Source organism: Agromyces sp. NSFZ, from assembly GCF_056156205.1.
Genome location: NZ_CM149585.1, coordinates 3,264,587 through 3,320,332 on the forward strand (window position 1 = coordinate 3,264,587; position 55,746 = coordinate 3,320,332).

Annotated in this window: 58 protein-coding genes (2 of these 58 only partly in view); 15 read left to right on the plus strand and 43 right to left on the minus strand. The window is 70.8% G+C overall.

Annotated elements, in window-relative coordinates:
* On the minus strand, positions 1-1,866 hold the 5' portion of the coding sequence (locus tag ACVFI9_RS15420; protein WP_474763082.1) for an ATP-dependent helicase. The gene continues 603 nt to the left of window position 1, outside the view; only the first 1,866 of its 2,469 coding nucleotides appear in the window; the start codon lies at positions 1,864-1,866; its stop codon lies beyond the left edge, outside the window.
* 247 nt (positions 1,867-2,113) lie between these two features.
* Between ACVFI9_RS15420 and ACVFI9_RS15425 the strand changes: the two genes are divergently transcribed.
* Positions 2,114-3,004, plus strand: a complete 891-nt coding sequence (locus ACVFI9_RS15425; RefSeq protein ID WP_474763083.1) for a DUF559 domain-containing protein — start codon at positions 2,114-2,116, stop codon at positions 3,002-3,004.
* A 188-nt stretch (positions 3,005-3,192) separates the two neighbouring features.
* On the opposite strand, the gene ACVFI9_RS15430 is transcribed toward ACVFI9_RS15425, so the two are convergent.
* Positions 3,193-4,251 (minus strand): glycerophosphodiester phosphodiesterase family protein, encoded by a 1,059-nt coding sequence (locus ACVFI9_RS15430; RefSeq protein WP_474763084.1) that lies wholly within the window; start codon positions 4,249-4,251, stop codon positions 3,193-3,195.
* Positions 4,252-4,409: 158 nt separating this feature from the next.
* On the opposite strand from ACVFI9_RS15430, the gene ACVFI9_RS15435 reads away from it, so the two are divergent.
* Positions 4,410-5,213, plus strand: coding sequence for a Bax inhibitor-1/YccA family protein (locus ACVFI9_RS15435; protein ID WP_474763085.1), 804 nt, complete (start codon positions 4,410-4,412; stop codon positions 5,211-5,213).
* A 110-nt stretch (positions 5,214-5,323) separates the two neighbouring features.
* Here ACVFI9_RS15435 and ACVFI9_RS15440 read toward each other — a convergent pair whose 3' ends face one another.
* The gene (locus ACVFI9_RS15440) at positions 5,324-6,268 is read right to left on the minus strand and encodes an L-lactate dehydrogenase (protein ID WP_474763086.1); all 945 of its coding nucleotides are present in this window, start codon (positions 6,266-6,268) and stop codon (positions 5,324-5,326) included.
* A 165-nt stretch (positions 6,269-6,433) separates the two neighbouring features.
* Here ACVFI9_RS15440 and ACVFI9_RS15445 point away from each other — a divergent pair, with 165 nt between their 5' ends.
* Positions 6,434-7,054, plus strand: coding sequence for a TetR/AcrR family transcriptional regulator (locus tag ACVFI9_RS15445; RefSeq protein WP_474763087.1), 621 nt, complete (start codon positions 6,434-6,436; stop codon positions 7,052-7,054).
* A 109-nt stretch (positions 7,055-7,163) separates the two neighbouring features.
* A complete protein-coding gene (locus ACVFI9_RS15450; RefSeq protein ID WP_474763088.1) occupies positions 7,164-7,901 on the plus strand; it encodes a hypothetical protein in 738 nt (245 codons plus the stop codon).
* Here ACVFI9_RS15450 and ACVFI9_RS15455 read toward each other — a convergent pair.
* The gene (locus ACVFI9_RS15455) at positions 7,873-8,976 is read right to left on the minus strand and encodes an FAD-dependent monooxygenase (RefSeq protein ID WP_474763089.1); all 1,104 of its coding nucleotides are present in this window, start codon (positions 8,974-8,976) and stop codon (positions 7,873-7,875) included. The two genes, ACVFI9_RS15450 and ACVFI9_RS15455, sit on opposite strands and share 29 nt — an antisense overlap.
* A 66-nt stretch (positions 8,977-9,042) precedes the next feature.
* On the opposite strand from ACVFI9_RS15455, the gene ACVFI9_RS15460 reads away from it, so the two are divergent.
* On the plus strand, positions 9,043-9,576 hold the full coding sequence (locus tag ACVFI9_RS15460; RefSeq protein WP_474763090.1) for a TetR/AcrR family transcriptional regulator: 534 nt from the start codon (positions 9,043-9,045) through the stop codon (positions 9,574-9,576).
* A 31-nt stretch (positions 9,577-9,607) separates the two neighbouring features.
* Here ACVFI9_RS15460 and guaA read toward each other — a convergent pair whose 3' ends face one another.
* The 3 genes from guaA to ACVFI9_RS15475 are packed head-to-tail and all read right to left on the minus strand — an operon-like array spanning position 9,608 to position 12,627.
* The gene (gene guaA / locus ACVFI9_RS15465) at positions 9,608-11,191 is read right to left on the minus strand and encodes a glutamine-hydrolyzing GMP synthase (RefSeq protein ID WP_474763091.1); all 1,584 of its coding nucleotides are present in this window, start codon (positions 11,189-11,191) and stop codon (positions 9,608-9,610) included.
* Entirely contained in the window at positions 11,188-11,691 is a 504-nt protein-coding gene (locus tag ACVFI9_RS15470) for a DUF3817 domain-containing protein (protein WP_474763092.1), read from the minus strand. The genes guaA and ACVFI9_RS15470 overlap by 4 nt, the downstream gene beginning before the upstream one ends.
* 9 nt (positions 11,692-11,700) lie before the next feature.
* Positions 11,701-12,627 carry a S1C family serine protease gene (locus ACVFI9_RS15475; RefSeq protein ID WP_474763093.1) on the minus strand — a complete coding sequence of 309 codons (927 nt, stop codon included), beginning with the start codon at positions 12,625-12,627 and terminating at the stop codon, positions 11,701-11,703.
* Positions 12,628-12,772: 145 nt separating this feature from the next.
* Between ACVFI9_RS15475 and ACVFI9_RS15480 the strand changes: the two genes are divergently transcribed.
* Entirely contained in the window at positions 12,773-14,170 is a 1,398-nt protein-coding gene (locus ACVFI9_RS15480; protein WP_474763094.1) for a metallopeptidase domain-containing protein, read from the plus strand.
* Here ACVFI9_RS15480 and ACVFI9_RS15485 read toward each other — a convergent pair.
* From ACVFI9_RS15485 to ACVFI9_RS15505, 5 genes are all read right to left on the minus strand, one after another.
* Positions 14,162-14,947: an SURF1 family protein gene (locus ACVFI9_RS15485; RefSeq protein ID WP_474763095.1), complete on the minus strand. Its 786-nt coding sequence runs from the start codon at positions 14,945-14,947 to the stop codon at positions 14,162-14,164. The two genes, ACVFI9_RS15480 and ACVFI9_RS15485, sit on opposite strands and share 9 nt — an antisense overlap.
* Positions 14,947-15,453 carry a cation:proton antiporter regulatory subunit gene (locus ACVFI9_RS15490; RefSeq protein WP_474763096.1) on the minus strand — a complete coding sequence of 169 codons (507 nt, stop codon included), beginning with the start codon at positions 15,451-15,453 and terminating at the stop codon, positions 14,947-14,949. Before ACVFI9_RS15490 ends, ACVFI9_RS15485 begins: the two co-directional genes overlap by 1 nt.
* A gap of 51 nt (positions 15,454-15,504) precedes the next feature.
* The gene (locus ACVFI9_RS15495; RefSeq protein ID WP_474763097.1) at positions 15,505-17,235 is read right to left on the minus strand and encodes a glycerol-3-phosphate dehydrogenase/oxidase; all 1,731 of its coding nucleotides are present in this window, start codon (positions 17,233-17,235) and stop codon (positions 15,505-15,507) included.
* A gap of 177 nt (positions 17,236-17,412) precedes the next feature.
* Complete coding sequence (locus ACVFI9_RS15500) at positions 17,413-18,537, minus strand: GuaB3 family IMP dehydrogenase-related protein (protein ID WP_474763098.1); 1,125 nt, start codon at positions 18,535-18,537, stop codon at positions 17,413-17,415.
* A 67-nt stretch (positions 18,538-18,604) separates the two neighbouring features.
* On the minus strand, positions 18,605-19,150 hold the full coding sequence (locus tag ACVFI9_RS15505) for a TetR/AcrR family transcriptional regulator (RefSeq protein WP_474763099.1): 546 nt from the start codon (positions 19,148-19,150) through the stop codon (positions 18,605-18,607).
* A 91-nt stretch (positions 19,151-19,241) separates the two neighbouring features.
* Between ACVFI9_RS15505 and ACVFI9_RS15510 the strand changes: the two genes are divergently transcribed.
* A complete protein-coding gene (locus ACVFI9_RS15510; protein WP_474763100.1) occupies positions 19,242-19,751 on the plus strand; it encodes a DoxX family protein in 510 nt (169 codons plus the stop codon).
* Positions 19,752-19,764: 13 nt separating this feature from the next.
* Here the strand turns inward: ACVFI9_RS15510 and ACVFI9_RS15515 are convergent, their stop codons facing one another.
* Positions 19,765-21,465, minus strand: a complete 1,701-nt coding sequence (locus tag ACVFI9_RS15515; RefSeq protein ID WP_474763101.1) for an ABC-F family ATP-binding cassette domain-containing protein — start codon at positions 21,463-21,465, stop codon at positions 19,765-19,767.
* Positions 21,466-21,573: 108 nt separating this feature from the next.
* On the opposite strand from ACVFI9_RS15515, the gene ACVFI9_RS15520 reads away from it, so the two are divergent.
* Positions 21,574-22,740, plus strand: coding sequence for a MalY/PatB family protein (locus ACVFI9_RS15520; protein WP_474763102.1), 1,167 nt, complete (start codon positions 21,574-21,576; stop codon positions 22,738-22,740).
* 110 nt (positions 22,741-22,850) lie between these two features.
* Here ACVFI9_RS15520 and guaB read toward each other — a convergent pair whose 3' ends face one another.
* Positions 22,851-24,353 carry an IMP dehydrogenase gene (gene guaB / locus ACVFI9_RS15525; RefSeq protein ID WP_474763103.1) on the minus strand — a complete coding sequence of 501 codons (1,503 nt, stop codon included), beginning with the start codon at positions 24,351-24,353 and terminating at the stop codon, positions 22,851-22,853.
* Between the two features lie 290 nt (positions 24,354-24,643).
* Between guaB and ACVFI9_RS15530 the strand changes: the two genes are divergently transcribed.
* From ACVFI9_RS15530 to ACVFI9_RS15545, 4 genes are read left to right on the plus strand one after another with little or no spacing between them, the layout of a single operon-like run.
* Positions 24,644-25,906: an ABC transporter permease subunit gene (locus ACVFI9_RS15530; RefSeq protein WP_474763104.1), complete on the plus strand. Its 1,263-nt coding sequence runs from the start codon at positions 24,644-24,646 to the stop codon at positions 25,904-25,906.
* 15 nt (positions 25,907-25,921) lie between these two features.
* Positions 25,922-26,902: a branched-chain amino acid ABC transporter permease gene (locus tag ACVFI9_RS15535; RefSeq protein ID WP_474766287.1), complete on the plus strand. Its 981-nt coding sequence runs from the start codon at positions 25,922-25,924 to the stop codon at positions 26,900-26,902.
* Positions 26,892-27,806 carry an ABC transporter ATP-binding protein gene (locus tag ACVFI9_RS15540; RefSeq protein ID WP_474763105.1) on the plus strand — a complete coding sequence of 305 codons (915 nt, stop codon included), beginning with the start codon at positions 26,892-26,894 and terminating at the stop codon, positions 27,804-27,806. Before ACVFI9_RS15535 ends, ACVFI9_RS15540 begins: the two co-directional genes overlap by 11 nt.
* Positions 27,793-28,560, plus strand: a complete 768-nt coding sequence (locus ACVFI9_RS15545) for an ABC transporter ATP-binding protein (protein ID WP_474763106.1) — start codon at positions 27,793-27,795, stop codon at positions 28,558-28,560. Before ACVFI9_RS15540 ends, ACVFI9_RS15545 begins: the two co-directional genes overlap by 14 nt.
* Before the next feature lie 406 nt (positions 28,561-28,966).
* Here the strand turns inward: ACVFI9_RS15545 and ACVFI9_RS15550 are convergent, their stop codons facing one another.
* From ACVFI9_RS15550 to groES, 3 genes are all read right to left on the minus strand, one after another.
* Positions 28,967-30,256, minus strand: a complete 1,290-nt coding sequence (locus tag ACVFI9_RS15550) for an ABC transporter substrate-binding protein (RefSeq protein WP_474763107.1) — start codon at positions 30,254-30,256, stop codon at positions 28,967-28,969.
* A gap of 241 nt (positions 30,257-30,497) precedes the next feature.
* Positions 30,498-31,454, minus strand: a complete 957-nt coding sequence (gene rarD, locus ACVFI9_RS15555) for an EamA family transporter RarD (protein ID WP_474763108.1) — start codon at positions 31,452-31,454, stop codon at positions 30,498-30,500.
* Between the two features lie 101 nt (positions 31,455-31,555).
* A complete protein-coding gene (gene groES / locus ACVFI9_RS15560) occupies positions 31,556-31,852 on the minus strand; it encodes a co-chaperone GroES (protein ID WP_055894868.1) in 297 nt (98 codons plus the stop codon).
* 182 nt (positions 31,853-32,034) lie between these two features.
* On the opposite strand from groES, the gene ACVFI9_RS15565 reads away from it, so the two are divergent.
* Positions 32,035-33,222: a class I SAM-dependent methyltransferase gene (locus ACVFI9_RS15565; protein WP_474763109.1), complete on the plus strand. Its 1,188-nt coding sequence runs from the start codon at positions 32,035-32,037 to the stop codon at positions 33,220-33,222.
* Positions 33,223-33,295: 73 nt separating this feature from the next.
* Here ACVFI9_RS15565 and ACVFI9_RS15570 read toward each other — a convergent pair whose 3' ends face one another.
* The 10 genes from ACVFI9_RS15570 to glmS all read right to left on the minus strand — a co-directional run bounded on the left by ACVFI9_RS15570 (position 33,296) and on the right by glmS (position 41,347).
* On the minus strand, positions 33,296-33,667 hold the full coding sequence (locus tag ACVFI9_RS15570) for a hypothetical protein (protein WP_474763110.1): 372 nt from the start codon (positions 33,665-33,667) through the stop codon (positions 33,296-33,298).
* Positions 33,668-33,887: 220 nt separating this feature from the next.
* On the minus strand, positions 33,888-34,649 hold the full coding sequence (locus ACVFI9_RS15575) for a DUF4190 domain-containing protein (protein ID WP_474763111.1): 762 nt from the start codon (positions 34,647-34,649) through the stop codon (positions 33,888-33,890).
* A 35-nt stretch (positions 34,650-34,684) separates the two neighbouring features.
* A complete protein-coding gene (locus ACVFI9_RS15580) occupies positions 34,685-35,089 on the minus strand; it encodes a DUF4190 domain-containing protein (RefSeq protein WP_474763112.1) in 405 nt (134 codons plus the stop codon).
* Positions 35,090-35,235: 146 nt separating this feature from the next.
* Positions 35,236-36,288, minus strand: coding sequence for a tRNA (adenosine(37)-N6)-threonylcarbamoyltransferase complex transferase subunit TsaD (tsaD, locus tag ACVFI9_RS15585; protein WP_474763113.1), 1,053 nt, complete (start codon positions 36,286-36,288; stop codon positions 35,236-35,238).
* Positions 36,285-36,806: a ribosomal protein S18-alanine N-acetyltransferase gene (gene rimI / locus ACVFI9_RS15590; RefSeq protein ID WP_474763114.1), complete on the minus strand. Its 522-nt coding sequence runs from the start codon at positions 36,804-36,806 to the stop codon at positions 36,285-36,287. Before rimI ends, tsaD begins: the two co-directional genes overlap by 4 nt.
* Positions 36,803-37,438 carry a tRNA (adenosine(37)-N6)-threonylcarbamoyltransferase complex dimerization subunit type 1 TsaB gene (tsaB, locus tag ACVFI9_RS15595; protein ID WP_474763115.1) on the minus strand — a complete coding sequence of 212 codons (636 nt, stop codon included), beginning with the start codon at positions 37,436-37,438 and terminating at the stop codon, positions 36,803-36,805. The genes rimI and tsaB overlap by 4 nt, the downstream gene beginning before the upstream one ends.
* A 10-nt stretch (positions 37,439-37,448) precedes the next feature.
* On the minus strand, positions 37,449-37,955 hold the full coding sequence (gene tsaE, locus ACVFI9_RS15600; protein ID WP_474763116.1) for a tRNA (adenosine(37)-N6)-threonylcarbamoyltransferase complex ATPase subunit type 1 TsaE: 507 nt from the start codon (positions 37,953-37,955) through the stop codon (positions 37,449-37,451).
* Positions 37,955-39,106 (minus strand): alanine racemase, encoded by a 1,152-nt coding sequence (alr, locus tag ACVFI9_RS15605; protein ID WP_474763117.1) that lies wholly within the window; start codon positions 39,104-39,106, stop codon positions 37,955-37,957. The genes tsaE and alr overlap by 1 nt, the downstream gene beginning before the upstream one ends.
* Positions 39,103-39,468: a holo-ACP synthase gene (locus ACVFI9_RS15610; RefSeq protein WP_474763118.1), complete on the minus strand. Its 366-nt coding sequence runs from the start codon at positions 39,466-39,468 to the stop codon at positions 39,103-39,105. Before ACVFI9_RS15610 ends, alr begins: the two co-directional genes overlap by 4 nt.
* A 28-nt stretch (positions 39,469-39,496) precedes the next feature.
* On the minus strand, positions 39,497-41,347 hold the full coding sequence (gene glmS / locus ACVFI9_RS15615; RefSeq protein WP_474763119.1) for a glutamine--fructose-6-phosphate transaminase (isomerizing): 1,851 nt from the start codon (positions 41,345-41,347) through the stop codon (positions 39,497-39,499).
* Between the two features lie 85 nt (positions 41,348-41,432).
* On the opposite strand from glmS, the gene coaA reads away from it, so the two are divergent.
* The gene (gene coaA, locus ACVFI9_RS15620; protein WP_474763120.1) at positions 41,433-42,389 is read left to right on the plus strand and encodes a type I pantothenate kinase; all 957 of its coding nucleotides are present in this window, start codon (positions 41,433-41,435) and stop codon (positions 42,387-42,389) included.
* A gap of 58 nt (positions 42,390-42,447) precedes the next feature.
* On the opposite strand, the gene glmM is transcribed toward coaA, so the two are convergent.
* From glmM to ACVFI9_RS15700, 16 genes are all read right to left on the minus strand, one after another.
* Positions 42,448-43,809 (minus strand): phosphoglucosamine mutase, encoded by a 1,362-nt coding sequence (glmM, locus tag ACVFI9_RS15625; RefSeq protein ID WP_474763121.1) that lies wholly within the window; start codon positions 43,807-43,809, stop codon positions 42,448-42,450.
* A gap of 21 nt (positions 43,810-43,830) precedes the next feature.
* Entirely contained in the window at positions 43,831-44,316 is a 486-nt protein-coding gene (rpsI, locus tag ACVFI9_RS15630; RefSeq protein WP_448005817.1) for a 30S ribosomal protein S9, read from the minus strand.
* A 43-nt stretch (positions 44,317-44,359) separates the two neighbouring features.
* Positions 44,360-44,806, minus strand: a complete 447-nt coding sequence (gene rplM, locus ACVFI9_RS15635; protein WP_474763122.1) for a 50S ribosomal protein L13 — start codon at positions 44,804-44,806, stop codon at positions 44,360-44,362.
* A gap of 156 nt (positions 44,807-44,962) precedes the next feature.
* Positions 44,963-45,904, minus strand: a complete 942-nt coding sequence (truA, locus tag ACVFI9_RS15640; RefSeq protein ID WP_474763123.1) for a tRNA pseudouridine(38-40) synthase TruA — start codon at positions 45,902-45,904, stop codon at positions 44,963-44,965.
* A gap of 97 nt (positions 45,905-46,001) precedes the next feature.
* Positions 46,002-46,559, minus strand: coding sequence for a 50S ribosomal protein L17 (rplQ, locus tag ACVFI9_RS15645; protein WP_474763124.1), 558 nt, complete (start codon positions 46,557-46,559; stop codon positions 46,002-46,004).
* 47 nt (positions 46,560-46,606) lie between these two features.
* Positions 46,607-47,593, minus strand: a complete 987-nt coding sequence (locus ACVFI9_RS15650; protein WP_136708494.1) for a DNA-directed RNA polymerase subunit alpha — start codon at positions 47,591-47,593, stop codon at positions 46,607-46,609.
* A gap of 176 nt (positions 47,594-47,769) precedes the next feature.
* A complete protein-coding gene (rpsK, locus tag ACVFI9_RS15655; protein ID WP_092668574.1) occupies positions 47,770-48,168 on the minus strand; it encodes a 30S ribosomal protein S11 in 399 nt (132 codons plus the stop codon).
* A 32-nt stretch (positions 48,169-48,200) separates the two neighbouring features.
* Positions 48,201-48,581: a 30S ribosomal protein S13 gene (gene rpsM / locus ACVFI9_RS15660; RefSeq protein WP_148733835.1), complete on the minus strand. Its 381-nt coding sequence runs from the start codon at positions 48,579-48,581 to the stop codon at positions 48,201-48,203.
* A 185-nt stretch (positions 48,582-48,766) separates the two neighbouring features.
* Positions 48,767-48,883, minus strand: coding sequence for a 50S ribosomal protein L36 (rpmJ, locus tag ACVFI9_RS15665; RefSeq protein ID WP_005050492.1), 117 nt, complete (start codon positions 48,881-48,883; stop codon positions 48,767-48,769).
* 67 nt (positions 48,884-48,950) lie between these two features.
* Complete coding sequence (infA, locus tag ACVFI9_RS15670; RefSeq protein ID WP_011186713.1) at positions 48,951-49,172, minus strand: translation initiation factor IF-1; 222 nt, start codon at positions 49,170-49,172, stop codon at positions 48,951-48,953.
* Positions 49,173-49,330: 158 nt separating this feature from the next.
* Positions 49,331-50,485: a mannitol-1-phosphate 5-dehydrogenase gene (locus tag ACVFI9_RS15675; protein WP_474763125.1), complete on the minus strand. Its 1,155-nt coding sequence runs from the start codon at positions 50,483-50,485 to the stop codon at positions 49,331-49,333.
* Positions 50,482-50,922 carry a PTS mannitol transporter subunit IIA gene (locus ACVFI9_RS15680; RefSeq protein WP_474763126.1) on the minus strand — a complete coding sequence of 147 codons (441 nt, stop codon included), beginning with the start codon at positions 50,920-50,922 and terminating at the stop codon, positions 50,482-50,484. The genes ACVFI9_RS15675 and ACVFI9_RS15680 overlap by 4 nt, the downstream gene beginning before the upstream one ends.
* A gap of 124 nt (positions 50,923-51,046) precedes the next feature.
* Positions 51,047-52,597 (minus strand): PTS mannitol transporter subunit IIBC, encoded by a 1,551-nt coding sequence (locus ACVFI9_RS15685; RefSeq protein ID WP_474763127.1) that lies wholly within the window; start codon positions 52,595-52,597, stop codon positions 51,047-51,049.
* Positions 52,598-52,616: 19 nt separating this feature from the next.
* Complete coding sequence (ptsP, locus tag ACVFI9_RS15690; protein WP_474763128.1) at positions 52,617-54,299, minus strand: phosphoenolpyruvate--protein phosphotransferase; 1,683 nt, start codon at positions 54,297-54,299, stop codon at positions 52,617-52,619.
* 42 nt (positions 54,300-54,341) lie between these two features.
* Complete coding sequence (locus ACVFI9_RS15695) at positions 54,342-54,608, minus strand: HPr family phosphocarrier protein (RefSeq protein ID WP_474763129.1); 267 nt, start codon at positions 54,606-54,608, stop codon at positions 54,342-54,344.
* Positions 54,609-54,702: 94 nt separating this feature from the next.
* Positions 54,703-55,017 (minus strand): PTS sugar transporter subunit IIB, encoded by a 315-nt coding sequence (locus ACVFI9_RS15700; protein WP_474763130.1) that lies wholly within the window; start codon positions 55,015-55,017, stop codon positions 54,703-54,705.
* 223 nt (positions 55,018-55,240) lie between these two features.
* On the opposite strand from ACVFI9_RS15700, the gene ACVFI9_RS15705 reads away from it, so the two are divergent.
* Positions 55,241-55,746, plus strand: the 5' end (the start) of a protein-coding gene (locus ACVFI9_RS15705) for a BglG family transcription antiterminator (RefSeq protein ID WP_474763131.1). 1,366 nt of this gene lie beyond the right edge of the window; the window shows 506 of its 1,872 coding nt (coding positions 1-506); it begins with the start codon at positions 55,241-55,243; the stop codon falls past the right edge of the window.

The window sequence follows — 55,746 nt, forward strand, 5'->3', positions numbered from 1 at the left end:
GGTCATGAGCGATACGGTTCCGGATGCGTCGTCGAGCTCGTCGGCGGCCGCCACGAGCGACACCTGGGTGAGGAAGTCCACGAGCGTGGCGCCGGGATTCTCGCGGTCGAAGTCGCGGGTCTGCGCCACGAGCTCCTCCACGTTCTCGGCGCGGGTCTCGTCTTGGGGATCACGACTGTTGCGGAGCGCGTCGAGGAGGCCCGAGCGCTCGACGAGGAACACGAGCACGTCGCTGACCTTCGCGGCGCCCTCGTTCGTGCCGGCCGCGATCGCCTCGGCGTTGGGCACGAGCATCGCGGCGGCCTCGTCGAGCACGTCGGCGAGCGCGGTGATGGCCGCGGTGACCTTGGGCCCCAGGCCGAGCCCCGACGCCTCGCGCATGGCCTGCCGGAACGTGAGGGCGTTCTGCTCGGCGAAGCTCGCGATGGCCGTCTCGGTGGCGGGCCCGATGCCGCGCTTGGGCGTGTTCAGGATGCGGCGCAGGGCGAGCTCATCGAGCGGGTTGGCCACGGCGATGAGGTACGCCATCGCGTCCTTGATCTCGGCGCGCTCGTAGAACTTCGTGCCGCCGACCACTCGGTAGGGCAGCGCCGATCGCACGAAGATCTCCTCGAGCGCTCTGGTCTGCGCATTGGTGCGGTAGAACACGGCGATGTCGCGGTAGGCGACGCCCGACCGGTGCAGCGCCTCGATCTCGTCGGCGACGAACTGCGCCTCGTCGTGGGCCGTGTACCCCGTGTAGCCGACGATGCGGTCGCCGTCGCCGTCGGCCGTCCAGAGTCTCTTCTCCTTGCGGTCGAAGTTGTTCGAGATGACGGCGTTCGCGGCGCTGAGGATGTTCTGCGTCGACCGGTAGTTCTGCTCGAGCAGCACGACCTTCGCGCCAGGGAAATCCCGCTCGAACTCCACGATGTTGCGGATGTCGGCGCCGCGGAACGCGTAGATGGACTGGTCGGAGTCGCCGACGACGGTGAGGCTCGCCCCCGAGATGCCGCCCGAGGCATCCGTCAACGCACGCACGTTGACGCCGTGCTGCTCCATCTCGGCCACTCGATCGGCCGGGATCGGCTGCGTGAGCTCGCGGATGAGCGCGTACTGGGCGTGGTTGGTGTCTTGGTACTCGTCGACGAGGATGTGCCGGAACCGCCGCTGGTAGAGCGACGCGACCTTCGGGAATGCACGGAACAGGTACACCGTCTCGGAGATGAGGTCGTCGAAGTCGAGGGCACTGGCATCGCGCAGGCGGCGCGTGTACTGCCGGAAGATCTCGAGGAACATGACCTCGGCCGGGTCGTTCGTGTTCACGTTGCGCGCATACGACTCGACGTCGGCGAGCTCGTTCTTGAGCCGCGAGATCTTCGCCTGGGCGCTCGCGGGCGTGAAGCCGAGCGTGTCGGCGTCGAGCTCCTTGATGATGCGCTTCAGGATGGTGCGCTGGTCGGCCGAGTCGTAGATCGTGAAGGTCGACGACAGCCCGATGGCCTCGGCCTCGCGCCGCAGGATGCGCACGCACGCGGAGTGGAACGTCGAGATCCACATGCCGGATGCCGCCTCGCCGAGCAGCGCCTCGACGCGCTCGCGCATCTCGGCGGCGGCCTTGTTCGTGAACGTGATGGCGAGGATCTGGCTCGGCCACGCCTCACGGCTCTCGATGAGGCTCGCGATGCGGTGGGTGAGCACGCGCGTCTTGCCCGAACCCGCGCCCGCGACGATGAGGAGAGCGGGCCCTCGGTACTCGACGGCCTCGCGCTGCTCGGGGTTCAGGCCCTCGGTGAGGCGGGATCCGGTGCTCGTGGCAGCACCGGAGGCGGCGGCGGGCGCCTCGCGCCAGCCGGCCGGGTCGTCGGGGTCGAGGATCAGCGTCATGTCCCGTCAAGTCTAGGCGCGGCATCCGACAGCCCGCCCCGCTCCTCGCCGCTCCTCCGACCCGTTTCCCGAATCCCGGGTTCTTGCGGGTGGACCCGTAAGAACCCGGGATTCGGAGCAGGCTCGCGTCGACGGCGGCCGTCTGCGGCGTCGCCACCCGTCCTCCACACCTGCTCGCCCGCTGGCGAAGTGCCCGACTTCCCACGACTCGATCCCGGGTCGCGCGGCGTCGGCCACGCTTGCGGACATGGTGCGACCGGACCCCCTCCCACTGGACTTCCAGCTCGCCCCGTTCCACATCTCCGAAGCCGCCGCCCGAGGCATCCGGCCGTCGCGCCTTCGCGCCGCCGACCTGGTCCGCCCGTACCGCGGTGTCCGAGCGGCATCCACCCCGGCGACATTCCGCGAGCGGTGCCTTGCCTACGTGCCGCGGATGCCGAGCGAGCACTGGTTCAGCCACACCACCGCGGCGCTGCTGTGGGAACTCCCGCTTCCGACGCGGATCGAGCGAGACACCCGCCTGCATGTCAGCTCCTCCAAGCGCGAGCCCGAGATCGCCGGCGTGGTCGGGCACCGCGTGCGGAAGCGGCCCGAGGTGCGTCGACATGCCGGGCTACGGGTCCTCGCCCCAGCCGACGCCTGGTGCCAGCTGGGCAGCTTCCTCGGTGTCGACGAGCTCGTCGCAGCCGGCGACGCCCTACTCGGGTGGCCGCGCCCGCTGTGCTCGCCCGAGGCCGTGGCCGCCGCGATCACGCGGTTCGGGTCGCGACGGGGTGCGAAGCGCGTGCGAGCTGCCGGCGCGAGGCTTCGGGCGGGATCGGCTTCGGCGCGGGAGACAACATTGCGCGAACTCCTCACCGACGCCGGATTCCCGGAGCCCGCGTTGAACCTGCCGATCGAACTGCTCGACGGGAGCTCGACGCACGGCGACCTCGTCTACGCCGAGTACCGGGTGCTGGTCGAGTACGACGGCGAACAGCACCGCGAGGACCCGCAGCAGTTCGGCCGCGACGTCGACCGGCTGAACGCGCTCGCGCTGGCGGGGTGGATCGTGGTCCGCATCCGCAAGGACATGGCTGACGCGGTCATCGTCGGTCTGGTGTCGACGGCGCTCCGATCGCGCGGATGGCGCGGCTGAGCCGACGCGGCACTCCCTCGGCGGGACGGGCGGTCGCGGGCGGGCACCCGCGCGATGCCGAATCCCGAGTTCTCGCGGGTCGACCCGCACGAACTCGGGACTCGCGGGAAGCTGTGGCCCGAGAGCGAGAAACTGGGGCCCAAGCGCGCGGGACGCGCGAACCGGAGCTGAGCGAGCGGATGCCCTCGTCAGGCCGCCGCGGCCACGATGCGAGCCTCGACGCCGAGGTCGGGGTGGTCGACGAAGATCCCGTCGACACCCGTGCCGATCACGAGCGTGAACTCGCCCAGCCAGTCGCCGAAGGCGGCCCGTGCCGAGCCGCGACGGAAGTCGCCCGAGAGGAACCGGTTCTCGGGGCGCAGGGTCCACGTGTACACCAGGAGTCCCGCGGAGTGCGCCGCATCGACGAGCTCGCCGCCGACGAGCAGCTCGCCGTTCGCCCGCTCCGCGTCTCGGGCGGCCCCGCGGGGCTCGCCGACCAGCCGGCCCTTGCCGACGCTCACGCCGTCGACGCGCCCCGCGAGTCCGAGGAGCCCCGCCTCGGTGACGAAGTCGTCGTATCGTGCGGCCACGCGCCCGTGCGAACGCACGAGGTCGTACGGCGCACCCGTCGCCTCGACGAGGAACACCCGAGGCCCCCGGATGCCGCGGGCGCGCAGCCGATCGAGCAGGTCGAGCTCGAACGACTCCATGATGAGGCGCTCGTCACCACGGCCCCACCCCACGGCCTCGAGCTCGGCGGCGAAGAGCTCGTCGAGCGGCAGGCCCATCTCGGCGAAGTGCGTGGCGTGCTTGAACTCGGCCACCATGCGCAGCACCCGCCGGTGCTCGTCGGCGGCCGCGTCGATGATCTCGAAGAGGTCGCGCAGGCGCAGCAGGGGGTACCGCCGGTCGAAGCTCGCACTCTGCTGCCGCAGTGCGCCGAGCCGCTCGGTGGCGCGCAGCGTGGCGAGCTCGGCCCACGTGAAGTCCTCGGTGAACCACCCCGTGAGGGCATGGCCGTCGACCTCGCGCGTCGTGCGGCGTCCGGCGAACTCGGGCCGCGACGCGACATCCGTCGTGCCCGAGATCTCGTTCTCGTGTCGCAGCACGAGCACGCCGTCGCGGGTGGAGACGATGTCGGGTTCGACGGCGTCGGCACCGAGCGCGAATGCCAGTTCATACGCCGCGCGAGTGTGCTCGGGCCGGTAGCCCGATGCCCCGCGGTGCGCGATCACGAGCGGATGCCCTGCGGTGTCCTGCAGCATGCGCCCAAGCGTATCCACCCGCCGGACCCGTCCCGCGGGAATCCGCGCGGAACTCAGGGCGTTATTCCACCTACGACGGGTAGATTGGACGAGTGGCACGGATGCCGCATCCGAACGCCTGTCCCCCGCACCGACGACAGCCGAAAGCAGAGGAACCCATGGCTCTCGACAATCCCGCGTTCTCGCGGAATTCCGCCTTCTCATCGCAGGGAGCCGCCGCCGTCGCGCAGAACGTGTCGGCACAGCAGCTCCAGGAGATGTACAACCAGCCTGCGACGCTGCCCGACCGCGAGGTCATGACGGTCGAGAACACCGTCGCCAAGACGGCCGGCGCGTTCGCCGTGCTGCTCGTCGGCGCCGCGGTCGGCTGGCTGCTGGCGCCCGCCATGCCGTGGGTGTTCTGGGTCGCCGCGATCGTGGGCTTCGTGCTCGCGCTCGTCAACATCTTCAAGCGCGAGCCGTCGCCCGCGCTGATCCTCGCCTACGCGGCCGCGCAGGGCATCTTCCTCGGCGGCATCTCGCTCATGTTCGAGACGCAGTACGCGGGCATCGTCGCGCAGGCCGTCATCGGCACGCTCGCCGTGGTCGGCGTCACGCTCGCGCTGTTCGCGAGCGGCAAGATCCGCGCGTCGAAGCGGGCCACCAAGATCTTCCTGATCGCCATGGTCGGCTACCTCGTGTTCTCGCTCGTCAACGTGATCCTCATGTGGACCGGCGTGAACAACGACCCGTGGGGCCTGCGCGGCATCGAGATCATGGGCATTCCGCTCGGCCTCATCATCGGCGTGTTCGTGATCCTCATGGCCGCCTATTCGCTCGTGCTCGACTTCGACGCCATCCAGCAGGGCGTGCGCAACCGCGCCCCGAAGAAGTACGGCTGGTCGGGTGCGTTCGGCATCATGGTCACGGTCATCTGGCTGTACCTCGAGATCCTCCGCTTCCTCGCCATCGCGCGCGACTAGCGAACGGATGCCGCGACCTCGCGTCGCACACGGAACGGCCGCCCTCGGGCGGCCGTTCTGCGTTTCGGCGCCCGCGGCCGCGGCAGCACGACCCCGCGGGCGCAACGGGCTCAGATGCCGAGCGACTCCACCGACGCCCGGATCGCGTCGGCCGAGGCATGCAGCAGTCGGCGTTCCTCCGTCGAGAACGGCGTCTCGTCGATCGCGACCGCGCCGTCGCCGCCCACGACGCACGGCACCGAGAGCGCGACATCCTCGAGCCCGTGCACGCCGCCGAGCACCGTGCTCACCGGCATGACGGCGTGCTCGTCGCGCAGCACCGCCTCGACGATGCGCGCACCGGCGAGGCCGATGGCGTAGTTCGTCGCGCCCTTGCCGCGGATGACGGTGTACGCGGCATCCCGCACTTCGTGGGCGATGTCGTCGAGCTCCCCGGCGGAGAACGGCTCGCCGCCGCGCCAGTCGAGGATCGGCACCGGTCCGATGCGGGCGGTCGACCACAGCGGGAACTCGGTGTCGCCGTGCTCGCCGACGATGTCCGCGTGTACGTTCGAGGTCGTCACGCCGGCGCGCCGGGCGAGCAGCCATCGCAGTCGCGACGTGTCGAGCACCGTGCCCGAACCGAAGACGCGGTTCGGCGGCAGTCCCGTGATGCGCTGTGCCGCCACGGTCAGCACGTCGACGGGATTGGTCACGAGCACGAACACCGCATGCGGCGCCCGCTCGAGGAGCGCCGGCAGCAGGCGCTCGAGGATGCGCGCGTTCGTGCCGGCGAGCTCGAGCCGCGTCTGTCCGGGCGACTGCTTGGCCCCCGCCGTGATGACGACCACGTGGGAGCCCTCGACGACCGCGAGGTCGTCGCCGCCCGTCACGCGTGAGTTCGTGAACTGCGTGCCATGCGACAGGTCGAGCACCTCGGCGTCGACCTTGGCCGTGGCGATGTCGTAGAGCGCGACCTCGCTCGCCGACCCACGGATGAGCGCAGCGTAGGCGAGGCTGGTGCCGACGCTCCCGGCTCCGACGACGGTCAGTTTCGAGTTCTCGATGACGGGCATGCCGTCATCCTGCCAGTGGAGGGTCGTCAGCGCACTGCGCCGAACAGGGCCCGGTCATGAGCCGGCGACCGGGACTGCATCGCCGGCTCACTACACCCTCTTCAGTGGCTAACTATGATAGCTTTAAGGCTATGATCAACAGCCACGGATGTCACGGCGGCGGCCGTGCCTAGAGCAGGCCTTTCCCCTGACGAGGTCGTCCGCCTCGCGCTCCGCCTCGTCGACGAGGGCGGTCCGACGGGATTCGACGACCTCTCGCTCGCCCGCGTGGCGGCGGCTGCCGGAGTCGCCACACCGAGCCTCTACAAGCACGTCGCCTCGCTCGGCGCGCTCCGACGCGAGGTCGCACTCGTCTGCACCCGCTCGTTCGCCGACGTCTGCACGGCCGCGAGCATCGGCCGATCCGAGGGCGACGCGCTGCGCACCCTCGCGCTGGCCATGCGCGAGTTCGCGCGTGCACACCCTGGCCGGTACGCCGCCGTGCAGGTCGGACCCGACCCCGACGACGCGACGCAGGCCGAGTTGCGCGACGAGGCCGCCCGGGTCGTCGGCGTCGTCGCCGCCGTGCTGCAGGGCTTCGGTCTTCCCGAGTCGAGCGCGATCGACGCCGTACGAGCCGCACGATCCGCACTGCACGGCTTCATCTCGATCGAGCTCGGCGGGGGTTTCCGCCTGCCCGACGATCTCGACCGGAGCTTCGACACGCTCATCGAGCTCCTCATCGAGGGCTTCCGCGGACTGGCGGGCACCTCGACGTCCACCCGATCCGCGTCCTCGAACCACTGAGCGGTTCACCCAGCCACTGAGCAGTTCACCCGCCACTGAGCAGTTCACCGAACCGATGAGCAGGAGCACGACCATGTCCAGGAGCACGACCAAGTCCAGGAGCACGACCATGTCCAGGAGCACGACCAAGTCCAGCAGCGCGACCACCCCACCCGTCCACGACACCGACGCCGTCACGGCCACGACCACCTCCCCCGCCATCGCGCGGTGGACGGCGCTCGCGTTCGCCGCCGCCGGGGTGCTGTGGGCGCTCTTCCCGCTCCTGCGCCCGTGGGCCGACAAGGTTCCCGTGTCGTCCGACGAACTCGCCGTGGCGTGGGCATCCGACGCCTGGGTGTTCTCGCACCTCGCGGGCATCACGGCGCTCGGCCTGCTCGCGCCAGCGCTGCTCGGGCTGCGGCGTCTCCTCGCCGACCGGCCCGGTGCCCGCGGCGCCACCCTCGCCGGCTGGGCGACCGCGCTCGCCTGGATCGGCGCGGCGGGTGCGTCGCTGTACTACGGGGCCGAGATCTTCGGCATCCGCACGTTCGCCGAGGCCTCACTGCGGCGCGGCGACGCCGGCCTCCTCGACGAGGTGACGGCGCTGCGCGAGCAGCCCGTCGCGGTGCTGCTGTTCGGCGTCGGCCTGCTGCTCGTCGCGGCGGCCGGCGTGGTCGCCGCCATCGCGCTGTTCCGAGCCCGTGCGCCGTGGGCGTGGACGGGCGTCGTGTTCGCGGCCGGCCTCGTGCTCGTGCTGCCGCAGTTCTTCACCGAGCCCGCGGGGCGCATCGCACACGGCGTGCTGTTCGGGGCAGGCTGCCTGCTCGTCGGGCTCGCCGTCACCCGTCTCGGTGCGCGAGGTCGCTGACCCGCAGACCGTCGGCGACGTCGCGCGACGGGCGGCGCGCCGCCCGTCGCGCGGCGGTGCGTCCGACGACCGCGAGCAGTCGGTCGCGCGCCGGCTGGGCGCGCTCGGCGAGCGCGATCCGGTTGAGCGCACCGGATGCCGCGCGCAACCGCTGCGACGGGCGGACACGCGCCCGGTCGTACGCGACGAGCGCCTCGTCGACGGGAAGCTCGCCGAGCAGGCGGCCGAGCGTCACGGCATCGAGCAGGGATTCGCATGCGCCGCGTCCGAGGTTCGGCGTCATGGCATGCGCGGCGTCGCCGACGAGCACCAGCCGACCGCGCATGTACGAGTGCAGGCGCGGCGTGGTCCAGACGCGTTGGGCGAGCGTGGTCGCGGGGTCCGCGGCGGCGAGGACCTGGGCCGGACCCGGCGCCAGGTCCTCGATCCCGCGGCGGGCGATCTCGAGCGCGGCGGCCACGTCGACGTGCCGCGGCCCGAGGTCGGATCGGAAGGCGACGTACCAGTTCGTCCCCTCGCGGTGCGGCCCGACTCCGTAGAGACGCCCCCGTCCCCAGTACTCGCCCACCGCGTCGGCAGGGGCGAACGCGGGCAGCACGCCGCGCACCGCGAGGTACGGCGTCAGCGTGGCATCCGCCCGCTCACCCCAGCCCGTCCTGCGCACGACGCTGTGCACGCCGTCGGCTCCGACGACGAGCTCGTCGGGCTCGGACACGACTCGATCGACGCGGGAGGTGACGCGGGCGACGGATGCCGGGACCGCCGTGTCCAGCGCACCGAGCAGGTCGCGGCGTCCGACGAGCACTGCCCCAGGCGTCGGCAGTTCCGTCCAGGTGCGGCCCGTGGCGCTGCGAAGCGGGAAACGGTCGATCCACGGACTCGTCTCCCGCAGCTGATCGGCGATGCCGATCGACCGGAGGGCATCGATCGCCTCGGGCCACATCGCGAGGCTCGTGCGGATGTCAGAAAGCTCGGAGCGCTGCTCCACGAGCGTCACCTCGAAGCGCTCGGGGTCGAGCGACGCCGCGAGCGCGAGGCCGGCGATGCCGCCCCCGATGATGCGAATCCGTGTCATGCCCCTGAGAGTACTACAGAAATAGTTGATTGACTACTTCTGTAGTCGATCGGCTACACTCGCGACATGGATCGCCGGACCCTCGTCGCCGATGCCGCCCTCGGCGTGGTGGCGGCCCACGGCATGAAGGGCCTCACCCACCGGGCCGTCGACACCGCCTCCGGGCTGCCGACCGGGACCACGTCGAACTACTTCCGCACACGCGCCGCGCTCGTCGGCGCGGTGGTCGACCGACTGGAGCAGCGCGACCTCGACCTCTGGTCCGCAGGCGCCGCGGCACCTTCCCCGACCGACGCCGACGAGCTCGCCGACCGCCTCGCGAGTCACCTGGTTGCCTTCGTGGCGGAGCAGGAGACCGTCACGAGGGCTCGCCTCGTGCTCTCACTAGCGCATCCCGACGCGGTGACGGCCGGTCACCGCCGCTTCATGGGCGTCGCGCGCGAGCTGGTGCGGGCCGCGGGAATCGGCGACGCCGACGAGCGGTCACGCTGGCTCTCCGACTACGCCGACGGGGTCCTCCTGCATCAGCTCACGGTTCGCCACGGCGAACCCGTCGACGTGGGATCGCACCGCCGCGCCATCCGGCGACTGCTCGACTGAGCCGCAGCCGCTCGACCCGCGACGCGACGCGTCACTCCCACTCGATGGTGCCCGGCGGCTTCGACGTGACGTCGAGCACGACGCGGTTCACCTCGCGCACCTCGTTGGTGATGCGGTTCGAGATGCGGGCGAGCACGTCGTAGGGCAGGCGCGTCCAGTCGGCCGTCATCGCGTCCTCCGAGGAGACCGGGCGCAGCACGATCGGATGGCCGTAGGTGCGGCCGTCGCCCTGCACGCCCACCGAGCGCACGTCGGCGAGGAGCACGACCGGGCACTGCCAGATCTCCCCGTCGAGGCCCGCCGCGGTGAGCTCGGCACGCGCGATGGCGTCGGCCTCGCGCAGCACCTCGAGGCGGTCGCGGGTGACCTCGCCGACGATGCGGATGCCGAGGCCCGGGCCGGGGAACGGCTGCCGGGCGACGATCTCCTCGGGCAGCCCGAGCTCGCGGCCGATGGCGCGCACCTCGTCCTTGAAGAGCGTGCGCAGCGGCTCGACGAGCTCGAACTGCAGGTCTTCCGGCAGGCCGCCGACGTTGTGGTGGCTCTTGATGTTCGCGGTGCCGGTGCCGCCGCCCGACTCGACGACGTCGGGGTAGAGCGTGCCCTGCACGAGGAACCGGATCGGCTCCCCGTCGGCCTCCGCCTCGGCGACGAGGTCGCGCTCGGCGCGCTCGAACGCGCGGATGAACTCGCGGCCGATGATCTTGCGCTTCTCCTCGGGGTCGCTGACCCCCGCGAGCGCGTCGAGGAAGACGTCCTGCGCGTGCACGGTGACGAGCCGGATGCCGGTGGCCGCGACGTAGTCGACCTCGACCTGCTCGCGCTCGTCCTTGCGGAGCAGCCCGTGGTCGACGAACACGCACACGAGCTGGTCGCCGACCGCCTCGTGCACGAGCGCGGCTGCGACGGCCGAGTCGACGCCGCCCGACAGCCCGGCGATGACGCGCCCGGAGCCGACCTGGGCGCGGATGCGCTCCACCTGTTCGGCGATGACGTTGCCCGGGTTCCAGTCGGCGGGGATGCCGGCCGCGCGATGCAGGAAGTTCTCGATGACCTGCTGACCGAACGGCGAGTGCTTCACCTCGGGGTGCCACTGCACGCCGTAGAAGCCCTGCTCGTCGTTCGCGAACGCGGCGACGGGCGTGGTCGCCGTGGAGGCGAGCACCTCGAATCCCTCGGGTGCGCGCGCCACGGAGTCGCCGTGGCTCATCCACACGGTCTGCGCCTGCGGCTGGCCGGCGAGCAGGGCGTTGCCGTCGTCGGTGCGCGCGGTGACCGCCGTGGAGCCGTACTCGCGCGAGCCGGTGTGCGCGACCTCGCCGCCGAGCTGCTGCGCCATGACCTGGAAGCCGTAGCAGATGCCGAGCGTCGGCACGCCGAGCTTCAGGATGCCCTCGTCGAGCGACGGCGCGCCCTCCTCGTAGACCGACGACGGCCCGCCCGAGAGCACGATGCCCACCGGGTTCTTCGCGGCGACCTCCTCGGCCGTGATCGTGTGCGGCACGATCTCGGAGTAGACGGATGCCTCGCGCACGCGGCGCGCGATGAGCTGCGCGTACTGCGCGCCGAAGTCGACGACGAGCACGGGCCGCTGCTCGGTGGGCTGGTCGGTCACTGCTGGGCCTCCTGGCTGGACGTGGTCTGCGGTGCGTCGGTCCCTGAGCCTGTCGAAGGGATCGTCGCTTCGACGGGCTCAGCGACCGAAGCCGCTTGCCTCCGCTCGAGGTAGGCGCGCACCTCGCGGGCGATCCGCACCTCGAGGATGAACGAGAGGAACGGGATGACGCCGCCGAGTGCGATGACGATGAACCGCGGGAACGGCCAGCGCATGAGGCTCCAGAGCCGGAAGTCGCTGAACAGGTACACGACGTAGAACCAGCCGTGCACGATGAGGATGCCGGTCGAGAGGTTGACGCCCGTGATGGTCTCGCCCGGCACGAAGGCGAGGAAGCCCTGCGGCCCGCCGAGCTCGAGCTCGAGTCCGAAGGCGTACTTCATGATCATCTCGCCGGTGAGCGCGAGGAGCAGCACGCCGGTGATGACGGAGGCCACCTGGTAGAAGCGGAGCGCCCCGCGAATGCGCGGCAGATCGGCGAGTTTCGGCTCGAGGGGCATGCCTCCAGTCTACGGCGCGTCGACGAGCTCCCGCGGCACGACGAAGACGTCGACGAGGGCGCCGTTGCGCCACACCGTCATCTCCACCTGGCGGTCGATGGCGTCCTCGACCATGAGCTTCTGGATCGTCGTCGTGGTCACGACGTCGTTCCCGTCGAGCGAGACCACGATGTCGCCACGGTGGATGTCGGCGAGCTCGGCCGGGCTGCCGGACGCCACCCCGGCGACCTGGAGCCCCGTCGGCGAGCCGACTCGGTCGGCGAGCTCGGGAGCGAGCTGGACCCGGGCGCCCACGATGCCGAGCCAGGCACGGCGCACCCGTCCGGTCGTGGTGAGCTTCTCGATGATCTCGCGCGTTCCGCGGTTGATGGGCACCGCGAGCCCCAGCCCGACGCCGGCGACGGCCGTGTTCACGCCCACCATGCGCCCTGCGCCGTCGGCCAGCACACCGCCCGAGTTGCCCGGATTCAGCGCGGCATCCGTCTGGATCACCTCGTCGATGACCCGTCCCGACGCGGTGGGCAGCGAGCGGCCGAGGTTCGACACGATGCCGGCGGTGACGCTGCCCGCGAGCCCCATGGGGTTGCCGAGCGCGACGACCAGCTGGCCGACGCGCAGCGCGGCCGCGTCGCCGAGCGGCACGGGTGCCGGCACCGGTCCGCGGGCGCGCAGCACGGCGAGGTCGGAGAGCACGTCACGGCCGACGACGTCGACGGTGACGGAGCGTCCGTCGGAGAACGTCGCCTCGGCTGCTCGGGCGCCCGCGACGACGTGCGCGCTCGTGAGCAGGATGCCGTCGTCGGAGATGACGCTCCCGCTGCCGGCACCCTCACCGCGCGGCGAGCGCACGGCGAGGCTCGCGACGCTCGGCAGAACGGTGCTCGCGACTCGGGTCACGACCCTCGAGTAGGCGTCCAGCGGGTCTTCGGTCTCCACACGACGATCATGGACCCGCGCGGGCGGCGCGCTCCCCCGGTTCGCCGCAGGCGGAACGCCCGCGTCGGATGTCGCACCCCGAACGGGGACTCGCCGCGCCGCGCCGAAGCCAATACGCTCGGGCCGACCCGGGGATGGGGGCATCATGGACGCACGCATGGCCGCGCTGTCGATTTCACTCGTCGTCGTGGCGGTCCTCGCCCTCACTGCGACCTCCGCGGCGATCGCCGCGCCGGGGGGCAGCACGGCCGGGCTTCCCGTCGCGGACTGCAAGCTCGACAGCCCGATCCCGTCGTTCAACGAGGGCTTCGCCCTGAGCCCCGACGCCGCGGCGTCGACCGGCGTGCTCACCGCCCAGGTGATCTATGCGGGATTGCCCGGCCAGCCGGTCGACGCGGACGGCGTGCAGTGGATCGAGAAGATGCGCCATGACATCGACAGCGCGGTCACGAGCCTCGAGACACTGTCATCCGCTCGCGTCGATGTAGAGGTGCGCGAGCATCCCGACTGGGTGACGATGCCGAAGGATGCGACGAACTATCCGGCAGGTGATGACATGGCATGGGGAGACGCGGAGATGACCGCGTTCGTGACCGACGCCGTGGTCGCCGCGGATCACGTGGTCGACTACGCAGGCGTCGACGTGGTGTGGGTGTTCTTCCCTTGGGAGTTTCCGCTGGCGAGCCGCGCGCAGGCGACGAACGGCCTCGGCATCGCGGTCGACGAGGGGACGCTCACGCGCGCGATCACGCTGCCCTTCGCGACGGATGGCATCCTTACCGGAACGATCGTCCATGAGACGGGCCACACGTTCAGCCTGCCCGACCTCTACGACACCGGCAGCCGGTTCGGAGAGTCCAGCTACATCGGCAAATGGGACCTGATGAGCGATGCCGACGGCGCGGAACTCGGTTCCACCTTCGAGTTCCTGGGTTGGCACCTCTGGCGTCTCGGCTGGATCGATGACGGGCAGGTGACCTGCGTGGGCCCGGATTCCGCCGTCGAGGTGAGACTCGACGCGCTGACCCGGCACGGCACGTCGGTGATCGCCGTCGTCCCGACGAGCGAACATCGGGCGGTCGTCGTGGAGTCGCGGAAGGCGGAGCGCTTCGATGCCGGGATCCCGAGACCCGGCGTCCTGGTCTACGTCGTGTGGACCGACTCGTCGAGCGGTGCCGGAGCAGTGCTGATCGGCCCGCGCGACGGCACCGAGTTCCCGGCGAATCGCGATGGCTTCGCGAATGCCACCCTCGTCGTCGGCGACCGGTACACCGACCCGATCACCGGATTCACGGTGACCGTCACGGCGAGCACCGAGACATCCGACAGCGTCCGGATCGAGCCACGGGCGGTACCCACCGAGCCAGCGACCGATCCCGCCGTGCCGACGACCGCGCCGACACGTCAGCCGGTGCACACCAGCGCGATGCTGCCTCCCACGGGCGCCGATCCCCGAGCGGTCGGCGTCGGCTCGGTCGTGTTCCTCCTTGCGGGCCTCCTCGCACTGTCGTCGGCGCGCCGTCGCCGCGCGACCTCACGCTGATGGGGCCGGCTGATCCGCCGCCTCGGCCTCCTCGCGCTCCCGCTCCACGGCATCGCGCACGAGCCGGTACCAGAGGAACACCGCGAACCCGGCGAACACGACCCACTCGACCGCGTAGAACACGTTGAGCCAGTTGAGTTCGACCGACTGCTCGGGCGGCGGCGAGCTGATCGCCTCGAGGCCCGGGGCCGGGTCGGTCGCCGTGACGTAGGCGAAGTACACCGGCCGGTCGTCGTAGTCGGCCCACACGTTGATGAGGTGGGCGACGGCGACGGTCTGCATCGACTGCGGGTCGGCGTCGTCCGACGGCGCCATCGGCGCCTCGCTCGGCAGGAACCGCCCGACGACGCTCACGTCCTCGCCCGCGTCGACCTCGTCGTCGAAGCGATCGGCCGCCGCCCGCGCCGCGTCGGTGTCGGCCGCCCACCCGAGCGCGACGGGCAGGCCGCCCGGCGCGGCATCCGTCACCTCGAGGTGCGCGACCACCCAGTAGCCCTGCACGCCGTCGTTCAGCCGGCCGCCGACGACGACGGTGTCGCCCGGCACGAACGTGCCGGTGACCTCCACGCGCTGGCCGGTCGCCGCCTGCTCGGTCGGCCCGTCGGGCGCCGCGATCTCGGCGAGCGGACGCACCTCCTCGGTGGGACGCTCGACGACGACCGCCTGTTCGACGGCACGTTCGATCTGCCATTGCCCCAGCAGCGCGAAGCCCGCCGCGACCGCGAGCGCGGCCAGGAGCGCGAGCACCCATCGCGGGCGCAGCATCATCTGGAGCATCAGGCCTCGTCCGCTCCGGCACGATCTCCGTGGTGCACCGACTGGAAGATCGCGCGGATGCCGGGGCGGGGCCCGACGACCACGATGGTGTCACCCGGGGCGATCACGAAGCCGCGCTCGGGCGACGGATGCGCGTGATCGTCGCGCACGACCGCCACCATGGCGACGCCGTCGGGATCGGGGAGCTCGCCGAGGGTACGGCCGGCGATGGCGTCGTCGGCCTCCACCGTGATCCAGTCGATGGGCACGCCGGCCAGTTCGTCGAGCTCGGTGATCGACTCGACGATGCGGGTGCCGCCGAGGAGCTCGGCGAGGGTGTGCGCCTCGTCCTCCTCGAGCCGGATCGTGGTGCCGCCCTCGTCGCGGGAATGGCCTCCGGCGGGGCGGCTCACGAGGTCGCTCGTGCCCGTGCGATGCGCGACGACGGCCACCTCGGAGCCGTCGTTCGTGGTGAAGGAGTGCAGCACGCCGATCCCGGGCAGGGTGACCCTGCGTACATCGACCATGGCGCGGCTCCTCGGGATTCGAGCGTCGCGACCCAGTCTATCCGCGCCGGATCAGTCGACCTTCACGATGTCGGGGGCCGCCAGGCGCACCCGGTCGGCGGACTGGTCGTCGGGCTGCTCCTGCGAGGCCCGCTCGGCCGCGACGCGCTGCAGGTACCGGTCCACCTCGAGCGCTTCGCGGTCGGCGTCCCATCCGAGCACGCCCGCCATGAGCTTCGCCGCGACCGGCGCGGCCGAGACGCCGCGGTCCCACGCCTCGATCGAGATGCGGGTGCGGCGGGCGAGCACGTCGTCGAGGTGCAGGGCGCCCTCGTGCGAGGCGGCGTACACGACCTCGGCCGCGAGGTAGTCGTCGGCGCCGGGCAGCGGCTCGCCGAGTTCGGGGTTCGAGCGGATGAGGTCGAGCAGGTCATCGGTCATCGTGCCGTAGCGGTTGAGCAGGTGCTCGATGCGCACCCGGTGCACGCCGAACGCCCGAGCGATCTTGCCCCGCTTGTTCCAGGCCGCCTGGTAGCCCTCGGCGCCGAGCAGCGGGATGTCCTGGGTCGTCGACGGCGGCACGCGACCGTCGAGCGCGTCGGCGGCCGCGTCGATGGCGTCCTTCGCCATCACGCGGTACGTCGTCCACTTGCCGCCGGCGACGACCACGAGTCCGGGCACGGTGTGCGCAACGAGGTGCTCCCGCGAGAGCTTCGACGTCTGGTCGCTCTCACCGGCGAGCAGCGGCCGCAGGCCCGCGTAGACACCCTCGACGTCCTCACGGCTCAGCGGCACCGCGAGCACGGCGTTGACGTGCTCGAGCAGGTAGTCGATGTCGGCGGCCGTCGCGGCGGGATGCGCCTTGTCGAGGTTCCAGTCGGTGTCGGTCGTGCCGATGAGCCAGTGCCGCCCCCATGGGATCACGAACAGCACGCTCTTCTCGGTGCGGAGCAGGAGACCCATCGTGGACTGGAACCGGTCGCGCGGAACCACGAGGTGGATGCCCTTCGACGCGCGCACCTTGAAGGTGCCGCGCTCGCCGACCATCCGCTGGGTGTCGTCGGTCCAGACGCCGGTGGCGTTCACGACCTGCTTCGCCCGCACCTCGAAGTGCTCGTCGGTCTGCAGGTCGTGCGCCTTCACGCCGACCACGCGCTCACCGACCTTGAGAAATCCCTCGACCTTCACGCGGCTCGCGACGTGCGCGCCGTAGAAGGACGCGGTCCGGGCGAGGGATGCCACATACCGGGCGTCGTCGACCTGGGCGTCGTAGTAGGTGAGCCCGCCGACGAGCGCGTCGTTCGAGAGCGAGGGGATGGCGCGCATCACCTGGCGCTTCGAGAGGTGCCGATGGTGCGGCACCCCGGGAGGGCGTCCGCCCGAGTAGCTGAAGACGTCGTAGAGGAGCATTCCGGCGCCGACGTAGAGACGCTCGAAGAAGCGCTTCTTCAACGGATAGAGGAAGCGAACCGGCTTCACGAGGTGCGGGGCGATGCGCTGCAGCAGCAGTCCGCGTTCGATGAGCGCCTCGCGCACCAGGCGGAAGTCGAGCTGCTCGAGGTAGCGGATGCCGCCGTGCACGAGCTTCGACGACCGGCTCGACGTGCCCGACGCCCAGTCACGTGCCTCGAGGAGTCCGGTGGAGAGTCCGCGGGTCACCGCGTCGAGTGCCGCACCGGTGCCGACGATGCCTCCGCCGACCACGAGGATGTCGAGTTCCTTCTCCTTCAGGCGGGCGATCGCCGCCTGACGCTCCTCGGGTCCGAGCCTGGTCGAACGCGACACCGAATTGACACTCGCCATCGTCCACCCCATCCCCGCGGCCTCACGACGGGGCCGCGCGATCCGGTTCCCACGCTACCCGAACCCGCCCGGAGCTTGTGCAGGAGAATGGGCCACATCCCCCTGTCAGGGCGAGGATGGGGCGCATTCCTGCACTAGCCGGAGGTCCAGAGCCACCGAGCCCCGCGCCCCAGAGCCTCAGGCGCCGGTGTACGGCGCGACCACGACCTCGACGCGCTGGAACTCCTTGAGATCGGAGTATCCCGTCGTCGCCATCGCTCGGCGCAGGGCGCCCACGAGGTTGGCCGTGCCGTCGGCGGCGGGCGCCGGTCCGTACAGCACCTCCTCGAGGGCGGCGACCTGGCCGACCTGCACGCGCTGGCCGCGCGGCAGCTTCGGGTGGTGCGCCTCGGCGCCCCAGTGGTAGCCGCCGCCCGGGGCATCCGTCGCCCTTGCGAGGGCCGCGCCGAGCATGACGGCATCTGCTCCGCAGGCGATGGCCTTCACGATGTCGCCCGACTTGCCGACGCCGCCGTCGGCGATGACGTGCACGTAGCGTCCGCCGGACTCGTCGAGGTAGTCGCGGCGGGCGCCCGCGACATCCGCCACCGCCGTCGCCATGGGGGCGTGGATGCCGAGCGTCGCACGCGTGGTCGACGCGGCGCCGCCGCCGAAGCCCACGAGCACGCCGGCCGCGCCCGTGCGCATGAGGTGGAGCGCCGCGGTGTACGTTGCGGCGCCGCCGACGATCACGGGCACGTCGAGCTCGTAGATGAACTTCTTGAGGTTGAGCGGCTTCTGGTTCTTCGAGACGTGCTCGGCAGACACCGTGGTGCCGCGGATGACGAACAGGTCGACGCCGGCCGCGACGACGGTCTCGTAGAGCTCCTGCGTGCGTTGCGGCGAGAGCGCCCCGGCCACCGTGACGCCGGCCGCGCGGATCTCGGCGAGGCGAGCCGTGACCAGCTCGGGCTTGATCGGCTCCGAGTAGAGCTGCTGCATGCGAGCGGTCGCGACCTCGGGGCCGAGGTTGCGGATCTCGGCGAGCACCGGCTCGGGATCGTCGTAGCGCGTCCAGAGGCCCTCGAGGTCGAGCACGCCGAGTCCGCCGAGCTGTCCCATCATGATCGCGGTGCGCGGTGACACGACGGAGTCCATGGGCGCCGCGAGGAACGGGATGTCGAACTGGTACGCGTCGATCGACCACGTCACCGAGACGTCCTCGGGGTCGCGCGTACGGCGGCTCGGAACGATCGCGATGTCGTCGAACGCCCACACCCGCTGGCCGCGCTTCGAACGGCCGATCTCGATCTCTTGGGTCACCCGTCAACCCTACCGAACGGGCTCGGCCGCTCGGGGCTGCGGGTCATCTACGTGCGCGGGGCCGCCGTCACGCCCGTGCGGGCCCGAAGAGCACGCTCGCCACGGCACGCGCGACCGCGTCGACGCCCGCGCTCGTGTCGGCGGTGATCGCGCCGGCGTTCCACAGGGTCGCGAGCCCGTGCACGAGCGACCAGGCCGCGAGCCCGTTCGTGCGGTCGTCACCGGGCTCGGCGGCGGCGCCGGAGCGGAGCACCTCGCCGGCGCGGTCCATCGCGACGATGAGCTCCGGATCGTCGCGCCGGAGCAGGTCGGGACGGAACATCACCTCGAACCGACCGCGCTCGGAGGTGGCGAAGCGCACGTAGGCCACGCCCGCCTCGACGAAGTCGCCCCCGGCCGTCTCGAGGGCGGTGGCGAGCCGCTCGAACCCGTCGGTCGCGACCGCGGTGAGCAGGCCCTCCCGGTCGCCGAAGTGATGCGCCGGGGCCGCGTGCGAGACGCCGGCACGTCGCGCGAGGTCGCGGAGACTCAGGCGCGCGACACCGTCCTGTTCGATGGCTGCGACGGCGGCCTCCAGGAGGGTCTCGCGCAGTCGTCCGTGGTGGTAGGCCATGCTCCGACCATACGTGGCCGATCTTGTCATTGACAAGTTCCTGGGATCGATGCAATCTAGTCAGTGTCAAGATCTATTTCTGGAGGATGACATGACCGAAGTCAGCCGGACGTCACCGCAACGCGCGGGCCGCCGACCCGCGTGGGTCTCGCACGTGTTCAACCCCGTCTCGATCGCGCTGATCGTCGGCATCGCCGCCGTGGCGGTGCTCGGTGCGGCCGGGGTGCCCGGCCTGCAGGGGTGGCAGCCCGCGGTTCGCGGCGGCGTCAGCCTGATGTTCCTCATCGCCGCGTCCGGCCGTCTCGGCCCGCAGCGGGCCGGGCTCATCGCGATGGTGCCCCCGAGGCTGCCGCGCCCCGCCCTCATCGTCGCGGCGACCGGGGTGCTCGAGGTGGCGGGTGCCGTCGGGCTCTGGATCCCGTCCCTCGAGCGCATCGCCGCCGTGTGCCTGGCGCTCCTGCTCGTCGCGGTGTTCCCCGCGAACATGCGCGCGGCCCGCGCCGGCATCCGCATCGGCGACAGCCCCGCCACGCCGCTCGTGCCACGCACCGTCGAGCAGGTCGTCTACATCGCGTGCTGCCTCGCGATCGCGTTCGGCTGACGGATGCGGCGGATCACCGGGCGCGTGCCACGCGCCCCTCGTCCCACACCGGGGCATCAGTCTCGACCACCTCGCCATCGGAGCGGAATACCACGAACCGGTCGAACGAGCGCGTGAACCAGCGGTCGTGCGTCACGGCGAGCACCGTGCCGTCGAACCGGGCGAGCGCGTCCTCGAGCGCCTGGGCCGAGACCAGGTCGAGGTTGTCGGTCGGCTCGTCGAGGAGCAGCAGGGTCGCCCCCGAGAGCTCGAGCAGCAGGATCTGCAAGCGCGCCTGCTGCCCGCCCGAGAGCGACTCGAAGCGCTGCTGGGCGGATGCCGCGAGCCCGTACCGATCGAGCGCCGAGCTCGCGGCTTCCCGCGCCATGCCCTCACGGTTGGCGTCGCCGCGATGCAGGATGTCGAGCAGCGTACGACCGCGGAACTCGGGATGCTCGTGGTTCTGCGCGAACCAGCCGGGCACCACGCGAGCGCCGAGCACCGCTCGACCCTCGTGCGGCACGCGCGCGAGCGACTCCCCCACCGTCGTGACGTGCCCGAGCAGCCGGTCGGGCTCGGTGCCGCCGCCGGCGAGCAGCCGCAGGAAGTGCGACTTGCCCGAGCCGTTCGAGCCGAGCACCGCGACCCGGTCGCCGTACCAGACCTCCAGGCCGAACGGCCGCATGAGCCCCGTGAGCTCGAGCCGCTCGCACACCACGGCGCGCTTGCCCGTGCGGGATCCCCGCAACCGCATCGACACGGCCTGCGCGGGCGGCCGTTCCTCCGGCGGTCCCGCCTCCTCGAACTTGCGCAGCCGCGTGAGCGCGGCCTGGTAGCGGGAGGCCATGCCGTCGTTGTACGTCGCCTTCACCTTGAGCGTCGCCACCAACTGCTTGAGTGCCGCGTGCTGCTCGTCCCAGCGGCGTCGCAGCTCGTCGAGCCTGGCGAACCGCTCCTCGCGGGCGGCGTGATAGCCCTCGAAGCTGCCGCCATGCACCCACGCGGTGTTGCCCGCCGCACCGAGCTCGAGCGTGACGATGCGGTCGGCCGCACGCGCCAGCAACTCGCGGTCGTGCGAGACGAGCAGCACGGTCTTCGTCGTCGCCCGCAACTGCGCCTCGAGCCAGCGCTTTCCGGGCACGTCGAGCGAGTTGTCGGGCTCGTCGAGGAGCAGCACCTGCTCGGGCCCGCGCAGCAGCGCCTCGAGCGCCAGGCGCTTCTGCTCGCCGCCCGAGAGCGTGCCCAGCACGCGCCACTTCGCGCGCTCGTACGGGATCCCGAGCGCGGCCACCGTGCAGTGGTCCCACACGACCTCCTGCTCGTAGCCGCCCGCCTCGGCGTACTCGGCGAGCGCCGACGCGTACCGCATCTGGGTGTCGGTATCGTCGCGTTCGATGAGGGCGTCCTCGGATGCCTCGAGCTCGATCGCCGCGGCCCTGATGCGCGTCGGCGCGACCGACACGAGGAGCCCGCCCACCGTCTCGGGCGCGCCGTCGACCGTGCGGCCCGTCCCGACGAACTGGTCCATCACACCGAGCCCGCCGTCGACCTGCACGCTGCCCTCATCGGGTCGCACGTCGCCGCGGATGATGCGCAGGAGCGTCGACTTGCCCGCGCCGTTCGCGCCGATGAGGGCCGTCGTCGCGGCATCCGTCACTCGGAAGGCGAGGTCGGCGAGCAGGGGCCTGCCGTCGGGCAGAGAGAGCGAGACGCCGTTGACGTCGATGAAACCCATGGGATGCATCCGTTTCCGATTCGCGGCCCGTGCCGCGGCGCCCTCGGGGCAGCCGTCCAGAATACACAGCCGGATGCCACGCCGCGACGTCTACGGCATGCTGGAGCCATGCAACGCGTCCCCGCCGAACCCATCGACGTCCTCCGCACCCGCACCAGCGCGAAGTGGCGCTCGTTCCCGGCCGACGTGCTGCCGCTGCCCGTCGCCGAGATGGACTTCCCGCTGGCCGAGCCCATCGCCGAGGCGTTGCACGCGGCGATCCGCCGCTCCGACACCGGCTACCACTCGGGCAGCCGGCACGTGGCGGAGGCGTTCGCCGGATTCGCGGAGCGGCGGCTCGGCTGGCAGGTCGACCCGGCGCGCGTCACGTGCACGGGCGACGTCGCCATGGGCCTCGTCGAGGTGCTGCGACGGGTCACCACGCCGGGCGACGGCGTCGTCATCACGCCGCCGATCTACCCGCCGTTCTTCGACATCGTCACCGAGGCGGGCGGAACGGTCGTCGAGGTGCCCATGCTCGGCGGCATCGACGACGGCTGGGCGCTCGACCTCGCCGGCATCGAGGCCGCGTTCGCGGGCGGCGCCCGGGCGATGGTGCTCTGCAATCCGCACAACCCGCTCGGCTTCGTGCCCGACCGGGTGGAGCTCGAGCGGCTCGCCGAGATCGCCGCGAGCTTCGGCGCCACCATCGTGAGCGACGAGGTGCACGGGCCGCTCGCGCAGCCCGAGTCGCCCTACACGCCGTTCCTCACGGTGTCGGATGCCGCGCGCGAGCACGGTGTCGCCGTCACGAGCGCGAGCAAGTCGTTCAACATTCCCGGGCTGAAGTCGGCGCTCGTGGTCACGGCGTCGGAGCGCGGCGACCGAGTGCGCGCCGAATTCCCCTATGAGGTCGAGTGGCGCATGGGCCAGTTCGGCGCCCTCGCCTCCATCGCCGCGTTCCAGGAGGGCGGCCCATGGCTCGACGGCGTGCTCGCGAGCCTCGACGACAACCGCAGGCTGCTCGCGGAACTCCTCGCCGACGAGCTACCCGGCGTCCGGTACCGGATGCCGCAGGCCACCTACCTCGCGTGGCTCGACCTGTCGGCGCTCGGATGGGGCGACGATCCGGCGGCCTACGCCCTCGAGCATGCCAAGGTGGCGCTGGCCAACGGACCCCGCTTCGGCGAGACGGTCGGCCGAGGGCATGCGCGCCTGAACTTCGCGTGCTCCCCCGAGGTGCTGTCGGAGGCGGTGACCCGCCTGGCGGAGGCGCGCGCGACCTCCGCTCCCTGAGCTTCGCGACCTCCGCTCCCTGAGCTTGTCGAAGGGAGTCTGACGAAGACAGCCTGTCGAATGGAGCCCACGCTCAGGTCCGCTTCGACGGGCTCAGCGACCGCGAGGCCCTACCTCGTGTAGTTCGGCGCCTCGACGACGAACTGCACGTCGTGCGGGTGCGACTCCTTGAGGCCGGCCGGCGTGATGCGCACGAACCGCCCCTTCGACTTCAGCTCGGGGATGGTGCGCGCGCCGACGTAGAACATCGACTGCCGGAGCCCTCCGACGAGCTGGTAGGCCACCGCCGAGACCGGGCCGCGGAACGGCACCTGCCCCTCGATGCCCTCGGGGATGAGCTTGTCGTCGCTCGGGACATCGGCCTGGAAGTAGCGATCCTTCGAGTACGACGTCTTCTTGCCGCGGGTCTGCAGCGCGCCGAGCGAGCCCATGCCCCGGTAGGTCTTGAACTGCTTGCCGTTCTGGAAGACGAGCTCGCCGGGGCTCTCGGCCGTGCCGGCGAGGAGCGAACCGAGCATGACGGTGTCGGCGCCCGCGACGAGCGCCTTGGCGATGTCGCCCGAGTACTGCAGGCCGCCGTCGGCGATGAGCGGCACTCCGGCCGGCTTCGTGGCCTTGGATGCCTCGTACACCGCGGTGATCTGTGGCACGCCCACGCCCGCGACGACGCGCGTCGTGCAGATCGAGCCCGGGCCGACGCCCACCTTCACGGCGTCCGCGCCCGCGTCGACGAGCGCCTGCGCACCCTCGCGGGTGGCGACGTTGCCGCCGATCACGTCGATGCCGGCGAACGAGGGGTCGGTCTTCAGCCGGCGGATGATGTCGAGCACGCCGGCGCTCTCGCCGTTGGCGGTGTCGACCACGAGCACGTCGACACCGGCGTCGCGAAGCGCCTCGGCCCGCTCCCACGCGTCGCCGAAGAAGCCCATGGCCGCGCCGACGCGCAGGCGCCCCTCGGCGTCCTTCGTGGCGTTCGGGTATTGCTCGGACTTGTCGAAGTCCTTCACCGTGATGAGGCCCGTGAGCCGGCCGGCGCCGTCGACGAGCGGCAGCTTCTCGACCTTGTGCTGTGCGAAGATCGCGATCGCCTCGTCGGGGTCCATGCCGACTCGGCCCGTGATGAGCGGCATCTTCGTCATGACGTCGCGCACCAGGGTGGCCGGCTTCTCGAAATCGGAGACGAAGCGCATGTCGCGGTTCGTGATGATGCCGACGAGGATGCCCTCGCCGTCGACCACCGGGAGGCCGCTCACCCGATAGGTCGCGCACAGGCGATCGACCTCGGCCACCGTGGCGTCGGGCGTCGTCGTCACCGGGTTCGACACCATGCCCGACTCGCTGCGCTTCACGCGGTCGACCATGTCGGCCTGCTCCTGGATGGAGAGGTTGCGGTGCAGGATGCCGATGCCGCCCTGGCGGGCCATGGCGATCGCCATGCGGGCCTCGGTCACGGTGTCCATCGCCGCGGAGAGCAGGGGGGTCGCGACGTCGATACGCCGTGTCAGCCGGGAGGTCGTGTCGGCCTCACTCGGGATCACGTCGGTGTGACCCGGCAGCAGCAGGACGTCGTCGTACGTCAGTCCTGTGAATCCGAACGGATCTGCCTGATCCATGTCTCCCCTTCGCTCCCGGAACGTGGCCTCGCCCCGGGAACACGCGGTCCCGGGATCCATCAATGTTAAGCGAGTTTGCGTACGCGGCATTCCCCGGATAACAATCGAGGGCCGTTGTGCGCACATGCGAAACACATGAGACATAATCGGCACGTACTCTCGACGACGTCGTCAAGAGCAAGCCCGGCCCGGAGGCCACGAGCCCCGGGAGCCTTGGAGGTGCAGTGGAACCCACGCAAGCAGTCGTCCGACGAACCCGTGGGAGGTGGCTCATCCTGCTCGGATTCCTGTTGGCCGCACTCACTCTGTCCGGCGTCGCAGCGTCCCCTGCGGCGGCGGACGAGGTGAGTCCGACGCCGACAGCCGAGGAGGAGGAGTTCGAGTACTTCTTCACGGGCAACGTGACGTTCGAGGACGAGCCCATCGAAGGCGTCCGGATCTCCGTCGAAGGCGGCGGATTCGAGGCCGAGACCGAGACCGACGCCGACGGCAAGTGGCGCATCGGCGTTCCCGAGAAGGACACGTACGAGGTCACCCTCGATGAGGACACCCTGCCCGAGGGCGTCGTCGTCGCCGAGGGCGAGGCGACGGTCGAGGCCGAGTTCGGCCTGACGAGCATCAAGGCCGTGAACTTCTTCCTCGGCGAGGGCCAGCGGGTCACCACCGACATCGGCGCCCAGGTGCTCATCCGGGTCATCAACGGCCTGAACTTCGGTCTGCTGCTCGCGCTCGCCGCGATCGGCCTCTCGCTGATCTTCGGCACGACGGGCCTCTCCAACTTCGCGCACGCCGAGATGATCACGTTCGGCGCGTTGATGGTGCTGACCTTCGGCGTCGATCTCGCCCTGCCGATCTGGCTGGCGATCATCATCGCGATCGTGCTCAGCGCCGTGCTCGGCTGGGTGCTCGACGCCGGGATCTGGAAGCCGCTCCGCCGCCGCGGCGTCGGCCTCATCCAGTTGATGATCGTGAGCATCGGCCTCTCGCTGGCGATGCGCTACATCTACCAGTTCATCTACGGCGGGGCCACCCGGCAGTTGCCCGGAGCCACGATCCCCTCCGACATCCACCTCGGACCGGTGACGCTCTCGTGGATCGACGTCGCAAGCATGATCACGAGTGCCGTGGTGCTCGGCGCGGTCGCGTACTTCCTGCTCCGCACCCGCATCGGCAAGGCCACGCGCGCCGTGTCCGACAACGCGAGCCTCGCCGCCGCGAGCGGCATCGACGTCGACCGGGTCATCCGGATCGTCTGGGTGATGGGCGCAGCCCTCGCCGGCCTCTCGGGCATCCTCTGGGCGTACTTCCGCCCGGGTGTCAGCTGGGACATGGGCTTCCAGATCCTGCTGCTCGTCTTCGCCGCCGTGACGCTCGGCGGCCTCGGCACCGCGTTCGGGGCGCTCGTCGGCTCGATCATCGTGGGCCTGTTCATCGAGCTCTCGACGCTCTGGCTCCCGTCCGACATGAAGTACGTGGGTGCGCTCATCGTGCTCATCCTCGTGCTGCTGTTCCGACCACAGGGCATCCTGGGTCGCCGCGAGAGAATCGGATAAGGAGGACCGACCATGATCGACTGGATTGCGATCTTCTCCAACGCGGCGCAGGAGCTCATCAGCCCCACCACTGCCGCCTACGCCCTGGCCGCCCTCGGGCTGGCCATCCACTTCGGGTACACCGGCCTCCTGAACTTCGGTCAGGCGGGCTTCATGGCCCTGGGCGCCTACGGGTACGCCATCTCCATCCTGACGTTCGGGTTCCCCGTCTGGGCTGCCGTGCTCGTGGGCATCGGCGCCTCCATCGTGTTCGCCCTGATCCTCGGTATCCCGACCCTGCGGCTCCGTGCCGACTACCTCGCGATCGTCACGATCGCGGCGGCCGAGATCCTGCGGCTCATCTTCACGACGAACACGTTCGACTCCGTCACGGGCTCGGCGAGCGGCCTGCAGGGGTACAAGACCGGCTTCGCGGCGATGAACCCGATTCCCGACGGCACCTACGGCTTCGGACCGTTCACGTACAACGCGTACGACTGGTGGCTGCGCATCGTCGCCTGGGTGCTCGTCGCGCTGCTCGCGGTCGTCACCTGGCTCATCATGCGCAGCCCGTGGGGGCGCGTCATCAAGGGCATCCGCGAGGACGAGGACGCGGTTCGCGCGCTCGGCAAGAACGTCTACTCGTACAAGATGCAGAGCCTCATCCTCGGTGGTGTCTACGGCACGCTCGCCGGCATGATCTTCATCCTGCCGCGATCGGTGGTGCCGGCGAACTACCAGACCTCGCTCACGTTCTTCATCTACGCGATCCTGCTCCTCGGCGGGGCCGCGACGATCCTCGGACCGGTCATCGGCTCGATGATCTTCTGGGTGCTGCTCTCCTTCTTCTCGGGCTTCGTCGCCCGGGCGGTGGAGGCGGGATGGCTCCCGTTCATGACGCAGGTGCAGGCCGGACAGCTCAGGTTCATCCTCGTCGGCGTCGCGATCATGCTGATCGTGATCTTCAGGCCCCAGGGCATCTTCGGAAACAAGAAGGAGCTGGCCTTTGTCAAGTAACGTCACTCCCACGTCCAAGCCGGTGAAGACCACCGGCCTCCACGTCGGCGACGCCGTCCCAGGCGTCCGCAAGGTCGACCCGATCCTCATCGCCGACGGCGTGAGGCGCACGTTCGGCGGCCTCACCGCCGTCGACGTCGCCCACGTCGAAGTGCCACGCGGTGCCATCACCGCACTCATCGGGCCGAACGGCGCCGGCAAGACCACGTTCTTCAACCTGCTCACGGGCTTCGACAAGCCCGATGCGGGAACGTGGCAGTTCGATGGCCGTTCGCTGGCCCACGTGCCCGCCTACCGGGTGGCGCGCATGGGCCTCATCCGCACCTTCCAGCTCACGAAGGCGCTGGGCCTGCTCACCGTGCTCGACAACATGAAGCTCGGGGCCAAGGGGCAGACCGGCGAGAACCTCTTCCGATCGGTGCTGCCGTTCCTCTGGCGCAAGCAGGACGACGAGATCGAGGCGAAGGCACTCGAGATCCTCGCCCGATTCAAGCTCGATGCCAAGAAGGAAGACTACGCGGCGAGCCTCTCGGGCGGACAGCGCAAGTTGCTCGAGATGGCACGGGCGCTCATGAGCGACCCGACCCTCGTGATGCTCGACGAGCCGATGGCGGGCGTGAACCCCGCCCTCACCCAGTCGCTGCTCGACCACATCCTCGACCTGAAGTCGCAGGGGATGACGGTGCTCTTCGTCGAACACGACATGCACATGGTGCGTCACATCGCCGACTGGGTCATCGTCATGGCCGAGGGCAAGATCGTCGCGGAGGGCGACCCCCACACGGTCATGCAGGACCAGGCCGTGATCGACGCCTACCTCGGCGCACATCACGACACCGACCTGGGCGCGACCGACACCGGTCACGTCGAGGCGTTGAAGGAGCTCATCGATGACGAACAGTGAACCGACCGCGAACGCGGTCCTCGACCGGCCCGCCGACGCGGTCGTCGAGGTCGAGAACGTCACGGCGGGATACCTTCCCGGCGTGAACATCCTGAACTCGTGCTCCCTCGTGGCGAGGCAGGGCGAACTCATCGGCATCATCGGCCCGAACGGCGCCGGGAAGTCGACGCTCCTGAAGTCGATCTTCGGACTTGTGAAGGTGCGCGAGGGCGCGATCCGCCTGAACGGCGAGGAGATCACGAACCTCAAGGCGAACAAGCTCGTGGCGAAGGGCGTCGGCTTCGTGCCGCAGACGAACAACGTGTTCCCGTCGCTCACGATCCAGGAGAACCTCGAGATGGGCCTCTACCAGAAGCCCAAGGGGCTCAAGGAGCGGCTCGAGTTCGTGACCGACATCTTCCCAGAGCTCGGCAAGCGGCTCGGCCAGCGCGCCGGATCGCTCTCGGGCGGTGAGCGCCAGATGGTCGCCATGTCTCGTGCGCTCATGATGGGCCCGCACGTGCTGCTCCTCGACGAGCCGTCGGCCGGCCTCTCGCCGGTGCGTCAGGACGAGGCGTTCCTGCGGGTCAAGGAGATCAACCGCGCCGGCGTCACGACCATCATGGTCGAGCAGAACGCCCGTCGGTGCCTGCAGATCTGCGACCGCGGCTACGTGCTCGACCAGGGTCGCGACGCCTACACGGGCGCCGGCCGCGACCTCCTGAACGACCCGAAGGTCATCGGCCTCTATCTGGGCACCCTCGGCCAGGACTGATCCGACTACGCGAAAGGGGGCGGATGCTGCGGCATCCGCCCCCTTCGTCGTTCCCCCTGCGCTGCGCCAGGAGCGCGGAACGCTCCCGGTGTGCGCCAGGAGCGCCCCGTGTGCGCCACTTCAGCCGGCGCAGACGGCGTGAAGTTGGCGCACTGGCGCCGCCCGCGCGCCGCCCGGGGCTGGCACCGGTGGGACCCACCCGCACGCGCCAGGAGCGCGGAACGCTCTCGGTATGCGCCACGTGCGCCACGTGTGCGCCACTTCAGCTGGCGCAGACGGCGTGAAGTCGGCGCACCGGCGCAGCAGAGGCCCAGCGGGCGCGCAGGCGGCGCGCCGGCGCAGCCCCCGCCGGCCGGGCATACGAAAGGGCCCCGGCCGAAGCCGGGGCCCTTCCACGGGAGGCGTACTAGTTGATACGCGTGTACGTGTTGTCCTCGCCGTACTCGTAGATTCCGATGGTCGCCTCGGTCGGGTCACCGTTCTCGTCGAGGGTGATCGGGCCGGATGCTCCGTCGAAGTCGATCTGCTCCCCTTCGGCGAGCAGCGCCGCGGCGTCGGCGAAGGTCGAGACCTTCTCACCGTCGCCCGAGCCGCCCGACACCTGGCGCAGGTACTCGGCGATGTCGGCACCTTCGGTGCTGTTCGCCGCGAACGCCGCGAGGGCGATCAGCATGGTGGCGTCGTACGACTCGGGGCCGTAGCTGAAGTCAGCCAGGTTCGGGTCGACGGCGAGCATGCGCTCACGGAAGTCGTCTTCCAGCTTCGGACCGGGCAGCGTGCCCTTCGAGCCGGCGATCAGGCCAGGCGCGAAGTCCGCGCTGTAGTCGGCCAGGTTGCCGTCGACGAAGTACAGCTGGTTGCCCGGGTAGCCCGAACCGACGAGCGCCGGCACGACGACCTTCGCCTCGTCGAACGTGATGACCGCCACGGCGTCGGGGTTCGCGGCCTTGATGGCCGAGAGCTGCGCGTCGAAGTTCGAGTCACCCGTGTTGAAGAGCTCCTCTGCGACGACCTCGCCGCCCGCCGCCTCGAAGGCCTCCTTCGTCGCGGCCGCGAGGCCGGTGCCGTAGGGGTCGTTCAGGACGAGCATGCCGAGCGTCGATGCGCCGTCGGAGGCGATCTGGTTGCCGAGCACCTCACCCTGCAGGAGGTCGGACGGGGCAGTACGGAAGTACAGGCCGTTGTCGTCGTAGTCGGTGAAGTCGGGCGACGTGTTCGCCGGCGAGAAGTGCACCACGCCGGCCGCCGTGATCTGGTCGATGACCGTGAAGGAGACACCCGACGAGGCGGCACCCACGATGGCCGAGACATCCTGCGAGAGGAGGTCGGTCACCGAGACGGTCGCGATATCGGTCGTGGTGTCACCGGAGTCGCGGTAGACGACCTCGATGGTCAGACCCAGGTCGGCTTCGTTGATCTCCTGAGCCGCGAGCGCGACACCGGCCTCCTCGGGCGGCCCGAGGAAGGCGAGCGTTCCACTCTGCGGAAGGATCGTGCCGATCTTGAGGGTCAGGTCACGCTCGCCGGCTTCGACCGGCAGGGCGTCGCCGGACTCGGCCGGCTCCTCCGATTCGGCCGGGGCCGGGGCATTCGTGCTGCACGCGGTGAGGAGGAGGGCACTGACGCCCGCGAGGGCGATTCCCGTCCATGCTGCGCGAGCCGAGCGCGAGGCCGTGGCCTTCGCGAATACGCTCATGTTGCTCCTTGGGACTGAAGGATTGGTACACAAAGCAGCGTCTGCTGACGCCGTGGTTTTGACAGTATTGCGCCCCCATGGCGGAAACAAGTCGCCGCGGTCACAACCGTGTAACGCCACCGGAATCGTTACCTCACCGACACCTTCACGGCCGAAGACGCACGGAATCGGCGTCGAGACGGCGTCTTTCGGGAGATTCCGCCATCGCGCGGGTCGAGCTTCGGAAGCCGATCCTCGCCCGTCAGATCGGCTCGAGGGCCGCCCGACGCGTGGCCCGCACGCCGCGGAGGAGGTCGAACGTGAGCACCACCAGAGCGAGCCAGACGAGCGCGAACCCGATCCACCGCTCGAGCGGCATCGGCTCGCCCAGCACCACGACGCCGACCAGGAACTGGATGAACGGCGCGAAGTACTGGATGAATCCCATGTAGATGAGCGGGAGCCGCCGTGAAGCCGCCGCGAACAGGAGGAGGGGCACGGCGGTGACGGCGCCGGCCATGAGCAGGAGCACGGTGTGCCACGCGCTCACGGTGCCGATCGTGAGGCCCGTCGTCATCGCGACGAAGACGAGCTGGACGACCGCGAGCGGCGCGAGCCACATCGTCTCGATGGTGAGGCCCGACACCGCGTCGACCTTCGGACCGACGCGCTTCTTGATGAGCCCGTAGAAGCCGAACGAGAACGCGAGCACGAGGGCGATCCACGGCAACTGCCCGTACCCGACCGCGAGTACGGCGACGGCGACGATCGAGATGCCGACGGCCACCCACTGCGTCGCGTTGAGGCGTTCGCGCAGCACGAGCACGCCGAGGAAGACGGTCACGATGGGATTGATGAAGTAGCCGAGCGCGGCCTCCACGACCTGCTCGGTGAGCGCGGCGAAGACGTAGGTCTGCCAGTTCACGAAGATGAGCAGGCCGGCCAGGCCCATGATGAGCACGACGCGCCGGTCGCGCATGAGCGCGGCGAACGGTTTCCAGGCCCGGGTCACGACGATGAGGAACGCGCAGAAGACGAGCGAGAGCAGCACGCGCCAGGCGACGATCTCGAAGGGGTCCGACGGTGCGAGGGCGATGAAGTAGACGGGCAGGAAGCCCCACAGCCCGTACGCCGCGATCGCGAACGCGAGCCCCGACCGGCTCACGGAACCGTTCGAGGCGAGCGGGGCTGGAGTCTCGGATTCCGGGCGATTCGACACCGGTCCACGATACGCCGGTGTTCGGCCATGGATGCGACGAGACCCGGATGCCGCATGGGCATCCGGGCCTCGGTGGACTCGTGTCGAGTGTCGCGTATCGACTAGCGGACGACGACCGCGAGCACGTCGCGGGCCGACAGGACGAGGTAGTCCTCGCCGCCGAACTTCACCTCCGTGCCGCCGTACTTCGAGTAGATGACCTTGTCGCCGACGGCGACGTCGAGCGGGACGCGGTTGCCGTTGTCGTCGATGCGACCGGGGCCGACCGCCACGACCTCGCCCTCCTGGGGCTTCTCCTTGGCGGTGTCGGGGATCACGAGACCCGACGCGGTGGTCTGCTCTGCCTCGACCTGCTTGATGACGATGCGATCCTCGAGCGGCTTGATGGAAACCGACACGGTTGACCCCTTCTCTAGTTGAAGAAACTGTCTTGACGAAGACTGATTAGCAGCCTCACTGCGAGAGTGCTAAAGCGAGTCTAGGGGCGATTTGGCACTCGTGCAACGTGAGTGCCAGCCCCCTTCGACGAGCTCGGGGACCGACGACTCAGGGACCGAGGGCTCAGTGCTAGCGTGGCCGGGTGAACCGTGCCGAGCTCGTCGAACTGCTCTCCCCCGAGGGCCTCCGGTTGCTCGACGGGCTGCCCGACTGGGACACCAAGGCGGACATCGTGCGCACGGTCGCCGCACTCCGTCAGGAGGGTCATCCGCCTGGCCTCGTCGCGACGGTCCTCAGCCAGTCGAAGCTCCGAGCGAAGGCGCGCGCGAAGTTCGGCGAGTTCGCCTCCCGCATGCTCTTCACCGAGGCCGGCCTCGAACAGGCGACGCGGCTCAAGGTCGCCGCCCTGCACGCCGGCCGATTCTCGCGAGCCGGCATCGGCCATGTCGCCGACCTCGGCTGCGGCATCGGTGGTGACGCACTCGCCCTTGCCGCGGTCGACCTCGAGGTCACGGCGGCCGATGCCGACGAGGTGACGGCGGCGATCGCGGCCTACAACCTCACGCCATTCCCGAAGGTGCGGGTGCTGCACGCCCGCGCCGAGGACGTGCCGCTCGGGGGCATCGGCGGCGCGTGGCTCGACCCCGCACGCCGCACGACCGCGGGCGGCACCACGAGACGGCTGGCGGATGCCGCGGACTACTCGCCGAGCCTCGACTTCGCGTTCGGCCTCGCCGATCGCCTGCCCGTCGGGGTGAAGCTCGGACCGGGCACCGATCGCGGCGTCATCCCCCCCGACGCCGAGGCCCAGTGGGTGTCGGTCGACGGCGACGTGGTGGAGCTCGGGGTCTGGATGGGAAGCGTCGCGCGGCCCGGCATCCGGCGCGCGGCACTGGTGATCCGCGACGACCGCGCCGCCGAGCTCACCGCCGGAGCCGACAGCGAGGACGCGCCGGTCGGGCCGATCGGCGACTACCTGTACGAGCCCGACGGCTCGGTGATCCGCGCCCGCCTCATCGGCGACCTTGCCCGCGCGAACGGTGCGTGGATGATCAGCCCCGGCATCGCCTACTTCACGGCTGACGCGCCCTTCGAGTCGCCCTTCACGCGCGGCTTCCGCGTGCTCGAGCACCTGCCCGCTGAAGAACGCCAGCTGCGTCAGGCGCTCGCCGCCCGCCGCATCGGCACGCTGGAGATCAAGAAGCGCGGCGTCGACGTGGACCCGGCCGCACTGCGCACGCGGCTGAAGCTCCGGGGTGACGAGACGGCGACGATCGTGCTCACCCGCGAGGCGGGTCGGCACGTGGCGCTGCTCGTCGAGCGGCTCTGACGCCGGCGCTCGCCACCGACGGCGACGGCGACGGCGACGTCGCGGAAGCTGCCCTGCCGCGATCGGCCGGAGCTCAGCTCGGCAGCGCCCCGAAGACGATCGCGTAGTAGCCGATCCACACGGCGGAGAAGACGAGCCCGGCGATGCCGGTGCCGATGCCGACGAACGCGAGCATGCGGCCCTCCGCCTCACGACGCAGGCCGAGCACGCCGAACACGAGGGCCGCGATCGAGAGCGGCAGCATCCAGCCGACGAACAGCGACGCGAGCGCTCCGATGGCGCCGAGGAGCGCGGCGACCCAGCTGTAGACGCGACGCTGCTGGGTCTCCTCCTCGACGGCGGCGGATGCCTCGCCACCGAGCGCCGGGCGGTGCACCACGAGCAGCTGGCCCGTGGGCAGCCCGCGCAGTTCGCCCGTATCGAACGGCACGTCGAATTCGCGCACGGCGGGATCGGCCCGAAGCGTCGGTTCCGACGGCGGCGCGGCAACCGGGATGACCGGCTCGGGCTGCGGTCGCGAACCCGCTGCATCCGGCGTCGTCGCCTCGGGCGGGCCCGGCGAACGTGAGGGGTCTGCCGAAGGCGACGGGCCCGGAGAACGTGAGGGGGCCCCGCCGTCGGGCGGGACCCCTTCGCGATCAGACATCACTCGACCTCGGGCACGCTCAGTACGAGTAGTCGTAGAACGACGTGCTGGCGAAGGCGATGCTCCAGAGGACGATCGAGAGCAGGCCGATGGCGAGGCCGACGAATCCGAGGATCATGCCGGTGAGCCACATCCCCTTGGCGGCGGGCTCCTTCTTCTTGCCGAGGAAACCGAGCACGACGGCCGCGGCCGGGATGATGAGCTGCATGATGCCGCCGACGATCGGGATGAACACCACGAAGAATCCGACGAGGCCGACGATGCCCGCGATGAGCGAGATCAGGCTCAGCACGGGCGTCGGCTTCGCCGCGGTCGTGGTGCCGTAGGCCGGCGCGACGTACCCGGGCTGACCGTAGCCGGGCTGGCCGTACCCGGGCTGCCCGGAACCGGGCTGCGATGCTCCTGCGGCCGCGACGGGTGCCCCGTAGGCGCCGGGGGGCGGTGGCGGAGGCGGGGTCGACGCCCCGTAGCTCGGGGTCGACGGCGGAGCGGGCGGTGCCGGCGGAGCGGGAGGCTCGGGCGCCGAGGGCACCTCGGGCGCACCCGGCACCCCGGGCGTCTCGGGGGCCGACGGCATGCCGGGGTAGGTGGGCTCCGACGGCGCCGGGAAGCCCGGCTCCGGCTCGGAGGGGAACGTCGGCTCCTCGGGCGTCGGAGCCGTGGGCTCCTCGGGCGTCGGGAGGGCGGGCTCCTCGGGCGTCGGAACCATCGGCTCCTCGGGGTTCGGAACCGTGGGCTCGTCGGGCCGCTCGGGCTCGCGCGGGGTGGTCGGGTCGCTCATGGTGTTCGCCTTTCGCGAAGTCGAGGAATCGGCGATCAGTAGGTGGTGATGTACCCGCCCTGCCACAACGCGGCGAACACCGCGAAGAACAGGATGGTCCCGATGATGGCGAGCACGATGCCGATGTAGCCGATGATGAGGCCGGCCACGGCCAGGCCGCGGCCCTGCTCGCCCGTCTTCTTGATCTGGCCGAGCGCGATGTGACCGCAGATGATGCCGACGAGGAAGCCGATGCCCGTGGCGAGGCCGATGAGCGAGGCGACGAGCGAGACGATCGCCAGCGTGTTCGTCTTCGCGCCAGACGGGGCGGTCTGCCCGTACGCCGGTGCGGCCGGTGCGGCCGGTGCGCTGCCGTATGCCGGGGCCGGGGCGGCCGGGGGCGGCGCCGGCTGCGACGGCGGCACGGAGCCCGGCTGGTCGGGAAGGTTCGGATCGGTCACGTTCGTGTGTCCCCTCGATGCTGTGGATTTCGTCGCCGCGGCCTGCGGCGACGGTGGGATGCACGCGTTCCGACGCGGCATCCGCTCACTACGTTGCACACACTATCGCGGCGACGGCGTCACCGACAGACTCCCGCGCGGAGGGGTTACGCCTGGATATCGGTGACGGGAAGGGTGGAGTCGGCACCGAAATCGAGCGACGACGGCGGATGCCCCGCCATGATGAGCTGCGCGCCGAGCTCGGCGATCATGGCGCCGTTGTCGGTGCACAGCGAAAGGGGCGGAATCCGCAGCGCGATGCCCGCCGCGGCCGCTCGCTCGGCCGCCAGCTCGCGGAGCCGGGCATTGGCGATGACGCCTCCGCCGAGGAGGAGCCTGGGCACGCCGAGGTCGGTGCAGGCGGCGACGGCCTTGGTCACGAGCACGTCGACGACGGCCTCGCGGAAGCTCGCCGCGACATCCGCGAGCGGCACGGTCTCGCCCGCGGCCACCCGCTGCTCGACCCAGCGGGCGACGGCGGTCTTGAGCCCCGAGAAGCTGAAGTCGTAGCGGTGCGCGGCGAGGTCCTTCGGCTGCGTGAGCCCCCGTGGGAAGCGGATCGCGTTCGGGTCGCCGCCGATCGCGGCCCGGTCGATCTCGGGGCCGCCGGGGTAGGGCAGGCCGAGCAGTCGCGCCACCTTGTCGAACGCTTCACCCGCGGCGTCGTCGACCGTCTCGCCGAGGAGCTCGACGTCGGACACCAGGTCGCGCACGAGCAGGAGCGACGTGTGGCCCCCGGAGACGAGCAGCGCCACCGTCGGCGTCTCGAGCGGCGCCTCATGGTCGAGCAGGTCGGCGCCGACGTGGCCGACGAGGTGGTTCACCGCGTACAGCGGGCGGTCGAGCGCGACCGCGAGCGCCTTGGCAGCGCCGACACCCACCATCAGGGCGCCTGCCAGACCCGGCCCGTTCGTGACGGCGACGGCGTCGACCTCGGCGAGCGAGATCTCGGCCTCGGCGAGCGCGGCGGCGATGGTGGGCCCGAGGGCCTCGAGGTGAGCGCGGGCGGCGACCTCGGGCACGACGCCGCCGTAGCGCGCGTGTTCCTCCATGGAGGAGGCGATCACGTTGGCGAGCAGGTCGGTGCCGCGCACGATGCCGACACCCGTCTCGTCGCACGAGGTCTCGATGCCCAGCACGAGGGGCGCGTCGCGGTTCATGCGGTGCTCCCGGTTCCGGTTCCGGATGCCGCTGGGCGCGTGACCGCCGGCGGCACGGCGAGGCGCATCGAGATGGCGTCGACGCCGTCGGGTTGGTAGTAGCCGCGGCGCACGCCGATCTGCTCGAAGCCGAGCGACTCGTAGAGCGCGCGGGCGATGGGGTTGTCGGCACGCACCTCGAGGAAGAGCTCGGCGAGGTGGCGACGGCGAGCCTGCGTGATGAGCGCGTGCATGAGTCCGCGACCGAGGCCGATGCCTCGCGCGAACGGGGCGACCGCGATGGTCTGGATGTCGCCCTGGCCGCTGCCCGACGGCGCGAGCAGGCCCGCGTAGCCGAGGAGTCGCCGGTCGGGATCCTCCTCGTCGTCGTCGACCGCGACGAGGTAGTACCCGTGCGGGCTCTCGAGCTCGCGGCGCATGGCGTCTTCGGGCCACGCGTCGTTCACGAACGTCTCGCGCTCGAGGCGCATGATCGCGTCGAGGTCGGCGGGCCTGGCACGCCGCATGAGCACGCTCACTGCAGCACCCGCTTGCCGGCGGAGGGCGTGACATCGGGTGACCGGAGGTACAGCGGCGCGTCGTCGGCGAGCGGCAGCCGCCGGGCGGCGAAGGCGAGTTCGGCGAGCATGCCGATCGCGCCGGCCGGAACCGTCGCGGTGTCGAGACGGATGCCCCGTGCCCCGGGCACCTCGTCACGCGGAACGAGTCGCGGGCCGTCAGTGCGCACGGGAAGCGCGTCGCCGTCGAGGCCGCCGTACTCGGAGATCGCGAACTCGCGGCGACGTGCATCGGTGACGACCTGCAGCGGGCCCGTGCCGCCCCCGCGGTACCAGGACCATGCGACGGCGTCGTGGCTCACGACCGGCACGAACGGCTTCGAGAGGCCGAGCGCGAACGCGTGCGCCGCGGCGATGCCGACGCGCAGGCCCGTGAACGGACCCGGGCCCATGCCCGCCGCGACGCCCGAGAGGTCGCTCGCCCGCACACCCGCCGCCTGCAGCGCTTCGAGGATGAATCCGCCGACGACCTCGGCGTGCCGCATGGTGTCGGCCGTGCCCGTCTCGGCGAGGCAGCGCAGTTCACCGCTGGCGTCGTCGCGATCGACGACGGCGACGCTCGTGCCCGTCGAGGTGTCGATCGCGAGGAGCATGGATCCCAGCCTACTGGGCGTCGTCGAAGCGGCTCCCCGCCCAGCGCGGGCCGTGACCGCGCACCTCGAGCATTCGCGGCTCGTCGGCGCCGAGGAACTCGGCGTCGGCGGCATCCGTCATCGCCGCGGTGCCCGCTCCATCCGGGCGTTCGATGACGACGTCGAGCCACGACTCGGCCACGTCGTCGAGCAGGCCGGCTCCCCACTCGACGACGACCACGGCGTGGGCGAAGTCGAGGTCGAGGTCGTCGAGGAGCTCGGGGGTGCCGAGCCGGTAGGCGTCGACGTGCACGAGCGGCGGGCCGCCGACGAGGCTCGGATGCGTGCGGGCCAGCACGAACGTGGGGCTCTGCACCGGGCCGCGCACGCCGAGCCCCGCGCCGAGGCCGCGCGTGAGCGTGGTCTTGCCGGCGCCGAGCGGCCCCGTCAGCACCACGAGGTCGCCGGCCCGGAGCTCGGCGCCGAGGTCGCGTCCGAACGCCTCCATGGCGGCCGTGTCGGGGATGTCGATGCGCATCACGTCCCGCCCAGGTACGTGCGCGGCACGCGCGGGCCGATGCGCGTGACGATCTCGTAGCCGATGGTGTCGGCGGCGTCGCCCCAGTCGTCGGCCGACGGCGCGCCCGCCGCGGGGTCGCCGAAGAGCACGACCTCGTCGCCGACCGCGACGGCGTCGTCGCCGACGTCGACGAGGAACTGGTCCATCGCGATGCGGCCGACCACGGCGCGCCGCGCGCCGGCGAGGAGCACCTCGGCCCGGCCCGACGCCTGCCGCGGGATGCCGTCGGCGTACCCGAGCGGCACGAGTGCCAACGTGGTCGGACGCGGCGCCCGCCATACGTGGCCGTACGAGACTCCCGTGCCGGCATCGATTCGGCGGACGGCGGCGACACGACCGCGCAGGGTCATGGCCGGACGCAGTCCGAGTTCGGCGGCCGTGGTGCCGTCGCCGAAGGGTGGGATCCCGTAGATGCCGATGCCGAGGCGCACGAGGTCGTAGCGCGACTCGGGGCGCCGCAGGGCCCCGGCCGTCGAGGCGATGTGCCGGACGTCGGGGGCGAGGCCGGCGGCGGAGGCCTCGGCGAGCGCCCGCTCGAAGGACGCGAGCTGGACGGCATCCGCCTCCTCGGACGTGTTCGCGAGGTGACTGAAGACACCGCGCACGCGGAGGCGACCGGCCCGCTCGAGGCGGGCAGCCGCGGCGACCGCCTCGCCCCAGGCTTCCGGGGCGACGCCGTTGCGGCTCAGGCCCGTGTCGATCTTCAGGTGCACCATGGCCGGCCGGCCGACGGATGCCGCGGCGTCGGCGATGGCCTCGAGCTGGCCGAGCGACGAGACGCCGAGGTCCACGTCCCGTTCGACGGCCGCCGCGAACGCAGCGCCCGGATCGTGCAGCCAGGCGAGCAGGGGTGCGGTGATCCCTGCGGTGCGGAGCGCGAGCGCCTCGGAGACATCGGCGACGCCGAGCCAGGTGGCTCCGCCGGCGAGCGCGGCGCGCGCCACGGGCACGGCGCCGTGTCCGTACGCGTCGGCCTTCACGACGGCCATCGCCTGCGCGGGCGCGACGACCTCGGCGAGGTGCGCCACGTTGTCGCGGATGGCGCAGAGGTCGACGACCGCCTCGCGGAACGGCCGTGACGTGGCATCCGCCCGCGCGACCTCGCTCACTCGACGCCCCGCACGGACTCGAGCACGACGAACGCGCTCGCGATGCCCGCGTCGTGGCTCATGGAGAGGTGCACGCGGTCGATGCCGAGCGCCCGGACGTGCTCGGCGAGGTCGCCCGAGAGCTCGAAGTCGGGGTTGCCCTCGGCGTCCTGGACGACGCGCATGTCGTGCCAGCGGATGACGGCGTGACCGCCGAGCGCCTTGATGAGGGACTCCTTCGCCGCGAACCGCGCGGCGAGCGAGCGCGGTTGGCGGTCACGTTCGCTCTCGGCGAACAGCCGCTCGACGAGACCCGGGGTGCGGATGATCGATCGCTCGAAGCGCGCGATGTCGACGACGTCGATGCCGATGCCGATGATCACCGCGCCTCCCGACCCCGGGTCAGCCGGCTCATTCCACCGTCACGGACTTCGCGAGGTTGCGCGGCTGGTCGACATCGAGCCCCTTGGCCTGCGCGAGCTCCATGGCGAAGATCTGCAGCGGGACCACCGCGAGGAGCGGTTCGAACAGCGGCGCGGCGAGCGGGATGCGCAGCACCTCGTCGGCGAACGGCAGCACCGCGGCGTCGCCCGCCTCGGCGATCGCGATCACGCGGGCGCCGCGCGCGCGGATCTCCTGGATGTTCGACACCACCTTCGGGTGCAGGTTCGCCGAGCCGCGGGGGCTGGGCACCACCACGAAGACGGGCTGGCCCGGCTCGATGAGTGCGATCGGACCGTGCTTGAGCTCGCCGGCGGCGAAGCCCTCGGCATGGATGTACGCGAGCTCCTTGAGCTTCAGCGCCCCCTCGAGAGCGATCGGATAGCCCACGTGGCGTCCGAGGAACAGCACCGAACGCGTGTCGGCCATCCAGTGCGCGAGCTGGCCCACCAGCTCGGCCTGCTCGAGCACCGTCTCGAGCTTCTCGGGCACCGCCTGCAGCTCGGCGAGCTGTGCAGCGAGTTCCTCGGCGTCGAGCGTGCCGCGCACGCGGGCGAGGTGCAGCCCGAACAGGTAGAGGGCGGCGATCTGTGCGACGAAGGCCTTCGTCGAGGCCACCGCGACCTCGGGGCCGGCATGCGTGTAGACGACGGCGTCGGACTCACGGGGGATGGTGGCGCCCTGGGTGTTGCAGATCGAGATCGTGCGCGCGCCCATCTCGCGGGCGTACTTCACCGCCATCAGGGTGTCCATGGTCTCGCCCGACTGGCTGATCGAGACGACCAGGGTGCCGGAGTCGAGCACGGGCTCGCGGTAGCGGAACTCGTGGCTGAGCTCCACCTCGACCGGCACGCGCGCCCACTGCTCGATGGCGTACTTCGCGACCATGCCGGCGTAGGCCGCGGTGCCGCAGGCGATCACGGTGATGCGGCGGATGGCCCGCAGTTCGTCGTCTCCGAAGTCGGCGAGTTCGGGGATCACGGCCTGCCCGTCGACGATGCGGCCGAGCAGGGTGTTCCGGACCGCCTCGGGCTGCTCGGAGACCTCCTTGCGCATGAAGGACGACCACCCGCCCTTCTCGGCCGCCGAGGCGTCCCACGCGACGTCGAACGGCTCGACCTCGACGGCGTGGCCCGCGAAGTCGGTGACCGTGACGTCGTCGGCGGTGATCGTGACGATCTGGTCCTGGCCGATCGCCACGGCGCGCTTCGTGAACTCGACGAACGCCGCGACATCCGAGCCGAGGAAGTTCTCGCCGTCGCCCAGGCCGATGACGAGCGGGGAGTTGCGGCGCGCGCCGACCACCACGCCGGGCTGGTCGCGGTGCACCGCGAGCAGCGTGAACGCGCCGTCGAGGCGCGAGACCGTGGCCCGGAAGGCCTCGGTGAGCTCGCCGATGCGGCGGTACTCGCGCCCGAGGAGCACGGCGGCCACCTCGGTGTCGGTCTCGCTCTCGAAGGTGTAGCCCTCGGCGAGGAGCTCGTCCTTCAGCTCGGAGAAGTTCTCGATGATGCCGTTGTGGATGAGCGCGAGCCGGCCCTCGTCGCCGAGGTGCGGGTGGGCGTTGCGGTCGGTGGGGCCGCCGTGCGTGGCCCAGCGGGTGTGGCCGATGCCGGTGCCGCCGCGGTGGAGGGGCGTCGCCTCGAGGTCGTCGGCGAGGACCTGCAGTTTGCCCGCCCGCTTCGCGGTCTCGATGACGCCGTCATCGTCGACGATGGCGACCCCCGCCGAGTCGTATCCGCGATATTCGAGGCGGCGAAGGCCTCCCATGAGCACGTCGAGGCTGTTGCGCTCTCCGACGTATCCGACGATTCCACACATGGAGGCGATTCTAGTGTCGCGCCGCTGTGCGCCCGCCGCGTGCGTGCACAGCGGTGGGCTCGCCGGTCGACACTAGACTGTCACGGTGCTGGATCCGCAGAGCCCGTTGCCGCACGGCGCGCAGATCACGCCGTTCATCGAGCTCGACCGGGCGAGCTGGGCCGCCCTGGCGCCGTCGATGCCGGCGCCCCTCAGCGAGATCGAGATCGTGCAGCTGCGCGGCCTCGGCGAGCCGCTCGACCTCCGCGAGGTCGCCGAGGTCTACCTGCCGCTCAGTCGCCTGCTCAACCTCTACGTCGGCGGCACGAAGTCGCTGCACAACGTCACGAGCGAGTTCCTCCGCAAGCGTCCCGAGCCCACGCCCTTCGTGATCGGCGTCGCGGGTTCGGTGGCGGTGGGCAAGTCCACCATCGCGCGTCTCCTGCGCGAGCTCCTCGCCAGGTGGGAGCACACGCCCCGAGTCGAGCTGGTGACGACCGACGGATTCCTCTTCCCGAACGCCGAGCTCGAGCGGCGGGGGCTGATGGGGCGCAAGGGGTTCCCCGAGTCGTACGACCGACGCGCGCTGCTCCGGTTCGTGAGCGAGGTGAAGGCCGGTGCCGCGGCCGTGCGCGCACCGTTCTACTCGCACCTGGCCTATGACATCGTGCCCGACGCGTGGATCACCGTGCGCCGCCCCGACGTGCTCATCGTCGAGGGCCTCAACGTGCTGCAGCCGCCCGGGCCCGGACACCGCCTGGCGGTGAGCGACCTGTTCGACTTCACGATCTACGTCGACGCCCGAACGAGCGACATCGCCCGCTGGTACGAGGAACGGTTCCTGAAGCTCCAGCGCGGCGCATTCTCGAATCCGCGTTCCTACTTCCACCGGTACGCGAGCCTCACCGAAGACGAGGCGCGCCAGCGGGCGCGCTCGATCTGGCACGAGATCAACGAACCCAACCTGCTGCAGAACATCCGGCCGACGCGATCGCGCGCCTCGCTCGTCCTGCGCAAGAGCGCCGACCACACGGTGTCGAACGTGCTCCTGCGCAAGCTCTGAGCGCGGCCCTCGAGCCCCGTCGAAGGGTGGTCCCTGAGCCCAGCGACCGGCGGGCGACTCAGTTCGCGAGTCGCGCGCGCACCACCTCGGCCAGCGCCGCCGCATGACGCTCGGCGGTGTCCTGATCGGCCGCCTCGACCATGACGCGCACCATCGGCTCCGTGCCCGACGGGCGCAGGAGCACGCGCCCGGAGTCGCCGAGCTCGGCTTCGACGGCCGCGACGGCCGCGGCGATCTCGGCATCTTGGTGCATGGCATTGTGATCGACGCCGCGCACGTTCACGAGCACCTGCGGGTACACGGTCATCACCGACGCCAGCTCGGCGAGGGACTTGCCGGTGCGATTGAGCTCCGCGGCCAAGTGCAGGCCGGTGAGCACCCCGTCGCCGGTGGTCGCGAACTCGGTCATGATGACGTGACCCGACTGCTCGCCGCCGAGCGCGAGGCCCTCCGCCGCGAGCGCCTCCAGCACGTAGCGGTCGCCGACCTTCGTCTCGACGACGCGGATGCCCCGCTCGGCCATGGCCCGGCGAAGGCCGAGGTTGGACATGACGGTGACGACGAGCGTGTCATCGGTGAGGTGACCGCGCTCGTGCATCGAGAGGGCGAGGATCGCCATGATGCGGTCGCCGTCGACGATGTCGCCGTGGGCGTCGACGGCGAGGCACCGATCGGCGTCGCCGTCGTGCGCGATGCCGAGGTCGGCCCCGTGCTCGAGCACGGCTGCACGGAGCGGCTCGAGGTGCGTCGAGCCGACGCCGTCGTTGATGTTCATGCCGTCGGGGTCGGCGCCGATGACGATCACCTCGGCGCCGGCGTCTCGGAACGTCTCCGGCGACACGCCGGCCGCCGCACCGTGGGCGCAGTCGAGCACGACCTTGAGGCCCTCGAGGCGATTCGGCAGCGTGCTCAGCAGGTGCACGACGTAGCGGTCTTCGGCGTCGGCGAAGCGGCGGATGCGGCCGACGCCGTCGCCCACGGGCGCGAGCTTCTGCCTGCCGAGGAAGGACTCGATGCGGTCCTCGACCTCGTCGGGCAGCTTCGTGCCGCCGAACGAGAAGAACTTGATGCCGTTGTCGGGCGCCGGGTTGTGCGACGCCGAGATCATGACGCCGAAGTCGGCGCCGATCGAGTCGATGAGGAACGCGGTCGCGGGCGTCGGGATGACGCCGGCGTCGAGCACGTCGACACCCGAGCTCGCGAGGCCGGCCGAGACGGCCGCGGTGAGGAACTCACCGGAGACGCGGGGGTCGCGCGCGACGACCGCGACCGGACGGCGTCCTGCCGCCCGGAGCTCGTCGGCGTGACGCCCCTGCGTGAGCACGGCGGCAGCCGCCTGGGCGAGGCCCAGGGCCAGGTCAGCCGTGAGATCACGGTTGGCGAGGCCCCGGACCCCGTCGGTTCCGAAGAGCCGAGGCATACGGAGAACCGGAGGCCCGGATCAGCGCTTCGAGAACTGGGGCGCCTTGCGGGCCTTCTTGAGGCCGGCCTTCTTGCGCTCGATGACGCGGGCGTCGCGCGTGAGGAAGCCGGACTTCTTCAGCGTCGGACGGTTGTTCTCTCGGTCGATCTCGTTGAGCGCGCGGGCGATCGCGAGGCGCAGGGCGCCGGCCTGGCCCGAGGGGCCGCCACCGGTGATGCGGGCGATCACGTCGTACGAGCCGGAGAGCTCGAGCACCGTGAACGGGTCGGTGATGAGCTGCTGGTGCAGCTTGTTCGGGAAGTAGTCGGCGAACTCACGGCCGTTGACCGTGATGGTGCCGGCGCCGGGAACGACGCGAACGCGGGCGATGGCCTGCTTGCGGCGACCGACGGCCGCGCCCGAGACGTTGAGCACGGGGCGGGGGGTGGCGGGAGCGGCCGCGGGGGCGCTCTCGGTGGTGTAGCTCTCGGGAGCCGCTTCGATCTGGTCTGCGATCTTCGCCATGGTGGTGTGAATCCTTATTTCGAGAACGTCGAGTGCGCCGGAGTTACTGGGCGACCTGGGTGAGGGTGTACGGCTTCGGCTGCTGGGCCGAGTGCGGGTGCTCCGGGCCGGCGTAGACCTTCAGCTTCTTCAGCTGCTGGCGGCCGAGCGAGTTCTTGGGGAGCATGCCGCGGATCGCCTTCTCGACGGCGCGGACGGGGTTCTTCTCGAGGAGCTCGGCGTACCCGACGGCCTTGAGGCCGCCCGGGTAGCCCGAGTGACGGTAGGCCTTCTTCTGCTCGAGCTTCTGGCCGGTGAGGGCCACCTTGTCGGCGTTGACGATGATGACGAAGTCACCGGTGTCGACGTGGTTGGCGAAGATCGGCTTGTGCTTGCCACGGAGGAGTGCGGCCGAGTGGCTCGCGAGACGGCCGAGCACGACGTCGGTGGCGTCGATGACGACCCAGTCGCGCTGGATCTCGTTCGGCTTCGGGGTGTAGGTGCGCGTCACGGAAGTGCTGCTTTCTGATCGAGTGAGGAGTTCGTGAATCCCGCTCCGAGAGGTGTTCGCGCGCGATGCGCTCGAACGCCCGGCTGGAGGGCTCATGATCGGGTGCCGCCCTTCGACGGGCTCAGGAACCAGTGATGGCGGCACCAAAGAGACAGCTTAGCCGACGATGCCTTCGGCGTGCAATTCGCGACGTGCCCTGGTCTGCGTGGCACGGGCCTCGAGCGCCGCGTCGTCGGGGTACCCCACCTCGGTCAGCACGAGGCCCTTCGCCGGCATGACCTTGAACGCGCTGGTCCGCTCGGCGGCCCGCAACAGGCCGAGCGGGTCGGATGCCTCGAGCCGGCCCTCCCCCACCGCGACGCACGCCCCGACGAGGGCTCGCACCATCGAGTGGCAGAACGCGTCCGCCTGGAGCGAGGCGACGAGGACGCCGTCATCGGGGCGTCGCGCCCACGAGTAGGACTGGAGCGTCCGGATGGTCGTGGCACCCTCTCGGGGCCGGCAGAAGGCGGCGAAGTCGTGCAGGCCCGTGAGCGAGCGCGCCGCGGCATCCATCGCCTCGACGTCGAGCGCCCGGGGAATCACCACCGTTCGCCGCCGTTCGAGCGGATCACGGACGGCGGAGGCGTCGGCCACGCGGTACTCGTAGCGGCGCCACAGCGCCGAGAACCGGGCGTCGAAGCCGGCTGGTGCGCGCTCCGCGTGGGTGATCACCACGTCGGCATCGGCGCCGATGATGCCCGTGAGGCGGCGACCCAGCGCGGCCTCCGGCGTGGCGTCGGCGTCCTGTCCACGACGCGGGCGAGCCACGGCGGCGAGCGCCGTCGCGGTGACGTCGAGGTGCGCGACCTGCCCGAGCGCGTGCACGCCCGCATCGGTGCGTCCCGCGACGGTCAGCCGGGGAGCCTCACCCGTGCGGCGGAAGAGCGTGGCGAGGGCCTCCTCGAGCACCCCCTGCACCGTGCGCAGCCCGGGCTGCCGGCTCCAGCCGTTGAAGTCGGTGCCGTCGTAGGCGATGCCGAGCCGTACGCGGACGACGGATGCCGCGGCATCCGCCTCGTCGCCGCGGTCGCCTGCGGGCCCGGCTGTCTCACTCACTCCTCCAGCCTACGGCGCGGCCCTCCCCTGCCCCTGCCAGGGGAACGGCGAAGGGCCCGGATGCACGCGGCATCCGGGCCCTTCGACGGTGGTTCGACTACTTGGCCTCGACGGGCTCCTCGGCCGGCGTCTCCGCCGACTCCTCGGAGGCCTCGGAACCGGCGGCCTCGTCGACCGCGGCCTCGGCCTCGGTCACGGCCTCGTCGGCCGTCGTCTCCTCGACCGCGGGCTCCTCGGCCGGCGTCTCGTCGGGCGTGGCGGCGGCGGCCGGCTTGGCGGCGCGCTGCTTCTTCACGACCGGCTCGAGCACGAGCTCGATGACCGCCATGGGGGCGTTGTCGCCCTTGCGGTAGCCGATCTTCGTGATGCGCGTGTAGCCGCCCTCACGGTCGGCCACCTGGGGCGCGATCTCGGTGAACAGCTTGTGCACGACGCTCTTGTCGCCGATCACGGCGAGCACCCGGCGACGGGCGTGCAGGTCGCCGCGCTTGGCGAACGTGATGAGGCGCTCGGCGAGCGGACGCAGGCGCTTGGCCTTCGTCTCGGTCGTGGTGATCCGCTCGTGCGTGAAGAGCGCTGCGGCGAGGTTCGCGAGCAGGAGCCGCTCGTGCGCGGGACCGCCTCCGAGGCGGGGACCCTTGGTGGGCTTCGGCATGGTTCGTTATCTCCAGTGGTGGGGGGTCGTTACGGGGACGAAGACGATCAGCTCTCGTCGTCGAAGCCCGTGTAGAAGTGGGCGCCGTCGAATCCGGGCACGGAATCCTTCAGCGAGAGACCCATCTCGGTGAGCTTGTCCTTGACCTCATCCACCGACTTCTGGCCGAAGTTGCGGATGTTCATGAGCTGCGACTCCGACAGGGCGACGAGCTCCGACACCGTGTTGATGCCCTCGCGCTTGAGGCAGTTGTAGCTGCGCACCGACAGGTCGAGGTCCTCGATCGGGATCGAGAGCTCGCTCGAGAGCACGGCGTCGACCGGCGCCGGGCCGATCTCGATGCCCTCTGCGGCCACGTTGAGCTCGCGGGCGAGGCCGAAGAGCTCGGTGAGCGTGCGGCCCGCCGAGGCGATGGCGTCGCGCGGCGAGATCGCGGGCTTCGTCTCGACGTCGACCACGAGGCGGTCGAAGTCGGTACGCTCACCGGCACGCGTGGCCTCGACGCGGTAGGTGACCTTGAGCACCGGCGAGTAGATCGAGTCGACCGGGATCTGGCCCGCTTCGGAGTACTCGTTGCGGTTCTGGCTGGCCGACACGTAGCCGCGGCCGCGCTCGATCGTGAGCTCGAGCTCGAACTTCGCCGAGTCGTTGAGCGTCGCGATGACGAGCTCGGGGTTGTGCACCTCGACACCGGCCGGAGCGGAGATGTCGGCGGCGGTGACCTCACCGGCACCCTGCTTGCGGAGGTAGGCGGTGATGGGCTCGTCGTGCTCGCTGGAGACGACGAGGTTCTTGATGTTGAGGATGATCTCGGTGACATCCTCCTTCACGCCCGGAACGGTCGAGAACTCGTGGAGCACGCCGTCGATGCGGATGCTCGTCACGGCTGCGCCGGGGATCGAGGAGAGGAGGGTGCGGCGGAGCGAGTTACCCAGCGTGTAGCCGAAGCCCGGCTCGAGGGGCTCGATCACGAAACGCGAACGGAACTCCGAGATGTTCTCTTCGGTGAGCGTCGGGCGCTGTGCGATCAGCACTGTTGATTCCTTTCGGCAGGGTGTCCGCTATATGACACCTGCGAGGTCGAGGATCTTGAGTTGTGAGAGAACGTGTCGCTGGTCGAGTAGGCCCGTCAGGGCCGTATCGAGACCGGCGGATGCCGCAGGGGTCTCGATACGGGCGCAGGCGCCCTACTCGACCAACGGATGGAGTATCAGACGCGACGACGCTTCGGCGGGCGGCATCCGTTGTGCGCCTGGGGCGTCACGTCGTTGATGCTGCCGACCTCGAGGCCCGCGGCCTGGAGCGAGCGGATCGCCGTCTCGCGACCCGAACCCGGGCCCTTGACGAAGACGTCGACCTTCTTCATGCCGTGCTCCTGCGCCTGGCGGGCGGCCGACTCGGCGGCCAGCTGCGCGGCGAACGGGGTCGACTTGCGCGAGCCCTTGAAGCCGACGCCGCCCGACGAGGCCCAGCTGATCACGGCACCGGTGGTGTCGGTGATCGAGACGATCGTGTTGTTGAACGTCGACTTGATGTGGGCCTGACCCACGGCGATGTTCTTCTTTTCCTTCTTGCGCGGCTTGCGAGTAGCCGCCTTGGGTGCTGCCATGTGTGAAATCTCCTAGATCTGGCGACGAGCGGTTACTTGCGGCCGGGCTTCTTCTTGCCGGCGACGGTGCGCTTCGGGCCCTTGCGGGTGCGAGCGTTGGTCTTGGTGCGCTGGCCGCGGACCGGGAGGCCGCGGCGGTGGCGCAGGCCCTCGTAGGATCCGATCTCGACCTTGCGGCGGATGTCGGCGGCGACTTCACGGCGGAGATCGCCCTCGACCTTGAAGTTGCCCTCGATGTAGTCGCGGAGGGCGACGAGCTGCTCGTCGCTGAGATCCTTCACGCGGATGTTGCCGTCGATGCCGGTCTCGGCGAGCGTGGTGAGCGCTCGCGTGCGGCCGACGCCGTAGATGTAGGTCAGTGCGATCTCCACGCGCTTCTCGCGCGGGATGTCGACTCCTGCCAGACGTGCCATGTGTGGCTTCTCCTGTTTCGAAGTGGAGGTGTGGAGCAGCGCCGGTGCCCGGGCCTCCGTCCCGAGGTGTCCCCGCGACATCCGGGATGTCGTGGTTCTGGCGTTGCCGTTGCGGTGTTCAGTTGTGCGCCCTTCGGTGAGCTCCCTTCGACAGGCTCAGGGACCGAGGGGCCGAAGCCGTGCGACTAGCCCTGGCGCTGCTTGTGGCGCGGGTTGCTCTTGCAGATCACCATGACGCGGCCGTGGCGGCGGATGACCTTGCAGTGGTCGCAGATGGGCTTGACGCTGGGGTTGACCTTCACAGTTGTTTCCTTGGTTCGCTGTCCTCGTACCCGCGGGGTGCCGCAGGCCGTTACTTTCCAGCTGCCCTTACTTGTAGCGGTAGACGATGCGGCCGCGCGTCAGGTCGTAGGGGCTCAGCTCCACGATCACGCGATCCTCGGGGAGGATCCGGATGTAGTGCTGGCGCATCTTGCCTGAGATATGCGCGAGGACCTTGTGCCCGTTGGTCAGTTCCACGCGGAACATCGCGTTCGGGAGTGCCTCGATGACCGAGCCTTCGATCTCGATGACGCCGTCTTTCTTGGCCATAGCCTCACTATCGCTTGGAGTTTGGGATGCTGGTCGTGCGACGATGCTGCACGCGATGACGGATCCGTCTGACCAGGGGTCGTCGGGCATGCCGAAGCAGGCGTGCAGAACACCAAGGGTCAACTATAGGCGATTTCGACCCACCGCGCCAGTCGAGGTCAGGAGCGCGCGGCCTTCGCCTCGGCGACCTTCGCGACGAGTCCCGGTTCGAGCGGATGCCCCGCCGCGATGCCGGTGACCTCGTGCACGAACGCGGCGGGCTCGCGGGACGCGAGGAGTTGCTGCAGCTCGACGCTCTCGGGATCCGCCGGCACGTCGAACCGCAGGGCGGCGCCGACGGCGCCGAGCAGCCCGTCGACGGGCAGCCCCGCGACGGCGAGCTCGGACGCCGGGCCGATGAAGCGCTCGTGGCGGCCGAGCTTGCGCAGCGGCTGCCGGCCCACGCGCTCGACGGTGTCGGGCAGCTCGGGGTTCCGGAACCGCTCGAGGATGCGCAGCCGGTACGCGGCCTGCTCCGCCTCGGTGAAGCCGTGCTTCGCCACGATCAACGCACTCGTCTCGCCGAGCGCGCGCTCCACGCCCGCCGCCACCGCGGGATCCGCGAGCGCGTCGCTGATGCGCTCGTGCCCCGCGAGGAACCCGAGGTAAGCCGTTGCGGCGTGGCCCGTGTTCACGGTGAAGAGCTTCCGCTCGATGTACGGCGCGAGGTCGTCGACGAAGTGGGCGCCCGGGATCTCGGGCACGGCGTCGCCGAACGGCGGCCGCTCGATCGCCCACTCGAAGAACGTCTCGACGGTCACGTCGAGGCCCGCGTCGGCGGCCTGCCCGGGAACGATCCGGTCGACGGCGGTGTTCGCGAACACGGCCTTCGCGGCGAGCTCCCGCCACTCCTCGGGACTCGAGAGGGAGGCGATCTCGTCGTGCAGCTGGTCGGTCGCGTTGATCGCGTTCTCGCACGCCATGATCACGATCGGCGGGGCGTCCGCGGGCCTCGCTCGCAGCGCGGCGACGAGATGCGGGGCGATGAAGCGCAGGATGCTCGGGCCGACGGCGGTGGTCGCCACGTCGGCGGTCTCGAGCTCGGCGAGCAGCGCCGGTGCGTCCGTCTGGCTGTTCACCGCGCGGTATCCGTCGACGCGGCGGTCGCGGGCCCCGGCTCCCACCTCGTGCACGGTGTAGTGGTCGGATGCCGCGAGCGCGTCGATGAGCTCGGCGTTCACGTCGGCGAACACGACCTCGTATCCGGCCTCGTGCAGGAGCAGTCCGACGAAGCCGCGCCCGATGTTGCCCGCGCCGAAGTGCACGGCCTTCACGATGCGTTGACCTCCGAGAGCCGGGCATGCAGCTCGGCGGCGGTGGGCGCGTCGAGCAGTTTCCGCACCTCGTCCTCGTCGGAGAAGATGATGGCGATCTTCGAGAGGATCTCGAGGTGCTCGTTCTCGATGCCGGCGATGCCGACCACGAAGCGCGCCTCCTCGCCGTCCCAGTCGACGGGCTCCTCGTATCGGATCACCGAGAGCGCCGACCGGCGGATCTGGTCCTTCGCCTCGTTGGTGCCGTGCGGGATGGCGAGGAAGTTCCCCATGTAGGTCGAGACCGTCGCCTCGCGGTCGAGCATGGAGTCGATGTAGCCGGGATCGACCGCTCCGGCGTCGACGAGGATCGCCCCGGCCTCGCGGATCGCGTCGTCGCGGCCGGCGGCCCGGGAGGCGATCCGCACGTTGGCGGCGGGCAGGATCTGGTCGGTCATGGGAGCTCTCCTTCTTCCTCGACGTGCTCGTGCTTCGTGGTTCTGGTCACGCGGCGGCCCGGGCCGCGACCGGTCGAGGTGAACGGCCGCGACCCGGGTACGGGTCATCCGGTGGTGGTGATCGTCAGCTGCCCTTCTGCGTCTCGATCAGTTGCACGACCTCGTCGTACTTCGGCGAGTTCATGAAGTTGTCGACCGAGACGTGGACCGCGTCGGGCGTCATGTGGCGTGCCCGATCGGTCAGCTGCCCCTGGGTGATGACCAGGTCGGCCGACTCGTCGAGCTGCGCGATGGCCTTGTTGGTCACCGTGACATCCTCGATGCCCGCCTTCTTGATCTTGTTGCGAAGCACGCTCGCTCCCATCGCCGACGACCCCATGCCGGCGTCGCAGGCGAACACGACGTTCTTGATCTCGCGCATCGTGCCGGTCGCGGGACCGCCGCTCCCGCCCGCCTGGGTCGCCGCGCCGCCGCGCAGGTTCGCGAGGGTGTCGGAGCTCTTGCCCTTGGCCGCTTCGGTCTGCGTGATCGCGGCGCCGAATGCGTCATCCGTGATGGCCATCGCCTGGAGGTCGCGCTTCCGCGACGCCCGCAGGATGACCGCCGCGATGGTGAAGGTCACGGCTGCCGAGAGGACCACCGAGAGGAGGACGGCGAAGTACGCACCCGGCGCGGTCTGCGCGATGACCGCGATGATGCTCCCCGGTGCGGCCGGAGCCCGCAGGGCGCCGTCCAGGAGCATGTTCGTGCTGACCCCGGTCATGCCGCCCGCGATGAGCGCCAGGATCAGGATCGGCTTCATCAGCGCGAACGGGAAGTAGACCTCGTGGATGCCGCCGAAGAACTGGATGACGGCCGCACCCGGTGCCGACGCCCTCGCCGCGCCGATGCCGAAGAACGTGAACGCGAGCAGCAGGCCGACGCCGGGGCCGGGGTTCGCCTCGAGCAGGAACAGGATCGACGAGCCCTCCTCGGCCGCCTGCGAGAGGCCGAGCGGCGTGAGCACGCCGTGGTTGATCGCGTTGTTCAGGAAGAGCACCTTGGCCGGCTCGATGATGATGCTCGTCAGCGGCAGCAGGTTCGTCTCCACGAGCCAGTTCACCGCGGCCGACAGCACGTTCATGATGCCGTTGACCAGCCAGGCGACCGGGTAGAACCCGACGATGGCCATGACGAAGCCCCAGATGCCCGCGGAGAACATGTTCACGAGCATCTCGAACCCGGCCCGGATCTTGCCGTCCCAGAGCGCGTCGATCCGCTTCATCGTCCAGGCCGACAACGGTCCGAGGATCATCGCGCCGATGAACATGTGGATCTGTCCGAGCTGGTTGTCCTCGGGCAGGGTGGCGTTGACCTGCGCGATGAGCAGGTCGGAGCCCGCGATCGCGCCGAACGTCGCGATGGAGCCGACGACGCCGCCGCGGATGCCGTAGACCAGGCTTCCGCCCGTGTAGGCGATCAGGATGGGGAGCAGGTAGTGGATGAACGGCCCGACGATGGTCGCGAGATCGGCGTTCGGGGTCCATCCGACGGCGATGAAGAACGCGGTGAAGATGCCCCACGCGATGAGCGCGGGGATGTTCGGCATGATCATGCCGCTGAGGAAGGTGCCGAACCTCTGGACGGCGACGCGTGCTCCCCCCGGCCGCTTCGCTCCCGCAGACGTCGTTGTCATGGTGTTGCCCCTCTCGTGTTCACGTCGCGGTGGCCCGCGGCGCGGTGATCTCGGATGCGGCCGTCTGCACGGCCTGCCTGGCTTCGGCCGCTCCCTCAGCGGCCAGGGCTGCCCGGGCGAGCGCCTTCGCGTCGTCGGGGCTGTACCGCGCGAGGGAGGCGCGGACATCTGCGAGTGCCGATGGCGACATCGACAGGCTCGTGGCGCCGAGGCCCACGAGCACGACGGCGAGCAGCGGGTCGGCGGCGGCCTCGCCGCAGATGCCGACGGGCTTGCCGAGTTCGGCTCCGGCGGCGCCGACCTCGCCGATCAGGCGGAGCACGGCCGGATGCCACGGATCCTGGAGGTTCGCGACCGTGCCGAGCAGCCGGTCGGCCGCCATCGCGTACTGGGTGAGGTCGTTCGTGCCGATCGAGGCGAAGTCGCAGGCCGCGAGCACCCGGTCGGCGATGAGGGCGGCCGACGGCGTCTCCACCATGACGCCGGCCACGCGCACCCCGAGCTCCCTCGCGAGCGCCGCGAAGTAGCGCGTCTCCTCGACCGTCGCGATCATGGGCGCCATGACCCACAACTCGGCGTCGGTCGCGGCATCCGCTGCGGCGAGCGCCGTGAGCTGCTCGCGCAGGATGACCTCGGTGTGGCGCAGGGCCCGGATGCCTCGCAGCCCGAGCGCGGGGTTCTCCTCGCGTGCGACGTTGAGGAACGAGAGCGGCTTGTCGGCGCCCGCGTCGAGCACGCGCACGACGACCTTCCTGCCCTCGAACGCCCGGAGCAGTCTCGTGTAGTGCTCCTGCTGGTCGCGCACGCTCGGCGCGGTGTCGTGGCCGAGGAAGAGGAACTCGGTGCGGAAGAGGCCGACGCCCTCGGCGCCGAGCCGCAGCGCCTCGGCGGCTCCGTCGGCCGAGCCGAGGTTCACGAGCAGGGGCACCGGCGTGCCGTCGGCGAGTGCGCCCGGCGTGACGGGGGCCGCCTGGAGGGCGGCGCGCTCGGCGATCCGGGCGTTCGCCTCGGCCACCTGCTCGGCGGTCGGCGACGAGATGACGAGGCCGCCCGCGGCGTCGACGACGACCGTGTCGCCGTCGGCGAGGGCCGCGGCATCCGCCGCCCCGACGACCGCGACGATCGACTTCTCGCGGGCGAGGATGGCGGTGTGCGAGGTGGGGCCGCCGTCGACCGTGACGAGTCCGAGGACCCGATCGAGGTCGAGGGTGGCGGTGTCGGCGGGCGCGAGGTCGCGGGCGACGAGCACGAACGGGTGACCCGGGTTCGGCACGCCGGGAGCCGGGAGCTTGAGGAGGTGCGCGATCACGCGCTGGGAGATGTCGTCGAGGTCGGCGGCCCGCTCCCCCATGTACCCGCCCATGCCGGCGAGGAGGTCGCGGTAGGCGGCGAACGCCTCGAACACGGCGCGCTCGGCGGTCTTGCCCGTGGCGAGCAGCTTCGTGACCTCGTCGATGAGGCTCGGGTCCTCGGCCATCATGGCCTGCGCCTCGAGCACGTCCTTCGCGGCGCCGCCCGCCTTCGCTCCGCGATCGGCGAGTTCGGCGGCGACGACCGACAGCGACGCCCTGGCCCGCTCGCCCTCGCGCTCGGGGTCGAGGTGGCTCGGCCGGTCGACCGGCTCGGGAAGGCGTTCCGCCATGCGCACCACCGGCCCGACGGCGACCCCCTGGCCGATTCCGGTGCCCTTGATCTCCATCATTCGCCCTCCTGCTCCGGCTGCCCGGGCGACGGACGCCGCGAACTACTCGTCGTGGTCGGTGCTGAGGAGTTCGACCAGCTGATCGAGCACCACCTGCTCGTCGCCGCCGTCGACGACGATCGTGACCTCGTCGCCGTGGTCGATCCCCTGCGAGATGACGGCGAGGATGCTGGCCGCGTTGACGGCCTGCCCACCGGTCTTCTGCACGGTGACCTGTGATCCCGATGCGGCCACGGCCTGGGTGAAGAGCTTCGCCGGCCGCGCGTGCAGGCCGTGCGTGGATCCGATCCGAACTGTGCGTTCCACCATGATTCCGGTCTCCGTCGCTGGCTTCCGTTCCCTCGCTCACCATAGCCCGGGCCCGGGTCGGTGGCCACCGCGGCACGCTGGGCGTGCGGGGCGTTCATGATCCGGCCCCAGCGAACTCGAGGGCCAGGTCGAGGGCGTCCTCGCCGTCGGCCGCGACGGCCGCGGTCTCGGGGAGCATCACGATCGGCACGGATGCCGCGGCCGCACGTTCGCGCAGCACGCCGACGCGGTCGCCGAGGTGCGCACCCACGAGGAGCACGTCCGCGTCGGCGAGCGCGGACTCGAGCTGCGACTCGCTCGTCGCGGTCGCCCGCACGTCGAGACCCCGAGCCGCGGCGGCCCGGCGGAGCCGGTGGGCGACGAAGGTGCTCGAGGCGCCTGCGCCGCAGACCACGATGATGCGCACCACCTGAGCCTCCTCGCCCGGCCATCGCCCGGTCCCCGTCGATCGTTCGGCCGCGGCATCGAACCGCGTTCGAATCGATCATGCCCGCGCGGTCCGCCCGAGCTCCACCCGATTCCTTTCCTCCCCCCAGGAAAATGCGTTCGGGAACGGCCGACCTGCCCGCCGGCAGTGGTTGACTGGGCGCACCGCACGGCGTCGCGTGGCGCCGCGAGGTCCGGGAGCAGCAATGGCGCAGAAGTGGGAGCGACTCGTCGAGACGCTCGGCGCTGCCGGCACGTGGACGACCGCGTCGGAACTCGCGGAGCGGCTCGGGGTCACCACCCGCACCATCCGCAACTACGCCGCGCAGGCGAACGCCGGCGGCACCGTCGTGGAGTCCGGGCCGGCGGGCTACCGCCTCGATCGCGCGGCGTGGGCGGCCAGGGGCTCGTCGGCCCGCCGGGAGGCGACGCCTGCGGTGCGCGTCGGCCGGATCATCCACGCGCTCATCGACGCGACCGACGGCCTCGACGCCTTCGAGACGGCCGCGGCCAATCATGTGAGCGACTCCACCTTCGAGGCGGACCTCGCGCGCGTGCGCGTGCGCCTCGACGGTACGGGCCTCTCGCTCGCGCGCCTGGGCCCGCGAATCACGCTCGAGGGCCCCGAGTCGGCCCGTCGGCGACTTCTCGGCGCGCTCTTCCGTGAGCAGTCGACGCGGGGCCTGTTCGAGTCCGAGGCACTGCGCGAGGA

Excerpts from the sequence above, each read along its gene's own strand:
- ACVFI9_RS15425 (WP_474763083.1), top strand. The coding sequence starts at position 2,114 with ATGGTGCGACCGGACCCCCTCCCACTGGACTTCCAGCTCGCCCCGTTC.
- ACVFI9_RS15430 (WP_474763084.1), bottom strand. The coding sequence starts at position 4,251 with ATGCTGCAGGACACCGCAGGGCATCCGCTCGTGATCGCGCACCGCGGG.
- ACVFI9_RS15435 (WP_474763085.1), top strand. The coding sequence starts at position 4,410 with ATGGCTCTCGACAATCCCGCGTTCTCGCGGAATTCCGCCTTCTCATCG.
- ACVFI9_RS15440 (WP_474763086.1), bottom strand. The coding sequence starts at position 6,268 with ATGCCCGTCATCGAGAACTCGAAACTGACCGTCGTCGGAGCCGGGAGC.
- ACVFI9_RS15450 (WP_474763088.1), top strand. The coding sequence starts at position 7,164 with ATGTCCAGGAGCACGACCAAGTCCAGCAGCGCGACCACCCCACCCGTC.
- ACVFI9_RS15455 (WP_474763089.1), bottom strand. The coding sequence starts at position 8,976 with ATGACACGGATTCGCATCATCGGGGGCGGCATCGCCGGCCTCGCGCTC.
- ACVFI9_RS15460 (WP_474763090.1), top strand. The coding sequence starts at position 9,043 with ATGGATCGCCGGACCCTCGTCGCCGATGCCGCCCTCGGCGTGGTGGCG.
- ACVFI9_RS15470 (WP_474763092.1), bottom strand. The coding sequence starts at position 11,691 with ATGCCCCTCGAGCCGAAACTCGCCGATCTGCCGCGCATTCGCGGGGCG.
- ACVFI9_RS15480 (WP_474763094.1), top strand. The coding sequence starts at position 12,773 with ATGGACGCACGCATGGCCGCGCTGTCGATTTCACTCGTCGTCGTGGCG.
- ACVFI9_RS15485 (WP_474763095.1), bottom strand. The coding sequence starts at position 14,947 with ATGCTCCAGATGATGCTGCGCCCGCGATGGGTGCTCGCGCTCCTGGCC.
- ACVFI9_RS15490 (WP_474763096.1), bottom strand. The coding sequence starts at position 15,453 with ATGGTCGATGTACGCAGGGTCACCCTGCCCGGGATCGGCGTGCTGCAC.
- ACVFI9_RS15495 (WP_474763097.1), bottom strand. The coding sequence starts at position 17,235 with ATGGCGAGTGTCAATTCGGTGTCGCGTTCGACCAGGCTCGGACCCGAG.
- ACVFI9_RS15505 (WP_474763099.1), bottom strand. The coding sequence starts at position 19,150 with ATGGCCTACCACCACGGACGACTGCGCGAGACCCTCCTGGAGGCCGCC.
- ACVFI9_RS15510 (WP_474763100.1), top strand. The coding sequence starts at position 19,242 with ATGACCGAAGTCAGCCGGACGTCACCGCAACGCGCGGGCCGCCGACCC.
- ACVFI9_RS15515 (WP_474763101.1), bottom strand. The coding sequence starts at position 21,465 with ATGGGTTTCATCGACGTCAACGGCGTCTCGCTCTCTCTGCCCGACGGC.
- ACVFI9_RS15520 (WP_474763102.1), top strand. The coding sequence starts at position 21,574 with ATGCAACGCGTCCCCGCCGAACCCATCGACGTCCTCCGCACCCGCACC.
- guaB (WP_474763103.1), bottom strand. The coding sequence starts at position 24,353 with ATGGATCAGGCAGATCCGTTCGGATTCACAGGACTGACGTACGACGAC.
- ACVFI9_RS15545 (WP_474763106.1), top strand. The coding sequence starts at position 27,793 with ATGACGAACAGTGAACCGACCGCGAACGCGGTCCTCGACCGGCCCGCC.
- ACVFI9_RS15550 (WP_474763107.1), bottom strand. The coding sequence starts at position 30,256 with ATGAGCGTATTCGCGAAGGCCACGGCCTCGCGCTCGGCTCGCGCAGCA.
- ACVFI9_RS15575 (WP_474763111.1), bottom strand. The coding sequence starts at position 34,649 with ATGAGCGACCCGACCACCCCGCGCGAGCCCGAGCGGCCCGACGAGCCC.
- tsaD (WP_474763113.1), bottom strand. The coding sequence starts at position 36,288 with ATGAACCGCGACGCGCCCCTCGTGCTGGGCATCGAGACCTCGTGCGAC.
- tsaB (WP_474763115.1), bottom strand. The coding sequence starts at position 37,438 with ATGCTCCTCGCGATCGACACCTCGACGGGCACGAGCGTCGCCGTCGTC.
- tsaE (WP_474763116.1), bottom strand. The coding sequence starts at position 37,955 with ATGCGCATCGACATCCCCGACACGGCCGCCATGGAGGCGTTCGGACGC.
- glmS (WP_474763119.1), bottom strand. The coding sequence starts at position 41,347 with ATGTGTGGAATCGTCGGATACGTCGGAGAGCGCAACAGCCTCGACGTG.
- glmM (WP_474763121.1), bottom strand. The coding sequence starts at position 43,809 with ATGCCTCGGCTCTTCGGAACCGACGGGGTCCGGGGCCTCGCCAACCGT.
- rpsI (WP_448005817.1), bottom strand. The coding sequence starts at position 44,316 with ATGGCGAAGATCGCAGACCAGATCGAAGCGGCTCCCGAGAGCTACACC.
- rplQ (WP_474763124.1), bottom strand. The coding sequence starts at position 46,559 with ATGCCGAAGCCCACCAAGGGTCCCCGCCTCGGAGGCGGTCCCGCGCAC.
- rpsK (WP_092668574.1), bottom strand. The coding sequence starts at position 48,168 with ATGGCAGCACCCAAGGCGGCTACTCGCAAGCCGCGCAAGAAGGAAAAG.
- rpsM (WP_148733835.1), bottom strand. The coding sequence starts at position 48,581 with ATGGCACGTCTGGCAGGAGTCGACATCCCGCGCGAGAAGCGCGTGGAG.
- infA (WP_011186713.1), bottom strand. The coding sequence starts at position 49,172 with ATGGCCAAGAAAGACGGCGTCATCGAGATCGAAGGCTCGGTCATCGAG.
- ACVFI9_RS15680 (WP_474763126.1), bottom strand. The coding sequence starts at position 50,922 with ATGACCGACCAGATCCTGCCCGCCGCCAACGTGCGGATCGCCTCCCGG.
- ACVFI9_RS15685 (WP_474763127.1), bottom strand. The coding sequence starts at position 52,597 with ATGACAACGACGTCTGCGGGAGCGAAGCGGCCGGGGGGAGCACGCGTC.
- ptsP (WP_474763128.1), bottom strand. The coding sequence starts at position 54,299 with ATGATGGAGATCAAGGGCACCGGAATCGGCCAGGGGGTCGCCGTCGGG.
- ACVFI9_RS15695 (WP_474763129.1), bottom strand. The coding sequence starts at position 54,608 with ATGGTGGAACGCACAGTTCGGATCGGATCCACGCACGGCCTGCACGCG.